This is a genomic window from Suilimivivens aceti, from assembly GCF_025567405.1.
GTDB lineage: Bacteria > Bacillota > Clostridia > Lachnospirales > Lachnospiraceae > Suilimivivens > Suilimivivens aceti.
The window spans coordinates 1-57,671 of record NZ_JAOQKJ010000002.1 but is presented as its reverse complement, the minus strand read 5'-3'; the positions used below and the strand labels follow the sequence as shown (position 1 = coordinate 57,671).

Genomic DNA, 57,671 nt, shown 5'->3' with positions numbered 1-57,671 from the left:
GAAAGCCCGACCGGCACCACAGATACACTCTGCAGATTGGGAATATATCTCATCATCTCACGGATGCTGAATGCCAGTTCTTCTCCGTCGTTGACTCCCTTACACAGTACGATCTGACCATTCATCTCAATTCCTGCTTCATTTAATCTGTCAACCTTTTTAAGTGCTTCTCCGGCAAATCTGTTATTCAACATTTTACATCTCAGCTCCGGATTCATGGTCTGAAAGGAAATATTGATGGGTGAAAGGTGATACTGGATGATCCTGTCAAGGTCATGGTCAGACATATTCGTCAGAGTCACATAATTTCCCTGCAGAAAAGACAGACGGGAATCATCATCCTTAAAATACAGGGTGTCCCGCATTCCCTTCGGCATCTGGTCAATGAAGCAGAAAATACATTTATTATGGCATGATCTGTATTCATCCATCAGACCATTATCAAATTCGATTCCAAGATCCTCGTCCTCTTCCTTGTCTACCTCCAGGATCCACTGTTCTCCGTCTGGTTTCTCTATTAATATTTCTATATAAGTATCTTCTGCATAAAACTGGTAATCAAAAATATCCTCGATCTCATGCCCGTTTATTGAGATCAGCCTGTCTCCCGGTGCCAGTTCAAATTCCTCTGCGATACTTCCCGGAAGGATCTTTTTGATCAAATGTCCCTTACTTTTGTTCATGTTATTTTACTCCGCTATCTCTTATTCTATTATAAATTTCTTGACGTGTCACTAGCAGAATGATATAAATTAAATGAAGTTTTATCATATTTTTTCACGCTGGAGGGTTATCATGCCTAATTTACATGAACTGGAAGCAGCCATTCCTGTTGCTCCCTTAAAGCTTATCGTGCTGGATTCTGCCGCCAGACTCGGCAATCAGATCAACAACTATCTTGTAGGTTTCCGCAGAGACATTAAGAATATTGCCAAAAATGATCCCGCCTTTGAAGGCTATGTATCCGACAATTACATTGTTGACTCCACCTGCTATCGTTTCGGTACCGGAGAAGCCAAGGCTGTCATCTCTGAATCCGTCAGAGGTAAAGATCTCTTTATTCTTGTTGATGTATGTAACCACAGTATTTCCTATACCATGAACGGCTATACCAATTACAAATCCCCCGATGACCATTATCAGGACTTAAAACGAGTGATCGCCGCTGTAAACGGTAAGGCACACCGTGTTAATGTCATCATGCCCTTCCTTTATGAAGGCAGGCAGCATAAGCGCAGCGGACGGGAATCCCTTGACTGTGCTTACGCCATCGAAGAGCTCGCCAATATGGGTGTCAACAACTTCATTACCTTCGATGCACACGACCCCCGTGTGCAGAATGCAGAGCCCTTACGGGGCTTCGACAATATCACCCCTCCGGTTCAGTTCATAAAAGCTCTGCTTCGTGCCAAAGAAGATCTGATCATTGACAAGGATCATCTGATCGTCATCAGTCCAGATGAAGGGGCACTTGACAGAGCGGTTTACTTCGCCAATGTTCTTGGTGTCGATACCGGCATGTTCTACAAGCGCAGGGACTATTCTAAAATTGTCAATGGCAAGAACCCGATCGTTGCCCACGAATTCCTTGGTGACAATATTGACGGTAAGGATGTCATCATTATGGATGATATGATCTCTTCCGGAGGCAGCATGATCGATACCGCAAGACAGCTTAAGGAAATGAATGCAAACCGTGTTTTCATCTGTGCAACCTTTGGTCTGTTTACCGATGGGCTCGCAAAATTCGATGAAGCCTATGAAAAGTGCTATTTTGACAAGATCGTTACCACAAACCTTACCTACCAGCTTCCTGAACTAAAAGAAAGGCCTTACTATGTAGAAGCTGATATGAGTAAGCTGATTGCCTCTATTGTTGACTTTATGAACCATGACTCATCCATGTCGAACGTTTATACATCCACAGAAAAGATCCATCAGATCCTGGATGCCTATAACCGCCGGGAAGATTTAAGTCAGCATCATCTGTAAAAATACTATAAAAACCAAGGACGGGTTCCTTTCGGAGTCCGTCCTTTTCTTTTGTTTCCAGTTATTGTTCTGTCTCCTTCTGCTCTTCCAGCTTCGGGAACTGCAGTATCACCTTGAACAGATCACCATCTACCTTCACATTCAGCTGTCCATTCATGGCAACCGTCAGATTCTTCGCAATCGAGAGTCCAAGTCCGCTTCCTTCTGTAGTCCTCGATTCATCTCCGCGTATAAAGCGTTCTGTCAATTCATCCCCACTGACAGATACCGGGTTTTCTGAAATATTCTTAACAGCTACCTGTACCAGTGTTCCACTCTCACTGTTCTTATCTTCTACATCAATATAAACCCTTGTACCTGGCAGAGCGTACTTGATTACATTGCTAAACAGATTTTCAATGACTCTGAAGATCCTTCTGGAATCTGCCTCAATACAGGCACTTCCATTTTCGGTACGGAGTACGGGGATCAGCCCTCTGCCTTCAAACTTCTCCGAAAATTCCCCGATCGACTGATGCAGCAATTCGATCAGATCGATCCTTTCAAAATGGAGTATAATATTTCCTGAAGAAATCTTGGAAGCCTCAACCAGATCATCTGTCAGCTGCTTGAGCCGCTGCGATTTGGCATCCAGAACAGCAATATATTCCTTCACCTTTTCATCTTCTATATTCTCACGCTTCAGCAGGTCAACATAATTGATGATCGAAGTCAGCGGTGTTTTGATATCATGGGATACATTAGTGATCAGATCCGCTTTCAGTCTTTCATCCTTCATGCTGATCGCTACTGCCTCCCGGATCCCGTCTCCAATATGGTTCACCTCCCTGGCAAGAACCAGATTGTCTCCGGTAAGCCCTTCCTCCGGAATCTGATAATTCATATCCCCTGCATTCATTTTTTTGATCCCTGTCAGGATCCTATCCCTGCCAACCGCTGCACGCAGCAGAGAAATAATCACCAAAATACCAATCAGGATAAGCATCAGTATGAGCACCACCGTCGTACCGGCAGTTGCTCTGTAGGCAATCAGTATGGAAATCAGTACTGCCATAAGGAGCACACCTGATGGGATCAGCACCCGTAGTGTTGTATTTGCATGCCCGTACAGATAGCTGCCTGCCCTTCGACTTATCCTTACCAGCTCTGCAAGGAGACTGTCTTTCCACAGTGTTCCTGCCTTGATCCTCCTGACCAGACTGAAATAGAAGAAGGAAAAACCACCGCTTACAAGCAGAGCATATAACAGGGCAAGACCGCAGGTCAGTGGCCTGCCTTCTGCAAATTCATCTGTCACTGTCTTAAGAAGTCTGTTTCCCTGATATCCGAGGATCACAAGAAGCTCTCCTGTCACAACTGCCAATATCAGCATGATCTCTGTAGGAATCTTATCCTCCCATTTCAGCAACACCTTCTTTTCTCCGTTTTCCAGCATGACTGCTTTTCCTTCTGCTGCAGTCAGTACCACCATAAGCAGGAGATATAATCCGCCAAGCAGTACAATCCAGATCAGATTCTGCCACAGATAAGGGGAATACTGGCTGTATGCGTTTTTCGCAGTCTGAAACGCGTCTGCCTCCTTATATCCGGTTTTCACGCCAACCAGGATCTGGGTATCATCCGGATAAGCATACGAATAGCCATTCAACACATAACGCGGTGTCTTTTCCTGTACCTTGGTATTAGTAATAAAGGACATATTCTGTGGATCATAGATCAGATACCTGCTGCATTCCTCCTGAAGCTGTGCTGTCAGTGCATCCATGCTTTTATTCTTTATATTTTCATTGCTGTAGACAACAGTCTGATCTCCTGTGGTTCTGCGGACAAAGTAAACAAAATTGCTGTTACCACTGTCATAATAATCCTGATAGGTCAGATATTCATTATAGTTGATCAGCAGATCCTCCGCGGCTGACTGTACATGATCCCGGAGAGCTGTATATTCCTCCCAGGAAGAAACGTAATCTTCAATATTCTTACCATCCACTGTATGATAACGGTTCTTCAGTATATTAACTGTCACATTATCCCGGATTGGATTCTCCGGGTCAGAAAGCACATTGCCGGATACATCTACCACTCTTACCTTCTGCTCCAGATCCGTATTCAGATAACTGTCACCATCCACATTTCCCTCTACATAAGTGACTTCTCTGGTACGGCTCAGAAACTGATCTGCTTCTTCCCCTGTCATATAGGTTTCTTCTGTTTCAAATCCATACTGTGCCCACTTCAGCAGATCCTCCAGATAATACCTTGCTGTAATATATTCTCCAGCGATTCCGGAATACCTGTTATCAAAGGCAGTTACATCAATGACCTTCTTCGGATCAAACTTCCCGTCAGTTTCCATCTGCGAACGGATCGCCCCATAGCAGATGATATCTGATATATCCCTGCCAAGAAGCTTATTGAATACCATGGAATCCTCAAACTCCGTATTGGTATCCCCCATATCAAAAAAGAAGGTTTCTGTATCTTTCCTGCCTTCCACCGTAACAAAGGAAGAAAGAAGCACCACCGTTGCAAGGCAGGCTGCTCCTGCAAAACAGATATGCTGAAGAAGATGCAGCGTGCCTAAAGCACCCTTCTTTTTCTTTCTGACCTTTTTATCCTTTTTTTCTTCGTTTTCTTTTTTCATTTACACTCCCTCTTCTGCCGCAGGGGATCTACTGCTTTTCCACCTTATAGCCAACACCCCAGACTACCTTCAGATAACGTGGTTCCTTGGGATTGATCTCGATCTTCTCCCTGATATGCCGGATATGTACCGCAACCGTATTGTCAGCGCCGATTGCTTCTTCATTCCAGATATTTTCATAGATCTGATCAATGGAAAATACCCTTCCCTGATTTTTTACAAGAAGCAGCAGAATGTTATACTCGATCGGTGTCAGCTTCACCGTTTCCCCATCCACCGTTACTTCCTTGGTATCATCATTCATGCAAAGACCCCCAGCGACAAAGAGAGCATTATTCGTCACATTCAGGCTGCCAAGACTGGTATACCGTCTCAAATTGGACTTGACCCTTGCCACCAGCTCCAGCGGATTAAAGGGCTTAGTCACATAATCATCTGCCCCTACATTCAGTCCGAGGATCTTGTCAGTATCCTCTGACTTGGCTGAAAGGAAGATAACCGGCACACTGTTGGATTCCCGGATTTTAATGGTAGCTCTGATCCCATCCAGCTTTGGCATCATGATATCAATGATCACAAGCTGTACGCTTTCTGTTTTCAGTACCTCAAGAGCCTGCTCTCCGTCGTAGGCCTTCAGCACACGATATCCTTCCTGGTTCAGATAAATTTCAATGGCATCCACAATCTCCCTGTCATCGTCGCAGACAAGAATATTCATCATCTTTTTCTCCTTATGCCCCGCAGGGCTTTCTTTTGCTTCCTGTGTTTATAGTAAAACACAGGATTGTTAAGTATTATCAGGGAATTTCTTTAAGATTTTCTTAATTCCATAAAAGCAGCCAGATTCCCCCGTTTTCCATGGCTTGCCCGGTGCGAAAACAGATAATCCGGATTATGACAGGTACAGATATCAGTAATTTCCAGATGCTCTTTTAAGATCCCGGCATCCAGAAGTACCTTTTCATTCGCCTTCCAGAGATCAAGCTGGTATTTTCCTTCTCTTTTCCCCGGAAGAACAATTCCCTTCTGCTCCGGGAATTCCTTTAAGAAGGGTTCTGCCACATCAAAGCCAACCTCATAACAGTCTGCACAGATTGACGGGCCTATGGCAGCATACACATCCTCCGGTCTTGTTCCAAAAGCATTTTTCATGGCAAGCAGCGTCTTTTCCCCCATTCTTTCTACCGTACCCCGCCAGCCGGAATGGGAAAGTCCGATTGCCCTATGTCTGACATCCACAAAAAACAGCGGCACGCAGTCAGCATAAAAGGTGGCAAGTAAAAGCCCAGGTGTATCCGTGATCAGTCCGTCCACATCCGTAAACTCTCTTTCCCTTGTAACACCCTTCCCAGCATCTTCCTCTGTTACCAGCCGTACATTTGTCGTATGAGTCTGATGGGAGCATACAATCCTGTCCGGTGTCTCATCGAAAATGGCTGCCACTCTCCTGAAATTTTCATCTACAGCTCCCGCTTCATCCCCTCTTGTATAACTGAGATTTAAGGATGAAAAAATGCCGGTACTGACACCGCCCATTCTTGTTGTAAACAGATGGTCTGCAATACCGGTTTTTGCAAGCTGCGGAAAACATAAATATTCCAGTTCACCATATTTTTTCTGCTGTAATATCTCCGCTTCCCCGATCCTTATAACCGGATAACAGGAAGCTGCTTCCTCTAATAACATAACCTATACCCTTTCCGGAATCCGGTCTTAATCTACCAGGCACATGCCCCTGTATAGGGGAATGCGTTCTGATACCAGCTGATTTCTTCTCCAAGTATAGCCACTACATCATACCTGACCTGGTATCTGAAAAAGTGGCGGTTCCTGCTTCGGTAAAAATCAGATGCCCTGCATATCTTTTTCTGTTTGGCTGCAGTTACTGCTTCCTCCGGAAGTCCCTTTCCTTTGCTCTTTCTGTATTTTACTTCCACAAATACAAGATATTCCCCGTGGATACCAACAAGGTCAATCTCTCCCTGTCTGCAGTAAAAATTCTTTTCAAGTATCTGAAACCCCTGCTGTATCAGATAAGCTGCGGCTCTTTCCTCGTAAACCGCTCCCGTTTCTCTTTTGTTCAATCCTTCTCCTATCGTACCTTATCCATTTTTGCCTTGATCTTATCCATGGCATCCACAAAAACAAGGATCTCCGCTACCACCTCATAAAGTTCCGGCGGGATCATTTCTCCGATTTCCAGTCTTGACAGCGTTTCTGCCAGAGAATCATCCCTGTGTACCGGTACCTTGGACTCCTGTGCTCTCTCTATGATCCTTTCTGCCAGCATGCCTTTTCCGGACGCAATGACCTTCGGCGCTTCTTCTGCAGGGTCATAGGAGAGGGCAATGGCCTGTTTTACCTTTTCTTTCTTTTCTTTCATAGCCTGTCTCCTATGCTCTGGCATCAAAGGAGCTGCTGGATATCAGAACCTTTTCCTTTGATGATACCTTTTTATCCCTGTCCAGCATTTCATCTATTGGATGCTGTGCCTTGTCCTTCTGTTCAAAAGAAGCGTCCATGGAATATCCTCTCTTCATCAGTCTCTGGTTCAATGTATCAATATTGGCCGCCACCAGATCAAGTGCCTTTTCATCTGAAAGGCAGAATTTCGTTGATACATGGCTGTCTCTCAGGCTGACATGGATATCTATCTCACCAAGATGCTCCAGGTCAAGGTGCAGGAGTGCACTGACCTGCCCATCCTTCTTTGCAAGATTCTTTTTATTGGTATAAACATAGAGCTCCCCGGCAGCTTCCTGCCCTGACAGCTTCAGCGGAAGCTGTACATAGGTAAACATCTGGTTCAGCTGATTCATAAACTCTACATTAGAAGAAAGATTCTGAATTGACTGGGACAGTGCAGGATTTTCCTTTGCCATTCCCTGCAGTGCCTGATTCATCCGTGAAAGCTGACTGTCCAGTCTCTCATAGAGCTTTTCCACCTGACCATCCTCTCCAACCTCGTCCGGTGTCAGAAGGAATTTCTCTGTCAGGCCCTTTTTCAGGTTTTCAAGGAACTCATTATCCTTAAGCAGCTCCAGGATACCATTCTTCTGTTCGGTTGACAGCCTGCCATCCTTCACCAGCCTGCCAAGCTCTGTAAGAAGCTCCTTTGCCGGCAGTTCCCCTTTCAGACAGGCATTTACCGTTTCTTCAGAAAATCCGGCTTTCTGCAGGACATCTGAAAGCGCCATTCCTAAGCCTTTCTCTCCTGCCTGTTCTGCCATTCCCGGCATAAACGGGAGCTTTTCCTTCCCTGCATTTTCTTCTGGAGCTTCTGTCATTACAGCATTTTTGAAGGTCTGAATGACATTGTCATCTCCTGCCATATTTTCCTCTGTCTGTACATTCTCTGTCCCGGAAGGCTCACCAAGGACTACTTTCAAAAAAGTAAATACATCCTCCGGATTATCTGAAGCAGCCAGAGAAGAAAGCTGCTCCGCCACCTCTCCCATCAGGATTTTTACCCCCTCTGTTACCTGACCTTCATAATTTTTGTAGGACTGAAGCTGCGTGATATTCTCTTCCGTCACCGGAAGCCCCATCCTGTTAAGCTGTACCAGTGTGGTAATATCCGCATCCATATGGGCATTCACAGTCCTGTACATGGAAGAAAGAGAATCCGGATCCAGCTTCATTCCTTCCTTCATCATGGCTTCCACCATCTTCATGGTTTCTTCATTTCTTGGAAGTCCTGCAAGCTCAAGTGCTTTCTCTGCTCCTGAACCGGATGTCATATTTTCAAAAAGAGGACTTAAGACCACCTTCATCCCACCGATGGATTTAATTCCAAAGGTCAGCTGCTGGCCTGCCTCCACATCCATGGCAAGTGAAAGCCTTGCCCGAAGGAGCTGGTTTTTCCCTATTGCAAGCAGGATATCCTGTCCATCTGCTTCTATGACCTCTCCTGTCACAGACTGCCCGGGCATCTTGCCCTCCATCTCCTTCATGCCGTTTCTCAGACCCTTTTCCAGCGTGGAAAAGGACATATCACGACTGTTCTCCTGTATCTGCTGATTTCCCTGTGTAAATAAAGAAGAAAGCCTCATAACGCCTCCTATAGAAAGTTCCTGATAAAGCTCCTCCGGTGGATTGGTGTCGGACCAAGTTCCCGGATGGCTGCAATATGCTCTGCGGATCCATAGCCCTTGTTGGCTGCAAAGCCATAGCCCGGATACGTCTTCTCATATTCAGTCATCAGCCGGTCTCTTGTCACCTTGGCAATAATGCTTGCTGCCGCTATGGAAATACTCTTGGCATCTCCCTTGATGATCGGTACCTGTCTGATCGTTACCTCAGGTATGGTAACCGCATCATTCAGAAGAAGATCCGGCACAGGATCAAGTTCTCCTATGGCCATACGCATAGCTTCATAGGTAGCCTGCAGAATATTGATCTCATCGATCCTCTCCGGCGTCACAAAGCCAAGTCCCGTACTGACCGCCTTTTCCATGATCACCTCATAGAGCTCTTCTCTCTTTTTTTCGGATAACTGCTTGGAATCATTTAGATATAAAATATCACAGTTCTTTGGCAGGATCACGGTCCCTGCTACCACAGGTCCTGCCAGTGGTCCTCTTCCCACCTCATCAATTCCACAGATATAAGAATAACTATCATATTCCTTTTCAAAGCGTTTCATTGACTCAGTCCGTTTCAGTTCCTTTTCATAGGCATCTATCTGCTTTCCGGCCTGTTCTACCAGCTTTTTTACACCGCTTCTCTCATCTGTTTCATAAGTTCTGATAAACGTTTCGTGATCCTTTAAAAAATCAGGCAGCCCCGGTAAACTGGCTGCCTGTAATTGTTTCTTTATCTCTGCAATGCTTTCACTCATTTTCTGCTCCTTTACTGATGCCGGATCAGTCCTATCTGATCCAGCGGCCAGATCCGCATCCACGCTTTTCCTATGATCTCACTACGGTGGATATTCCCCACTACAGGATCCCGGCTGTCAGAACTGTTATTCCTGTTATCACCCATGACAAAATATTCATCTTTTCCAAGTGTGATCGGTTCATAAGCCCGGCCAGGATCAAGAATAACCTCTTTTCCATAGTGCTCCTCAAGCTCCTCACCGTCAATGAAGATCGTACCATTCTCATCAATATAGACTGTCTCACCCGGAAGACCTATGATACGCTTGATATAATATGTCTTATCCTCATAGCGGAATGGAAATACTATAATATCGAATCTTTCCGGATCAGAAAACCTGTAGGAAATTTTATCTACGATCAGATTGTTCCCATCATGAAGTGTCGGCTCCATGGAAGCACCGCTGACCTTCGTCCGCTGTCCAACATAAGTAACTACCAGAAATGTAAGGACAAGAACGATCAGTAAATAAATACTGGTGCTGAGTATCTCTTTTAATGTATTGTTTTTCACTTCCACTCCTCCGGACTCTCCAGCGTGATCCTGCCAAGTCTGCCACCCCTGAAATCATCTACGATGATACGGGAAGTCCTTAGAAGATCCGGTTCCTCTCCCTTCAGAAAGCACTTTCTCTGAATACTGATCTCCTTTAACATGGCATAAGCATCCCCGGATTCCTCTGTTTCATATCGTTCACGGATCTTCCCCTGATAATTCTTTTGCAGATAGATAAGGATGGCAGCTGCCAGCTCATCCGCATGAAGTATCTCATCATTGATGGAGCCAATCATGGCAAGCCTTTCACCTACCTGCTGATTTTCAAATCTTGGCCAGAGAATCCCCGGTGTGTCCAGAAGCTCCAGATTCTGATTCAGTCTGATCCACTGTTTTCCCTTGGTTACACCTGGCTTATTACCGGTTTTGGTACACCCCTTTCCGGCAAAAGCATTGATAAAGGTTGATTTCCCCACATTGGGAATACCGACCACCATAGCCCTGATAGGCCTGTTCTTAATACCTCTTCTTCTGTCTCTTTCGATCTTCTCCTTACAGGCCTCCTGCACAAGTCCCTGTACAGCACGCACACCGGCTCCTGTCCTTGCGTTGATCTCAAGAACATGAAAGCCCTTTTTCTTAAAATATTCCGTCCATGCCGCATTTCCTGCAGGATCAGCAAGATCTGCCTTATTCAGCAGGATCACCCTTGCTTTATTACCTGCCAGAGAATCGATATCCGGATTCTTGCTGCTCATGGGGGTTCTGGCATCCACTAACTCGATCACAAGATCGATCAGCTTTATATTTTCCTGCATCATCCGGACAGCCTTCGTCATATGCCCCGGATACCACTGATAATTCATTAATTTACAAACCCTGTCCCTTCCTCATCACAGGAAAGATGGAACCATACTTTTCCTGCGATTGTATCCTTCTTTACTGCTCCGATATTACCGGACCTGCTGTCTTCACTCATATTCCGGTTGTCTCCAAGAACAAAATATTCATCACTGCCAAGCTGTATCTCATTCCCGGCAATTCCATAATCTGCCATTTTATCATATTCATCCTCTGGAAGTCTCTCTCCATTGATGTATACGTACCCGTCTATGATCTGTATGCTTTCCCCAGGCAATCCCACGATCCGTTTCAGATAATAATGGGAGTTCTGATTGCCGTTTGGCAGAAATGCTATCACATCTCCCCGCTTCGGTGATGTGATTTTATAAATAAAACGGTTAATCAGTACTTCCTGTCCATTATACAGGGCAGGTTCCATGGAAACTCCTACCATACTGATCTTCATGCCAACAGAAAATACCAGCACAAAAGCAAGAAAAACCGCCACTCCGCAATAAAACAGTGTGGAAAGGATCTCATGGATCGTAGATTTGTTAATTTTCTTTTCCTTTTCATAAAAGGTCAATCCCTTTTTCCTTGCCATGCCATTTTCCTCCCTGGCCATTACAAATTATTTTAACATACATCAAAAGATAAAGAAAGAGTAAAAAAAGACAGCCACCATGCAGCAGCTGTCTTTCTGAAAGCTCTTCTTATTTAACGATCTCTTTAACCTTTGCCTTCTTACCAACACGATCTCTTAAGTAGTTCAGCTTAGCTCTTCTTACTTTACCCTTACGGACAACTTCGATCTTCTCTACGTTAGGGGAATGTACAGGCCATGTCTTCTCTACGCCTACGCCATTGGAAGACTTTCTTACGGTGAAGGTCTCTCTTGCGCCGGTTCCCTGTCTCTTCAGGACAGTTCCTTCGAAGATCTGGATTCTTTCGTGGTTACCTTCTCTGATCTTACCGTGTACTCTTACGGTATCACCTACGTTGAATTCTGCTACTTCAGCCTTTAACTGAGCATCTTCAATGTTCTTAATGATTTCGTTCATATTTGCCTCCTTGAATCAACTGGATGTTCTTAATACCTTGGTAACAGAGGACCATCTCATTTTTGCAACGTTAATAATTTATCATATAACCCATATAAAAGCAAGTGTTTTTCACCATTTTTTCAAAAATGCTCCTCCTCAGCTTTTTTTCTGGCTTCCTTTTGAAGCTTTCTTCTGAGTCGTTCTTCCTTTTTTGCCTTTTTCACGAAATACTCCTGATGGGACTCTGCCCAGCTCTCATATAGCTCTGGTCTGACCTCTTTTGTTTTTGCAAGGGATTTTTCAAGCCGCCATTCTTCGACCTTTGCGTGATCTCCTGACAGCAGTACTTCAGGTACCCTTTCCCCTTCCCAGATCTCCGGTCTTGTATACTGTGGATATTCAAGGAGCCCATCATCAAAGCTCTCTGTCTGTGCAGATTCTTCATTTCCAAGAACACCAGGCACATTTCTGGCAATCGCATCCATCATTACCATAGCCGGCAGCTCTCCGCCAGTCAACACATAATCACCAATAGAAACGTAATCTGTCACTATCCTTTGAAGGACTCTTTCATCGATCCCTTCATAATGTCCACATAGAAAGATCAGATCCTCTTCTCTGGCAAGCTCTCTTGCCAGCTGCTGGGAGAAAACCTGTCCTGTAGGAGTTAAATAGATGACTCTGACTTTTTCCTCTCCTGCAGTTTTCTTTCTTGTCTGTATCCCTTCTATTACCGCCTGGCAGGCATCATAAACAGGCTGTGCCTGCATCAGCATGCCGGCACCGCCTCCGTACGGATAATCATCTACTTTTTTATGTCTGCTCTTTGTATAATCCCGGATATTTACTGCTTCCAGAGATAATATTCCCTTTTCAGCGGCTCGTCCGAGGATACTGGTTGTAAACCCGTCACGGATCATATCCGGAAATAATGTCAGTACATGAAAAAACATAGCTGCCTCACTTTTCTGAAAGAAGTCCATCTAACAGATGTACCTTCATAAAGCCCTGTTCCACATCTACCTGTAAAATACAGTCTTTGATCGCCGGGATCAGCACTTCTTTTCCTGTATTCTGATCTGTTACAATATAGACATCATTGGCACCGGTTTCCAGTACATCCTTCAATGTCCCCTGAAAGGATCCGTCCTCATTCTCTACAAAAAGGCCGATGAGATCAGCAATAAAATACTCATCCTTTTTCAGCTTGACCGCATTCTCTCTCGTTACATAGAGACTTTTTCCCCGGTATCTTTCGATATCGTTGATATCGTCAATCCCCTTAAATTTCAGGATCACAAACTGTTTGAAGAATTTCACTCCCTCTATGGTAAGGGGAAGCGTCTCCTTACCGGTATCCAGCAGCACTTCCTTCAGCTTTTTAAATCTATTCACATCATCTGTTGTCGGAAATACTTTCACTTCTCCACGGATTCCGTGAGTGGAGGAAATAATGCCGACCTGCAGAATATTTTCCATCATGTCTCCTATCCTTTATAAAAAAGGGAGTCCTATGCGGGCTCCCCTTCTCATACACATTAGACGATTTCCACGTCAACCTTCTTGTTTTCCTTAGATGATGCAGCTTTCACAACAGAACGGATAGCCTTTGCAATCCTTCCCTGCTTACCGATCACCTTTCCCATATCAGCTGCAGCTACGTGAAGCTCAAGTGTAACATGCTTACCCTCTTCCTTCTCTGTCACTGTAACCTCTTCCGGATGTTCAACAAGCGCTTTTGCAATTACTTCAACTAATTCTTTCATAGTCTACCTCCAAAGGCCGCCAACAATTCCTACTTTTCAATACCTGCCTGCTTGAAAATTCTGCTGACAACTTCTGTAGGCTGTGCTCCGTTTGCAAGCCACTTCTTTGCAAGCTCCTCATTTACCTTGAAGGTACTGGGGTCTGTGTTAGGATCATAAGTACCGATCTCCTCGATACATCTTCCGTCTCTGGGGGATCTGGAGTCTGCTACTACGATTCTATAAAAAGGAGCTTTCTTCTGACCCATTCTTCTTAATCTGATTTTTACTGCCATGTTTTTCACCTCCGAAAAATTTTGTTTATATTTGAATTGAAATTCAAAACACTGTCATATCCCTAAAAAGGGAATCTCATGCCGCCGAAACCGCCACGGCCACGCTTGCCGCCCATAAGTCCCGGCATCTGCTTCATCATCTTCTGAGACTGCTCAAACTGTTTGATGAATCTGTTTACTACCGCAATATCAACGCCTGCTCCTCTGGCGATCCTGTGCTTTCTGCTCGGATTCAAAAGCTTCGGGTTCTTTCTCTCTGCAGGAGTCATGCTGAAAATAATAGCCTCTGTCCTGGCAAGCTGCTTTTCATCGATCATGGATTCCAGATCCATGCCCTTACCACCTGTGCCGGGAAGCATCTTCAGGATACTGGCAAGACCACCCATATTCCGCATCTGCTTCATGCTCTCCAGATAATCATCGAAATCAAACTTTCCCTTCTTCATACGGGAAGCCATTTCTTTCTCTTTATTCTCATCAATGGAGATATTTTCCTGTGCTTTCTCGATCAGGGAAAGTACATCTCCCATGCCGAGAATCCTTGAAGCCATACGATCCGGATAAAACTGCTCCAGATCAGAAAGCTTCTCTCCCATACCAACGTACAGGATCGGCTTACCAGTCACTGCTTTGACGGACAGTGCCGCACCACCTCTGGTATCACCATCCATCTTGGAAAGGATGACACCGTCGATTCCTATCTGATCGTTAAAGGCCTTGGCTACCGTAACGGCATCCTGACCTGTCATGGCATCTACAACAAGCAGCGTCTGATGGACTTCAACTGCCTTCTTGATCTCCTGAAGTTCTTCCATCATCTCTTCATCTACATGAAGACGTCCGGCCGTATCAAGGATCACTACGTTATTTCCATTCTTCTTCGCATGCTCAATAGCAGCCTTTGCGATATTTGCAGGCTTCTGATTTTCTCCCATGGAGAAAACCTCTACCTTCTGCTTCTCACCATTGATCTGCAGCTGTTTGATTGCCGCCGGCCTGTACACATCACAGGCTGCAAGGAGTGGGGTTTTTCCCTTCAGCTTCAGCTTACCGGCAATCTTGGCCGTAGTAGTTGTTTTACCTGCACCCTGCAGACCGCACATCATGATCACGGTAATGGCCTTTCCTGGCTGGAATGCGATCTCTGTGGTTTCCGATCCCATCAGTGCAACCATTTCTTCATTTACGATCTTGATCACCATCTGTCCGGGATTCAGACCGTTCATCACATCTGCGCCGATGGCTCTTTCTTCTACCGCCTTGATAAACTGCTTTACTACCTTGAAATTAACATCCGCTTCTAACAGAGCAAGCTTGACTTCCTTCAATGCCGCCTTGACGTCATCCTCTGTAAGCCTCCCCTTACTGCGAAGGTTCTTAAATACATTCTGGAGTTTATCTGTTAAACTTTCAAATGCCATTCCTAAAGCTCCTTTAAGATTTCACAGCACAGGCTGTTTACTCTGCCAAGAATTTCTTCCTTTGTCAGTTCGGTATTTTCTGACAGATGCTTCATCTCATCTACCCCGCTTCTGATCTTCAGGAAACGCTCAACAAGATGCAGCTTATTTTCATACTCTGTAAGCATGTGATTGCACCGTCTCACCATATCATGGACTCCCTGCCTGGAAATTCCATTTTCCTGTGCGATCTCACTTAAGGAAAGATCATTGTACACCACATCCTCATATATTTTTTTCTGATGCTCTGTCAGAAGCTCTCCATAAAAATCATACAAAAGCCCCTGTTCAACAATTCTTTCCATGCAATCACCTTTGCTAGAATACAACAAAAAAATCACACTGTCAAGCATTTTTACTTGACAATATGATTTTATTTTTCATCTCACTTCTCAGAATGCCGATGGCTGCTTCCCAAGTATTTTTTTGCAGGCTCTGTGAAAAGTGGAATAATCATGAAATCCACTTTCAAGACATGCCGTCGTAGCCGGAACACCTGCCTGTATCATTTCCTTTGCGAGCAGGATCCTTTTCTCCAGAATATACTGGTGCATGGAATATCCGGTTTCTTCTTTGAATTTACGCATCATGTGATATTTACTGATATAAAACTGTTCTGCAAGTTTATCAATGGACAGCGGTGCCTTCAGATGCCCGTTGATATAATGAAGGATCTCCACAGTCTTATGATCATAGGTTGCCATCTTATGAAAAACATCCGGATTATCCATGCAGCATCTGGCGAGTTCGATCAATAATTTCATAAGAAGCAGTCTTTCATAAGTATTGTATGCATACTCCTTATTTTCTTCTGCAGCTTCAATCAGCCTGCTGTTTTCAAATATCCTGCTGCTGTCACCGGGCGATAACCGTATCACACAGCTTCCTTCTCTGTCTGCCAACGCAAAACACTGTTTCAGATCACAGTCTTCTGACGAATACTCCTTTAAAAACTGCTCTGAAATATAAAAATTATAACGTTCATAGGGTACATCCGTTCCTATAAAAGGCTTATGGATCTGCCCCTTCCCAACAAGCAGGATATCATAGGGCTTCAGCTGATACGCTTTTCCTTCAATATGATACTCCACATTCCCCTCCTGGAACCAGATCAGTTTGTAAAAATCATGATAGTGATATGGATAATCGATCGGTTTCTTATCCTTTAAATGAAACAGCCTGAAATCCTCCAGCAGATATCCTGTTTTTATGGTCTCTGCTTCCTGTAAAAGTTCTTTCATCCTTTTACTCCTGCTCATCTCCAAAATCTGTCATACAGACATTCAGATCCACATCTCCCTTGATCCCGCTGATGCTGCCCTTTGAACTGTATTGCCAGACATCAAATTCGTAAGGGAAATATACCGGTGTATTGTAGTATGCAAACCATTTATGATATTCCTCAAGCTGGGACATATCCAGCATGATCAGGAATGTTTTCAGGTTTCCATAGATCATTGGTGTATAACCGGCCTTTTTGATCGTTTCACAGAAAGCAATACAATTCTTTGTATACTGTTCCTTCGTAAGATCCTCAGTTCTTGCATTCTTGCTTGTCACTTCCTCCAGATCATATACTACCGGATAAGTAACATCATATGGCTCCAGCAGATCCAGTACAAACTCTGCTTCCTCTACTGCTTCTTCCTCTGTAATCGCCTGGGTAAAGAAGTATGCTCCTACCTGAATATCATTGTCAAGCGCCCCTTCCATATTCTCCTTAAATCGTTCGTCGGCCATCATGCGCCCTTCTGTACTGCCCCTGACACCAGCCCTTATAAAAGCGTAGCTGACACCATCATCTGCCACCTTTTTCCAGTCAATGGATTCCTGGAATCTGGAAACATCAATCCCTTTCTTTGAAAGTACCACATCAGTATCATCCACATATTCGATCTGCCCGTTTTCAAGCTGTTTGAAATTATCATAAACATAGCTGTGTTTCTTCAGCTTCTCGTCAATCGGGAAAAAGTGATAGCTGCCATCTGCATAAACAACTACATCCTCAGGAAAAAAATCTCTGAGGACAGCGGCTGTATTGGAGCCGCCATCCATTCTGCTTTTCAGCTCAGACAGGATCTCATTTTCTCCCGCTTCCTGTGCATCTGCTCTTGCTTCTTCCAGGTAGGAATCAAGATCTGCCTGGGTATAAATATAATGCTCAGATTCCTCTTCAAAGCTCTTAAGCTGTGCCATTGCTTCTTCACTCTGGCTCTTCAGGTCATAATTCTTCAGTACAAGCACGATACATGCGGTCAGTGCGGAAAGTGTGATCAGACACATGACGATATTGGTGATCATACTCCTTCTCTGCTGTTTTCTTCTTCTACGTACTCTATTGTTGTTATCCATACCGGTATTCCTGTTATCCTTTATCTTTTTGCTCTATTCTATCACATTAATCAGAAACGAAAAACCCCTGTATTCTTCGCAGCTATCTTCCTTTGTCAGCAAAAAAGCTTTTATAGCCTTCTCCGTAAATTTCAGATGCGTTGGTAATGATCATAAACGCTCCCTGGTCATCATTTTCCACCACTTCTTCTACCCGTGGTGCAAGCTGCTTCTTTACCACACACATGATCACTTTTTTCTCCGTATTGTGATAGGCACCACTTCCATTCAGAAAGGTTACGCCGATATCCACATCTTCCAGCAGCTTTTCAGCGATTCCTTCTGCTTTATCGCTGATGATATAGATCAGTCTCGCTTCATCACCTCCGTACAGTACGAAATCCAAAGCGACTGACGTAGCTACCGAGGATAGGATTCCATAAAGCACTGCATTAAAATTACCAAATACGATCCCAGACATTCCAATGATCGCAGCATCGAGCATCAGCATCAATGTCCCAGTTTTCATATGTGGGATCCTGATCTTCAGACATTTGATCACAATGTCTGCCCCTCCTGTTGTTCCTCCATTTCTCATTACGAGGCCTATTCCCACGCCGATCAGCGCTCCGCCGAATACCGCACCGAGAAGGGGATCATAGGTAACTGGTGTCATCAGATGGAACAGATCTGTAAAAAGGGAAACTGCAAGAATGGAATACAGGGTAGAAACCGTAAACTTCCATCCAAACTTCCGGATTCCAAGCAGAATGACCGGAATATTTAAGATCAGATACAGCATACCGGTACTCACCGGGATCAGCCGGTTGATCATGATGGCAAGTCCTGTAAAGCCACCCGGTGCCAGATCATTAGGATCTACAAACAACGCAACGCCTATGCCAAAAATACCACAGGCAATTGTAAGCATAGTGTACTTTTTTATATATCTGATTCCCTTTTTCTTCACCTAAGACCTCCTGTTCCGTGCGGTGCATCCTCTTTCTGCTTCCCCTCACATCTTCCACTCACAAAAAAGCCATATACTACCTATAGTATACGGCTTTTCCTGGAAATTTAAAGACAGTTACTAAATATTTGTACGAACCAGTCTCGGTTTGTAGTTTTCATCTTCCAATGCCTTAATAATCTGGGCTTTATGCTCCGATCCGAAGGCTTCCAGCGTGATCCGAAGCTCTACCGCAGCACTTCTGTTAATGGATATAAACTGGTTATGCTCCAGCTTGATCACATTACCGTTCTGCTTTGCGATCACATCTGCCACTCTGGACAGTTCACCTGGCTTATCTGGCAGAAGCACAGATACGGTAAAGATTCTGTCACGCAGGATCAGTCCCTGCTGTACAACAGAAGACATCGTGATCACATCCATATTGCCGCCGCTTAAGATAGAAACGATTTTTCTGCCCTTTACATCCAGATGCTTCAATGCTGCTACTGTAAGAAGTCCCGAATTTTCTACCACCATCTTGTGATTTTCAACCATATCAAGGAAAGCAACTACCAGCTCTTCATCCTCAACAGTAATGATATTATCCAGATTTTTTACAAGATATGGGAAAATCTTACTTCCAGGTGTCTTAACTGCTGTACCATCTGCGATCGTGCTTACTTTCGGCAGTGTCACTACCTTTCCTGCCTTTAAAGATTCCTGCAGACAGTTTGCTCCTGCGGGTTCCACACCGATCACCTGGATCTTCGGATTCAGGAGCTTTGCCAGTGTAGAAACACCGGTAGCCAGCCCTCCACCTCCAATGGGCACCAAAATATAATCCACAAGAGGCAGTTCCTTGAAGATCTCCATGGCAATTGTTCCCTGACCGGTCGCAACTACAGGATCATCAAATGGATGGATAAAGGTATAACCATGCTCCTTTGCAAGCTCATAGGCATGCTCACAGGCTTCATCATAAACATCTCCGTAAAGAACAACCTCAGCACCATAGCTCTTGGTTCTGTTGACTTTGATAAGAGGCGTTGTCGTAGGCATAACGATAACCGCCTTTACTCCATAGCACTTTGCCGCATAGGCAACACCCTGTGCATGGTTTCCTGCGGAGGCTGTGATCAGTCCCTTTTCCCGTTCCTCTTTGGTCAGGGTACTCAGCTTATAGTAAGCACCCCTGAGCTTATAGGCACCTGTAAACTGCATGTTTTCCGGTTTCAGATATACCTTATTCCCAGTCTGTGCACTGTAAAAATCACTGTAAACCAGCTTGGTCTCCTGGGTAACCTGCTTAACGACCTCTGAAGCCTCTTCGAATTTTTCAAGAGTCAGCATCTTATTCTCCATCTTCGTTTCCTCCTGTCATCTCTTCTGCCAGATCCTCTTCCTTCACATCAAACAGTGCATTTACAAACTGCTCCGGATCAAATTTCTGAAGATCTTCTATATGTTCTCCAACGCCAATATATTTCACCGGTATGTTAAGCTCTGACTGAATGGCTACAGCAATACCTCCCTTGGCCGTTCCATCCATCTTTGTCAGGATGATACCTGTCAGGTCTGCTACCTGCCCAAACTCCCTCGCCTGATTTAAAGCATTCTGTCCGGTTGTTCCATCAAGGACTACCAGATTCTCCCTGTGGGCATCCGGAAACTCTCTTTCTATGATCCGGTTGATCTTCTTCAGCTCTTCCATCAGGTTCTTCTTATTATGAAGTCTTCCAGCTGTATCACAGAGAAGCACGTCTACTCCTCTGGCCTTTGCTGCATTCACTGCATCATATACTACACTTGCAGGATCTGCTCCCTCTTTGCCGCCAATCATTGGAACACCGGCCCGGTTAGCCCATGTCAGAAGCTGCTCTCCGGCAGCTGCACGGTAAGTATCCGCTGCAGCGATCAGGACGTTTTTGCCCTGATCCTTCAGGATCCCTGCCAGCTTACCGACAGAAGTCGTCTTACCAACACCATTTACACCGATCACAAGTACTACTGACTGTTCATTTTCAAAATCATACGCTGTTTCCCCGACCTGCATCTGCTCCCTGATACTTTCGATCAGAAGCTCCTTACAGGCAGCCGGTTCCTTTATATGCTTTTCCTTTACCTGTTCCCGCAGCCGCTCCAGGATCTTTTCGGTAGCATTCACACCGATATCTCCCATGATCAGGATCTCTTCCAATTCCTCATAAAAGTCTTCATCAATAGTAGAGAATCCACCAAATACAGCATCTATACTACTGACAATATTATTTCTCGTCTTGGTCAGACCTTCTTTTAATCTGCTGAAAAAACCTGCCATTAGTCATCTAACTCCTTGTCAATCAGATTTACACTTACCAGAGTAGAAACACCCTTCTCCTGCATGGTAATACCATACAGCCTGTCTACCTGCTCCATAGTTCCACGTCTGTGCGTAATAACAATAAACTGGGTATGCCTGGTAAGCTTATGTAAATATTTTGCAAATCTGGATACATTACTTTCATCCAGTGCTGCCTCAATTTCATCCAGAAGACAGAACGGAGAAGGCTTCAGGTTCTGGATGGCAAATAACAGAGCGATTGCTGTCAGCGCCTTCTCTCCACCGGAAAGCTGCATCATATTCTGCAGCTTTTTTCCCGGAGGCTGTGCAATGATCCGGATACCTGCTTCCAGGATGTCTTCATCCTCCATCAGCTCCAGTGTACCCTTACCGCCGCCAAACATTTCCTTGAATACCTTGTCAAACTCCCGGCTGATCTCACCGAACTTTTCATGGAACTGTTTTCTCATAGCTGTATCAAGCTCCGTAATGATACCCTCCAGCGTTTTCTCCGCTTCGATCAGATCATCATGCTGCGTCTTTAAGAAGCTGTAACGCTCCATCAGATTCTTATAATCTTCAATCGCATTGACATTGACATCACCAAGCTTTTTGATCTGATCCTTTAAAGTGGAAATATCCCGTTTCATGGCAGGCAGATCATTCAGCTCCTCATTTCTCATGCCTGCTGCATCAGAAAGCGTGATCTCATACTCATCCCACATATAATTGATCTGGGATTCTGTCATATCCTGCAGCTTTTCTCTCTGGGCATTCAGACGGTAAACTTCCTTGTCAAGTCCTGACATCTTTTCAGAAAGTGCTTCTCTGTCTTTAAAGAAATTCTTCTGTTTTGCGGAAAGCTCTTCTTTCTTTGTAATATCTTCCTGCAGCTGTTTCTCAGTATCGCTTTGTGATGTATGGGAAGCCTGTATGGTTTCTTCAATCTGCCGGATATTATTTTCCTTCTGCTCGATGTCTCCCGTATTGCCAAGAAGCCCTTCCTCGATCTCTGAAAGCTCCGATTTCGAACGTTCCAGTTCAGTATTGATACGGTCTACATTCTGCTGATGGAAGCCCTGTTGCTGGAGCATCTTTTCTACTTCTACTTCCAGTGCATTCACACCTGCAAGGTTTTCTGACTCTTCACTTCTCTTTTCATCCAGAAGCACCTGACATTCTTTGATCTTCCCTTCCGTCTGCTTTTCCAGAGTTTCTGAATCCTGCAGTTCCCTGCTGATCTCTTCCTTACTCAGGCGGATTTCCTGGATCTGGCTTTCAATCTCCCTCTCTTCGTTTTTCAGTTCGAGTGAGCTTTCCGAAGCCTCTTCCTTCCGCTCCTTTGCTTTAATTACATTAAGACGGGCCGTATTCTGCTCGATAAACTTTTTCTGCAGGGAAGCCTTGTCCTCCTCCAGGCTTAACCGGAGCTTATTTCTTTCTGCTTTGGTATCTTCAATCTCCTGAAGCAGGGTATCCACCTCTTTCAGGTATTTTTTGACACTGGCTTCCATCTCCTCCATCTCTCTTCTTCTTCCGAGGAGATTACTGTTGTTTTTAAATGCACCACCACTGATAGCACCACCTGGAACGAGCAGTTCTCCTTCCAGTGTGACCATGCGGATCCCATAATCGAACTTTCGTGCGATCCTGACGGCATTATCCACCTGATCTACAACAACGATCCTTCCCAGCATGGCCTTTGCCACATTACGGTATTTCTCATCGACATGTACCAGTTCATCTGCCATGCCAAGCACACCCTTTTCCTTCAGGGACTCCGGATTCTTGAACTCCTGCGGATGGGTAATACTGGTAAGAGGAAGGAAGGTCGCCCTTCCGGCCTTCGTCTGTTTCAGATAACCAATCATACGCTTGGCGGTTTCTTCATCATCTGTAACAATATTCTGGATATTACCGCCAAGTGCTGTTTCAATGGCTGTCTCGTACTTTTTATCTACTTTAATGATATCCGCAACAACACCGACGATACCCTTTTCCTGCTCCTTGCGTTCCATGACCTTCTTGACACTTCCACCATAGCCCTCATAGCGTTCTGTCAGGTTCGAAAGTGCCTCCAGTCTGGATTTTTCCTGATGATAGCTTACCTGAGTATCCCTGAGCTTTTTGTCCTTGTCAGCCAGTGTTTCCCGAAGAAGTGTCAGCTTCTCTTCCTTGGACTCCACAGCATCATTTAATGTACGGATCTCTTCATTGATCTTCTCAAACTCATCATTTAATGCTTTCAGAGTCTCTTCCTGCTGTGCTTCGTCTGACTTCATACGAAGGATCCTTGATGTCAGCTCTGCTTTCCGGATATTTACCTGCTCTGTCATAGTATCATACCGGCCAAGCTTGGATTTGATTGTTGCTCTGGCATTCAGAGCCTCGATGATCGCATTCTTACCGCCTTCGATCTGATTATTCAGTTCTTCAATACAACTCTGAACTGCTGTCAGGGCAGCTTTCGCCTCATCCCGTTTTTTTTCGATCTCAGCAACCTGTTCATCGATCTGTCCCTTGTCAGAAAGTATGCCTTCCTTATCCTGGTTCTTTGCTGCAATCTCATTTAAAACAGCTTCCCTGCGCTGTTTCAAATGTTCTTCATTATTTCTGGCAGAATGGATCTGCTCCTTCAGGACATTGATCTCACCTTCCAGCTTTCCTCGAAGCATACTGGTATCCGTAAGTGCTGATCTGTTCTTCTCAATGGTCTCATCAAGAAGTGTGATCTGTCCTTCTATTTTTTCATATTCTTCTTTGATATTTTCATACTGCTTAGAAGTATTCTCCAGATCTTCACTGGCAATATCATATTTTTCCTGTGCATCTTTTAACTGCTCCTGCAGTCTCTGATTCTCAAGAAGGAACATGTTTACGTCCAGTGTTTTCAGTTCTTCCTTCTTTTTCAGATAGATCTTTGCTGTTTCCGACTGTTTTTCCAGCGGTCCGATCTGCTTCTCCAGTTCGGATAATATATCATTCACACGCACCAGATTCTGCTGTTCATCCTCCAGTTTCTTCTGGGCTGCCAGTTTTCTTCTTTTAAATTTGACGATACCGGCTGCCTCATCAAACAGCTCACGTCTCTCTTCCGGTTTACCGCTCAGGATCTTATCAATCTGTCCCTGCCCGATAATGGAATATCCTTCCTTACCGATACCGGTATCATAAAAGAGTTCATTCACATCCTTCAGACGGCAGGGTGTACCGTTCAGAAGGTACTCGCTTTCACCAGACCTGTAAATTCTTCTTGCCACAGTTACTTCATTATAATCAATAGCAAGCTGATGATCGGAATTGTCCAGTGTGATTGCCACATATGCATACCCAAGTGGCTTTCTCAGTTCTGTACCGGAAAAAATGACATCCTGCATGGATGCTCCTCGCAGCTGTTTGATCCTCTGTTCACCAAGTACCCAGCGCACAGCATCTGCAACATTACTCTTACCACTTCCGTTCGGTCCTACAATACCAGTAATTCCATTGTGAAACTGAAATACGATTTTGTTGGCAAAGGACTTGAATCCATGAATTTCAATACTTTTCAGATACATAAAACTACTGTTTCCCCCACTTGAGCAAAACGGCATAGGCTGCCTGCTGTTCTGCTGATTTTTTAGTTCTTCCAGTTCCGCTGCCCACTGTTTCATCGCCGATAACAGCTTCTACGGTAAACAGCTTGTCATGATCCGGACCGCTTTCCTCCACCAGTACATAATGGAGTTCCCTTCCATCCTTCTGCACTCTCTCCTGCAATATTGTCTTGCTATCATAAAAGAGCTTCTTGTTTTCCAGATCAGAAAGAATATACTTCAGGATAAATTTTTCTGCTTCTTCAAAACCACCATCCAGATAAACAGCCCCAATCACTGCTTCCATGACATCTGAAGTGATGGAATCCCTTTCTCTTCCTCCGGTAGCCTCTTCCCCCTTACCAAGAAGAATATACTTTCCAAGTTCAATATCTCTGGCACAGAAAGCCAGTGCAGGTTCGCAGACCATAGAGGATCTCAGTTTCGTCAGCTGTCCTTCTGCCATTTCCGGATGCTGCTGATAAAAGAACTTGCTGGAAGCCAGTTCCAGCACAGCATCTCCAAGGAACTCAAGCCTCTCGTAATTTTTCTGCTTATTGACCTTCTGTTCATTTGAAAAAGAACTGTGTGTCAGTGCCTGCTTCAAAAGAGCCTTGTCTTTGAAATGATACCCTATTCTCTCTTCTAATTCTTTACTGTTTTGTGAAAGCATATTTTTACCTGTCTTTATCTGATATATAAAAAGCCCTTTATACAAAGGGCTTTTCAAACTTCTCATAAGCCGTTTTAATTTCTCGGCGCTTTACTGATTTACTGCATTTTTGATCAGATTAACTGCTTCTTCTACGGTAGTAATCTTCTCTGCTTCTTCTGCCGGAATCTCGATGTCAAATACCTCCTCAAGACCCATGATAATCTGAAATACGTCAAGTGAATCTGCTCCCAGATCATCCACAAATGTACTCTCCATAGTGATTTCTTCCGGGTCGACATTAAGAACATCGGCAATTACCTTTTTTAACTTTTCAAATTCCATTTCCTGCTGATTCCTTTCCTAGCTTTCTTCCATAGTAATTTTTTCTTTTATTTTTTCATTAATATTCTGTTCTTTAAATGTAATGCATTGTAAAACAGAATTCTTAATTTCTACTGCTTTGCTGCTTCCATGTGTCTTAACCACAAGACCATTGAGTCCAAGCATCGGTGCACCGCCATACTGCTCAAGATCAAATGCCTTCAGTGTATTCTTCAAAGCCGGCTTTACCAGCAATGCACCGATCTTACTTCTGAGTGAGGTCATCATGCCTTCTTTGACCTTTTTGATCAGAACGCCGCCAACGCCTTCATACATCTTGAGGATCACATTTCCAACAAAGGCCTCACATACAATAACATCTGCCTTGCCCTCTGGAATATCTCTCGCTTCTATATTTCCTACAAAATTAATATCAGGACAGTTCTTCAGGAGTGGATAGGTCTCCTTCACAAGTGCATTTCCCTTATCTTCCTCAGCTCCGATATTAACGATCGCTACCTTCGGGTTCTTTACTCCCATGACATATTCCATATAGACAGATCCCATCTTGGCAAACTGGATCAAATGGGAAGCTCTGGCATCTACATTCGCCCCACAGTCAATCAGAAGGGAGCATCCCTTTGCTGTCGGGATAAGCGGTGCCAGCGGAGGTCTCTCTACACCCTTGATCCTGCCTACGATCACCTGACCGCCTACCAGTGTGGCTCCGGTACTGCCAGCCGATACATAAGCATCGCAGGTACCATCCTTCACCAGATACAGGGCTTTCACAAGGGAAGAATCTTTCTTCTTACGGATAGCCATAACAGGAGGCTCTGCTGTTTCGATTATCTCAGCTGCATTCACCACCTCTACCTGTTCTTCAGGATAAGTATATTTCGTCAGCTCCGCTTTTACTACTTCTTCCTGTCCAACAAGAAAAACCTTAACACGGTGATCTTCATTCACAGCTTCGATCGCACCTTTGACGATCTCAACCGGTGCATTATCACCACCCATGGCGTCTACTGCTACTTTAACAAATTCTGCCATATTACACCTCCGTATTTCATACCCATTTAACTATACTAGACCATATTGCAAAAATCAAGGACAAATTGTGCGAAAAAAATAAGGGTTAAGCTAATCTGCCCAACCCTTAATTCTCTGTCATTCATTTTGAAAAGCAACCTCTGACTGCTTTTCTGCTTTCTGGAATTAGTCTACACTGATGATCTCTTTTTTGTTATAGGAGCCGCACTTCTTGCATACTCTATGAGGCATCATCAGGGCGCCGCATTTGCTGCACTTTACTAATGTAGGAGCACTCATTTTCCAGTTTGCTCTTCTCTTATCTCTTCTTGCTTTGGAAGATTTATTCTTAGGACAAATAGACATCGTTACACCTCCTTATTCGCGTTAAAGATATCTTTAATTGCTGCCATTCGCGGATCCGGGACAAATCTGTCACATCCACATTCCCCTTCATTCAGGTCGTGTCCGCAAACAGAGCAAATTCCTTTGCAGTCATCCTTACATAATACCTTGACTGGCATATGAATTAAGATTTCGTTGCTTATGAGAGCATCTGTATCCAGTTCATAGCCAGATACAAAATTCTGTTCTTCATCAGATGTATCATCTGATGCTTCCTCTGTGGCACCTTTCTCCTGATCAGGAGATGTAACCTGATGTGCAAAATCCGCAGATACGGAAACCTTTACATCCTTCAGACATCTGTCACAGGGAATGATCATCAAAGCAGTAACACTGCCCTCCACCAGAACAGTTCCTGTCCCGATATTCGACAGCTTCATGTCTGCCACTGTGTCCCCTTTGATTTCGTACTCATTTCCCATATAGGAAAAGGTCTTCTCTTCATACGGAACAGACAGCTCTTTCACTTTTCCCTCAGATGTAAATACATCAGTCAGATTCAATAACATAATAAACTCCCAATATGCACAGAGAACTCCCTGCACACTTGATTAAGTATACAGAAGAGATATTTATTTGTCAATACCTCTCCTGAAATATTTTTATTTTACAAGAGCGAAGGTTTCTCTTGCGATTGCAAGCTCTTCATTGGTAGGGATCATCAGTACTTTGGTTCTGCTGTCCTTCGTAGTGATCACAAGATCCTCTCCCCTCCTGGCATTCAGCTCCGGATCCAGTGAAACACCAAGATATCCCAGGTATGCGCAGATCTTTTTGCGGATAAAGCCACTGTTTTCGCCAAGCCCCGCGGTAAAGCAGACTGCATCCACACCGTTCATGGCTGCCACATAAGCACCGACATATTTGGCAACCCTGTATGCAAAGGCATCCATAGTCCTTATGGCAAATTCTTCTCCCTTTTCGTAGGCATCTTCAAGATCTCTGAAGTCGGAAGAAAAACCGCCGGATAAACCAAGGACGCCTGATTTCTTGTTCAGTTCGTTCAGAATCTCAGACACACTCTTATTCTCCTTATTGCAGAGAAATTCAATAATAGCAGGATCAATGTCACCGCTTCTGGTTCCCATGATCAGTCCTTCTAACGGTGTAAGTCCCATGGAGGTATCTACACATTTTCCATTCTTTACAGCAGAAACACTGGCTCCATTGCCAAGATGGCAGACGATCAGTTTAAGTTCCTTGTAATCCTTCTGAAGAATCTCTGCAGCCCTGTGTGATACATAGGAATGGCTTGTTCCATGGAAGCCATATCTTCTTATCTTGTACTTTTCATAATATTCATAAGGGATTCCGTACAGATATGCTTCCTTTGGCATGGTCTGATGGAATGCCGTATCAAAAACAGCTACCATGGGAGTACCCGGCATCAGCTTTCTGCAGGCATCAATACCAATAAGGTTAGCCGGATTATGTAAAGGTGCAAGATCATTGCATTCGGTGATTGCTTCAATGACCTCATCTGTAATAACGGTAGATGCTGCAAATCTCTCACCACCATGAACTATACGGTGCCCAACTGCCCCGATTTCCTTTAAATCCTTTACAACACCGGTCTTTTCTCCGGTCAGTGCCTCCAGTACCAGTCGGATCGCATCCGTATGATCCTTCATAGGCGTGACTGTTGTTTCTTTCTGTCCTCCCGCCGGTGTATAGGAAATCTGGCTGCCATCAATTCCGATCCTCTCGCAGAGTCCTTTGGCGATCAGCTTTTCTGTTGCTGCATCGATCAGCTGGAATTTTAAAGATGAGCTTCCACAGTTAATAACTAAAATATTCATGATAATCCTCCTTCTATACAAGCTGTGCCTGTACTGCTGTCAGCGCCACTACACCGACAATATCCTGCCAGGAGCATCCTCTTGACAGATCATTTACCGGCTTTGCTATCCCCTGAAGCATGGGACCGTAAGCCTCTGCCTTGGCAAGTCTCTGCACAAGCTTATAACCGATATTTCCTGCATCCAGATTCGGGAAGATCAGGACATTGGCCTTACCAGCCACTTCACTTCCGGGTGCCTTTGACTTGGCAACTGCCGGAACAAGTGCGGCATCCAGCTGCAGCTCGCCGTCAATGCAAAGTCCAGGATACTGTTCATGGGCGATCTTCGTAGCCTCCACTACCTTGTCAACCAGTATATGCTTTGCACTTCCCTTTGTAGAATGTGACAGCATGGCAATGATCGGCTTTGAGCCTACAAGACTCTTAAAGCTCTTGGCGGAAGAATCTGCGATAGCTGCCAGTTCTTCTGCAGTAGGATCCTGGTTCAGACCGCAGTCTGCAAACAGAAAAGTTCCATTATCACCAAATTCACAATCCGGTACACACATCAGGAAGAACCCCGATACCAGCTTAACTCCTGGCGCCGTCTTCAGGATCTGCAGTGCAGGACGCAGTGTATCTGCCGTTGCGTGGCAGGCACCTGCCACCATGCCATCTGCATCATTGGCCTTAACCATGATAACACCAAAGGTAAGCGGATCCTTGTGCAGGATATCCCTTGCCTTCTCAATAGTCATCCCTTTTGCTTTTCTTGTTTCATATAATAGCTCCACATATTCGTCCAGCTTTTCGCAATTTTCAGGGTCTATGATCTTAACACCATCCAGTTCAATCTCCAGCCACGTTGCACCATCCATGATCTTTTCTTCATTACCGATCATGATAATATTGGCAATTCCTTCCTTGAGGATATGTGCTGCTGCGATCAATGTTCGTTTGTCTGTTGTCTCCGGCAAAACAATGGTCTTTCTGTCCATTCTTGCCTTATCCTTGATAATATCGATATAAGACATTCTGTTTTCTCCTTTCGCAGATCATGTGCGATACACACGTACATAAAAATTTTAACGCATCCCTGTTTTTCCCACAAGTGGAAAACGCAAAAAAATTGTGCAAAATGACAAACAATATGCTATCATGAGCGAAAGAGAAAATATCAGGAGATCCTATGAAAACAGCAGCTATTATTGCCGAATACAATCCTTTCCACAAAGGCCACAGATATCAGATTGAAGAAACCAGAAAAGCAACCGGAGCAGACTATATCCTTGTCCTTATGAGTGGGGATTTCGTGCAGCGTGGAGAACCCGCCATTTACAATAAATACATCAGAACCCGTATGGCACTTCTTGGAGGCGCCGATGCAGTCCTTGAGCTTCCGGTTCTCTATGCCACCTCCAGTGCCGAATTTTTCGCAGAAGGTGCTGTAACACTGCTCGACCATATGCAGATGGTTGATTTTCTTTCCTTTGGCAGTGAATCCGGAAAGCTGGAAGATTTCCTTCCTCTTGCTGAGCTGCTTAACAGAAAGGAAGCAACGGTTCTCAGCACAGTAAATGAGCTGCTGCGTCAGGGATTATCCTATCCAAAGGCCAGAAGCAGAGCTGTTTCTCTTCTCTTTTCTGAGTATTCTTCAGCAGATGCTGCTTTCTTTTCCTCACCTAACAACATCCTTGCCCTGGAATACTGTAAAACCCTCCAGAAGCTGAAAAGCTCCATAAAACCCTTTACCCTGCTCCGAAAAGGCAGTGGTTATCATGATCCTTTTCTGCCGGAGGACTCTTCTATGTATCCGTCTGCTTCTGCCCTGCGTTCCCTGATCACTGCCAGCACCTCCAGCCAGTTTCTGACTGCAGACGATCTGTCTCCCCAGCTCTTCTATAAGCTGCTCACGGAAAAAGACTGTGGTTTTTCTGATTACCTTGACTGCAGCACAGCTCTTTCTGACCGGATCTGCAAATATCTGTCATCCTTTACCGGTTATACAGATTTCTGCACCCTGTTAAAAAGCCGTGAATTTACCTATACCAGAATCAGCCGCACTCTGCTTCATATCCTGCTGAATCAGAAGACACCGGTCTCTTTTAAGCCTTCTTTTTCTGAACGCCATCTAAAGACACCATATGTAAGGCTCCTCGGCTTCCGCAAAGACTCCGCACCGCTTCTTTCTTCTATCAAAAAGCACAGCGATATCCCTCTGGTATCCAAGCTGGCGGATGCCAAAACCATACTTTTAGAAGAGGCTTACCAGATGCTCTCCAGGGATATCATGGCGTCCACCCTGTATGAATCTGCCACTTTCCTTAAATATGCTTCCACAGATTTTCATCAGAAAACCGCTGCGAATAATGATCCGTCCTTTTTTGCAGAAGCAAAAAAGGGACTGCTGAATGAATATCAGCAATCCCCGGTCATCCTGTAAGCTCTTCCTTCCGGTATCTGTCCAGATTCTTTTTATTCCTGTATGATTCTGTCTCTGCCACCCTTTTTCCCGGCATAAAGTCTGTGATCTGCACACCTGAGCAGCTCATCTGTGTTCCCACCGGAGCTTTCGCAGATTCCAAAGGTCATTGTTACACGGATCTTTTCCTTTTCATTGTATGTAAATTCCGTATCCCGTATCTCATTCTGCAACTTCCTTAGTGTTTCCGCTGCATCCTGCAATCCCTGATCTATGAATACAAGGAGAAATTCTTCTCCACCCCACCTGGCTGCATATCCTTCTCTTCTCATCCGTTCTGCCATGATCCTTGCAATCTGTGTAAGCACTCTGTCACCCCATTCATGGCCATAGGTATCATTTACATGTTTAAAGTAATCAATATCCCCGATTGCAATGCAGAACGGCATGCCATAGCTGTCAGCGTCCTTCTGCACCTGTTTCAGACGCTTCTCTCCATACCTGCGGTTATAAAGTCCCGTAAGCGCATCCTTCTCCACAAGCTCACGCAGGGAACGCTGCATATCTACCGCATGTCTGCCCAGCTCCCCTACCTCATCCTTTCTCTTTCCTACAGGATAGGCAAGCTGTTCATTGAGTTCACCATTTGCTACCTTTCCAAGGAATTTTTCTATTTCTCCGATCGCCTCTGTCAGCCTGCAGGAATACCTGATTGTAAGCAGCGCAGCGATCATAACTGCAAGAATTCCAAGGAAAACGATCGGCAGGATCACGCGGAACAGATCATTCATCACTGTTTCTACAGGCTTTGCCACAAAGAGCATACCGATACAGGCTCCGTCCTCGTTTAAAAGAGGTGAATAATAGGCAAAATAATCTTTATCCCCGATCGATACATTTGGATAAAAAGCAGCCCTGCCGCCTTCAAGAACATCCTTTACAACAACTGCACTTACCTTCGTACCAATGATACGCTCCCCGTCTTCTCCACAGACTGTAGTGATCACACGTACATCCTGATAAAAAACAGTAATATCTACGCCAGTATTTTCCTTCAGGGTATCAATAATGGAAAAATCTCCATTGATCAGATGATCCCCCTTCAGCAGATAAAGTCCATCATCTCCCTCAAATGCTTTGTAGTCACCAGGATACAGCTTATCGTACATGGTAATAATCGTAAAGCTCTGGTTCATAAGTCCCTGTCTGACTTCATTATTCATGGCGTTTGCGTAGCTTCTGATGCTGATCGTGATAATGACAGCCGTCAGGAGAAAGATAGGAAGCAGTGTGATCTTAAGCAGCTGATGGTAAAGTTTTTTCTTTGCTTTATCCTGTTCCATAGACATTCCTCTTTTCTGTAAGGTTAGTCAGACATCTTCTGTTAACGGTTTTCATTTACATAGATCTGCACGCGGCTCTGGATGATTGATGCCACATCCCTCGCGTTCTTCTGTCCGCTGAAAAATGCTGCTGACTCTTCAGAAATAATATTCATAAGTTCCTGATCATAAGTATATACCTGATTAAAAGTATACAACATCTGCTTCAGATTCTCTACTTCTTCCTGCGTCATTGGCTTAATTTCCACATCAACACCATTCATGTAATAATAATCGGGGCTTTCCACTTCATTTCCATTTTCATCAATATAGGTATCCACCTTCATAGCCTTCTCCCCCATGGCATCCAGTGCCCTGATGCTTACCGGAAATCCATAGGTGATTTCATCCTGATATTCATCTGTCAGATACCCTCTCATAAACTGCCAGGCACCCTCTTTATTAGCTGATTTGGAAGACATGGCAAGCTGCATGGCCGGCATAATAGAGGATCCGTCCTCATTGCTGGAGGGAAAACCGATCAGTGTGATATCTTCTCCGAAGGTTCCCTTCTTGGTATAATTATAATCCTTGAACCCGCTCAGACTGTAGGACATGGCTATTGCCCTGTTTTCTCTCCACATGGTGTCATAGCTTTCCCAATAGGAATCATCATAAACCGTATCATCTGTCTGCTCTGGAAACTGCTTTAAGAATTCCAGCATCTCTATGAAGGCATCTGAATCAAAATTACAGGTACCAGCATCAAAATCAAGGAACTGATTTCCTGCCATAGTCATGCAGTTAAGAAGCATTCTTTCCCTATCCATGTTCGGAAGGAAGCTGGTACCGGCAGGCATTCCGCTCATGAGCTGGTTTACCTCTCCGATTGTCCAGCCTCTCTCTTCCCCGACCAGAGAAGTTTTTGCGATCAGTGTACTGATCATATAAGAAGGCACCAGACGGTACAGCTTACCATCTACAGAAAAGGCATCCAGAATATTGGGCATGAAATTATTAATGTCAAGTCCCTCATCCTTTTCGATATAAGGCTTCAGATCCTCAAACAAGCCTTTGGAAACATAGCTTTCCACTGGCATATTATCATCAATAACCAGAATATCTGGGATTTTTCCGGAAACGATATCTGCATTCAGACGGTTAAGGCCAGCCTGATAATCATCTTCCGTATTGTACAATGCTGCATAATCCTGGATTGTAATGCGGTACTCATCATTGTTCTTGTTGAATTTTACGATATTGTTTCTTACATCATAATCGATTCCATTGCAGGCAAGGACCAGAGTCTTTTTGTCCTTAACCTCTGACGGAGGCACCTTGGTAAATCTTCCCAGTGCATTTCCATCCTCTGCATCATACATGGCAAAAAATTCATCCTCATTGATACTGATCACATTGTAAACAGAATAACCCGCTATGTCTGAATCTACAAAATTCATCAGAAGCTGTGTTTCCGTATCACCCATATTGTATCCGTATAATCCAATCGAATTTACAAGAAACAGCTCATATTTGCTATTGCCCGGATAAATGGAATAGTCATAGGAGTAACCGGGAAGCTTGGTCGTATCTGTCAGAGTTCCCGTATTCATGTCAACATAGCCAATATTTACTCCATTATCATCCCAGCTAATCCCGGCCACCTTACCGCTTGCAAGAGTATATATATTACTAACATCAACCACATTTTCCTTGTCACCTGTTACAATCATTTTCTGATAATTACCATTCTGATCGAACAGACATATATTATCCATGATCTGTGCATAAATAATATCCTGATAGATCATAATACTGCCCATATAAAGCCAGCCGCCATTTTCTGTTATCTGTTTTTGTACATCCGGCAGCTCATTAATACAGATGCTGAAAAGCTGTTCTCCATCCATATTGATCTTCTCAAGATAATACGTATCCATATAATTATCATTTTCATCCGGCTCTGTTGCATAAACATCCTTCACATAGTAAATATTTCCCTCTTTATCACAGGCCGGATTATTTATACTGACATTATCCTCTATATCCAGTGCCATTTTCTTTATTATGTCACCATTTTCATCAAGGCTGGCAAAATGTACAGTCATCTCGCCTTCTTTTCCATAATCATAACCATAAGCCATCAGTGTATCAGCTTTACCAAACAGTGTCGGAATACTGTCATTTCCAAAATCAACATTTACATCCGTCACTTTATACACATAATTCTTGCTGGATGCCGCCGCCTCACTGTTACCACCATCCTTACTCTTTCCACAGCCGCTGAGTGCCATCAGCATCATGACAGCTGCCATTCCTGCTGCTACAATTCTCCTCTTCATAATTCTCCCTCCTTACCGTTTAAAAACCCTTGCTTTTTCCAGTGCTTTGTCTTTTTTATCCATCAGGATATAAATCAGATCCCTGGTAGTATATTTTCTGTGTTTCCATTTTATGATCAGGAATACCAGAATAATAACACCGGGAATCAGCAGAAACAGGAACTGGAAGATCAGGACAACTGCCCTGATGTCCTCATAGCCCCTTGCAATATTCTCGAAATAGGGATAATGAATCGCCGCATTCTGCATGGATCTTGTCCCGAAATCAAGGATCACCGGAATCATGGCTTCCACTGTATACCTGGAGGAATTCTCCACTACCTTCATCTGCTCCTCCGTAGGCCCAAACTTTTCCCGTACAGTCTTTGCCAGAAATCCCTTTACCGGATTCGGTGCTGCTACCTCATAGCAGTTCACGCCTTCACTGGTTCCATAGTCTTCCAGTGTTTCTGCAGAAACATAAACAAGCGTTTTTGTCAATCCGGCATTCTTTGCCATCCGGCTTTCATCCCGCTTCACCACACCGGCAATGGTATGTGGTACCCCACCGATAGTTACTGTCATTCCTGAGATCTCATTGGAACCAAAAAGCTGCCACGCAGCATCCTCATCAATGATCACATAATCTGTCATCAGCTCATTTTCCGAGAAATACCGGCCATCCACAAGCTGCAGTGGATGAAAATAAAAGAAATCATTTCCTATGCCGATTGCATCTGCTTCCAGTGTTGCCTGTTCACTGACCAGTGTGATCTTTCCCGGTGCACTATAGGCATCAATAAACAGTCTTTTTGATTCTTCTGTTTCCTGCTGGTTTCCCTGTACGCTTCCCTCTTCCTCATCCAGTGTCACTGCTACATCCGCAAGAGCCGTCGTAAGCTGATTTTCAAAATTACGGATGCTGAAGTCATCCAGTGTTACATCTCTTGTCACAAAGCAGCTCACCTGTGCATATTCCCTGCCGCCCCATCTGTCCGCTGCCTGCTGGTCTGTCAGTTTTTTTTCCTGACCCCTCCACCACAGCGTCAGGATCAGATACAGGATCAGTGAAATCACCGCGATCAGGGAAAAGATGATCTGTGCTGCTGACAAACGCTTCAGAAAATTTTTCAAGCCTGCCACTGTATTCTCCTTTTTAACTGTTATTTTCGTTTAGACGTACCTGCTTGCCTGCCTCAACAGGCTTTGTGGATGTGGTGATCACATATTCATAGCCATAAAGTCCGGCTGAGATCGCTGTGTTGTTATCATCGGAAGCCAGCACCTCCACATCTACTCTCGTCGCTATATAACGGTTGCTGATCGGCCCGCTCTTTGACTCGACGATCAGAATAAATTTACCATTCTTATCTTCTCTGATAGCACTGTTAGGTACAGTCAGTTCATATTCCGCACTTCTCTGTCCTACAGAGATATTTAAGGACTGTCCGGCCTGGATACTGCTTCCTGTCACATTAAAGACAAGCAGCTTCTTCTGTCCGTTGCTTTCCGGATCCGGCTTGATAGCAGCCAGTGTCACCATGGCATCATCATAATACCAGGCGTTCTGCAGCTCTCCCACATCTCCTACCTGTACCTTCTTGGACTGCTCGTTTGTGACAGAAAAGCTTACCGTATAGCCCTTACCGTCTACCTGTATAACCGCTGCAGCCTCCTCCGGCTTTGTCGTCTCTCCTGCCACATAGGCAAGATTTGAAATCGTACCGGCTACCGGTGCTACAATGGCACTGCCCTCTGACTTCTCCTTCAGTTTCGCAATTTCATCCTTTTTCTCCTGAATATCCTTACTTGCCTTGGACAGATCCAGTTCTGCATTAATATCTGCCGCAAGCTCGGTCTGTTCCTGCTTTAACAGATCATAAACCGCCTGCGCCGCCTTCAAAGCCGCATTGGCATCTGCCAGCCTATTCTGCCACGCAACGCTTGCCTGACTGTTGGCAGCCGTGATCTCAGAGATATTCCGGTTTGCCTGAATTAAACGATTCTGTGCATCCTGCACGCCACCATCTGAAGAGGCTGTGATTGCCTGGACTTCAGCAAGCTCCTGCTGAAGCTTCGCAAGCTTTGCTTTCTTATCGGCTAGGGTTGCCTGATTATTTGTGTAATTATTTAAATCCGAACTGTTTTTTTCAATATTTTCAACATTAATCAACGCTGCATTATAATCTGCAAATAAAGTGGTATAACTTTCTGCTTTATTTCCTGTAGCATTATATATAGCTGTCTGGAGCTGATTAAATGCTGTTTTTGTTGTTGATAATGTTGTTTGAACATTCTCAAATGTATCAACTTTTCTGTCACCAGGTATTATTTTTGATGTATCAATGTCTTTATCTAGAGCTGCAGCATCGAAAATGAGTTTCATCTTATCATATAAATTTCCTACAGCCGTTGCTTTCTGTGCATTATAAGAATTTGGTGCAACTGTTGGTGACGCACTCGGGTTTGGATTCGTTCCAGCTGCTCCTCCTGCTGATGACTGTGCATTTGAAATCAGTTTTTCTAAATCTGAAATTTGGGATGTCAGCTCTGAGATCTGTGCATTCAGCTCTGCAATCGTCTCTGCCTTATCCCTTTCAAAGCGTTCCTGTGCACTTGCCAGATCGGTGGTTGCCTGATCCCGGTTCAATTCATCCGGCTTGGTATTGACCGTGGCATTGTTGGTGTCCTTGGTGCTCTGCAGCGTGAGTGCATCCACATTTTTCTGGCACTCATCCACCCTTGCCTTGGCCGCCTCCAGACGATTTACCATATCTGTCACCTTTGCCTGATAAGTTGCAAAGGTATCCGTCCTGCCGCTTGCCACCTTATTGATAATCTCCGGAGAAATCGTTCCTCCAAAAAGTCCCTTCATATAAGCAAGCTCCAGATCCTCCAGCTCATCCTCTGCTTTTTTCAGCTCGTCACTCTCTGCATCCTCCAGATAATAAATGACCTGATCCTTCTCTACCGTATCTCCCTGTTTTACCGCTACACTGCTGATGACACGGGACTCCTTGACCATTACATTATAGGGATCTGTGGCTTCTACCGTACCGGTTCCACGTACCTTGGCTGTGATAGTTCCTCTCTGCACATACTGGGTAGCGACCTCCGGCAGTGAATAATTCATGATCGTATTAGAAAAAAAGGTAAGTACAAGCATTACCGCAAGAAAAATGATCGCGGCATTCTTCACCCAGTCTCTTCGTTTGGAAGCTGTTTTTTCGTCCATTTTATCCTCACATTCTGCCGCATTAAACGGCATCTATCTGAAATATTATTTATTATCCCTTAATTCCACCCTGATAAGTGATTCCCTCTACAAGATAATCTTCACCATACAGAAATACCAGGATTGGCGGTACCATATAAATCGTTGCAACAGCAAAGGCCAGTCCTACTTCTCCCTCATTGATCTTCGACAGGAATACGGACAGCGGGTGCATTTCTGTATCCGACAGAAGGATCAGCGGCTGCTCTACCATATTCCAATAATCAATAAAGATCAGGATTGCTACCGAGCACAGCGATCCTTTACAGAGAGGCATACATATGCTTTTAAAAATCTGCCATTCTCCTGCTCCGTCGATCTGCGCTGCCTCCATCACCGATTCCGGGATCCTTCTCATATACTTGGTCAGAAGGAATACCGCAAAGGGAGAAAAAATACCCGGCAGCCAGATAGCCCACCTGGTATCCAGTATATTCAGCCATTCACTGACCAGATAGTTTGGTACCAGCGTTACCTGATACGGCATCAGCATCAGGATAATATAAACAAAAAAAATGATTTCCTTCAGCCTGCCTCTGTATCTGGCAAATCCATAGGAGGCTCCTGCTGCTACCAGCAGCTGGAAGATCACGATCGGTACTACAAGAATCACTGAATTCCAAAACTTGAACAGATATTCCGGACTCTTGAACAGCACTGTGATATACTGGCTGAAGGATACCATATCCGGAATAAATTTCAGGTTTACCTTGCTGGCTATATAGGTTTTACCTCCTGTATCCGATGTGGCAAAGACCTGTCCATAATTGGCTGATATCTCAGAAGCAGACATAAAGGAATTGGTCACTGTCAATACGATCGGCATCAGGAAAAGAACAGCGAAGCAGGCAGCAAACATGGTGATCAGCGCTGTCTTGACGATCAGTCTCCTTCGCTTTTTTCTGTTGTTCCTTCTGGCTCTTCTTTCTGCCGGATTCCATACTCTGGATGAGTGTCTGTTACTATTCATCAGCCCTCCACATCCTTTCCAAAATAATTTTCCGTCAGAAACAATACTCCTATGATAATAACCATGACAATTGACATCAATATTGCTGCAGCCGACAGCTTCTGATAATCAAGCTGGCTGAACGCATTGTTCATAAAATGCTGCATCATATAAATCGTGTCATAAGGATAGTTTCCTGTCAGCAGATAGATTTCCCTGAAAACCTTGAAGGAATTTATCAGGGACATAATCGTTACAAATAAAATCGTGGAAGACAGATACCGTATCTTGATATACCAGAATATCTGCCTTTGCGTGGCACTCTCCAGCACTGCTACCTCCAGAATATCCTTTGGGATACTGGAAAGAGCTGCCATAAACAGGATCATATTATAGCCAAGATTTTTCCAAAGAAACAGGATGACGATAACCACCTGCGCATGGGAAGATTTCAGCCAGTCTATCTTGTCTGCTCCAAACAGCCCAATAAAGTCGTTGGCAATGCCGTTATAATGAAACAGCACCTGCCAGATCAGGATAACCGATGCCACAGGCACCATCATGGGACTTAAGAAAAAAGTCCTGAACTGGCTCCTGAAAGGAATCTTAAAGTCCAGCATCATGGCAAGGAGCAGGGAAAGGATTACAGCAAGCGGCACTGCTACCAGAGAAAATTTCATGGTATTGGCTGCTGCCTGCTGAAATGCCTTGTTGGTTGCCACTTTTACGAAATTATCCAGAAATACAAACTCATGATTAATAGGATTGTCCACCATGGAATAATAAATGACAACAAAAAAGGGTAATACAAAAAACAGCAATACACCGGTCAGGCTGGGGGAAAGATACCCCCAGCTGATCAGTGTGCCATGCCTTGCCCTCTGTGTCAGCTTATTATGCTTCTTTTTTGACTTATTTTCTGCCTTCTGCCCGTGCAGCATTTAGCTATGCTCCTTCATATAGATCTGAACCCGGTTCTGGATAATATCAGCTGTTTCCTTCGCTGACTTCTGTCCCTTGAAGAAGGCACCGGTTTCTTCTGTAATAATGTTGATCAGTTCCTCATTTACAGATGTGGATGCTTTCTCTGCCGACTCAATAATAGTCCTGACTGCATCAATCTCTTCCTGGGTTGCTGCATAAATATCCATTTCATAGTCATCATACCCCCAGCTCGTCTTCATCTGTTCTACCTGGTTGCCATTGGCATCGGTCGTATATTCCTTTTCCATGTCCTTTGCAAACTGCTTTTCCAGTGCAGACCGCTTTACCGGGAATCCATAAGACATACTGTTCTCAGCTACCAGTCCCTCCTGATATTCATCAGAAAGCAGCGTACTCACAAATGCCCATGCACCATCTTTATGCTTTGAGGATGCGTTGATGGCCACACTGCCACTGGTACTGGTGATCATATTTCCCTTTCTGTCCACATCAGGATATCCGATAAAGTTTACCTTTTCTCCAAACAAACCATTATACATCTGATATTCCTGCACAGAATCAAAGGAGGTCTGCATCAGAAGCACCTTATCTCCACGGATCTTTGCACTGATGCCATCACCCTCAGTAGAATAATTGATGTCCTCATCATCCGGGAATTTTGCTGCAAACTCCAGTACTCTGGCAAAATCTTCCCCATCAAAAGAGCTTTCTCCAGTCTCCCAGTTCATGAATTCATTCATATTATTATATATGCAGTAATAGAACACCATTGACCTGCTTCCATAATCAAAGATATTCTCCACATTATTCTGCTCTACAAAATCCAGCATTTCGCTTAAGGTCCATCCCGGACTGCTGAGCTTACTTGCTTTTACCATGGTCGTGCTGATCACAAACTGTGGAATGACCGCATAAAGTTTTCCATCTATTTCGTAAGCCTTAAATACGTTTTCAAGATAATCAGAACGATTTATCCCGGCTTTGTCCATATATGGATAAAGATCCTCAAATACACCCATGCTGGCATACTGGTTATAATCAATATTAGTGATATCTATGATATCCGGACCTGTTCCGCTTACAATATCATTATTGAACTGAGTCACGCCTGTCGTATAATCATCTGTATTATAGGATTTCACTGTAATGTGATATTTATTACTGCTCTTATTAAAATCAATGATATTTTTTCGAAGATCCTGATTGATATACAGTGCGCCAACAGTGATCTCCTCCTTCTGCTGTACCTCAGAAGCAGGGGTCTTCGTGAGAAGTACCAGTGAATAGCTGGCATCATAAGAAGAATCACCGGAATAAGCCCGTGTCAACACATAATATCTGCCATCTGACAGTTTCCCGATATCCTGTACATCATCTGAATTGATATCTGCGTCAAGCCAGTCAAACAGTGCTTCCGATTTATCTTCTGCAGGATCATAGGAATATACCGTAGTTCCATCACTTACCAGCACCTGTGTACCATCATTTTCATAAAAATTAAGTCCGTAATTTTTATTCAGGGAATCACTCTTTATGGGACTTCCAATTGTCTTTATCGTGCTGTCAACCGGATAGATTTCAAAGCCTTCGCCACCCCACATGCAGACATATATCTTTCCGCCTGCTGTAAATGCACTGTTGACCCAGTTACCCGAAAGATCGATACTGGTTTTCTTCTCTCCCTGTGTACTGACAACTTCGATCGACTGGTCTGTTATCAGATAGATCAGACCTTCTCCATCTGTCAGCATATACTGAATATAACTGTTTTCATCCAGCACATCAAAATTTTCTGTGCTGATCACAGATCCATCCTCTGTGGAAAGCACATAAAGATCTGTATGATAAGTATACTCTGCTTCAGATCCTGCAGTAAATCCGGGATCTATAGGTTCATCTGGCAGAACCGCTTCCTCAGTATCTACCAAACCAACTGCTTCATCACCGTCAGCTGTAGTCTGCGAGCCTTCATACCAGTCCACAACAGCTATCAGATTTCCTTCTTCATTCAGGAAGCTCTGCCGCACAGATGCATTTTCCGGCAGATCCAGGTATCTTTCCTGCAGCTCTTCTGTTGAAAAATCATACTGGAACAAAGCATTGCTGCTCGTTTCAACAGCCTGATCCCACTTATTTCCTACCATCAGGAGTTTATCTCCATTCTGGAGGATCGCCGAAAAATATTCGGCATCAGCTTTAAAGTCCTTATACGTCGGTACATAGTAAAATTCCTTCTGTGCAGAATCTGTCTGTGTCTTATTCTTACCACAGCCCGCAAGAGAAGCCACCATCAGGCCTGCACACAGAAATGCCAGAATTCTCTTTCCTTCTTTTGTCATAAATTTTTTCATAAAAATACCTCATATACATGCTTCATTTTATCTGTTAAAACTATAGCATAGTATATGAGGCTAAACAATCTTTTCTGTCTTAGTTTTTCCTTAGTTTTTAAAACTATGGATCGGTGCCGGAATCCTTCCTCCACGGTTTACAAAGGCTTCACAGGAATAGGGATTTATCGCCATAACAGGGGCATGACCGAGAAGTCCTCCAAACTCCACTCTGTCTCCTACCTTCTTGCCAATGGCAGGGATCACACGGACTGCCGTTGTTTTCTGATTGACCATACCGATCGCCATTTCATCTGCGATCATACCGGATAGTGTTGCTGCAGAAGTATCTCCCGGCACAACCACCATATCAAGACCAACAGAACATACACATGTCATGGCCTCCAGCTTTTCCAGGGTAAGTGCCCCGGCTTCAACCGCATTGATCATTCCCTGATCTTCACTGACCGGGATAAATGCTCCGCTCAAGCCCCCTACATAGGAAGATGCCATCACGCCACCCTTCTTTACCTGGTCATTCAGAAGTGCAAGTGCTGCTGTGGTTCCCGGTGCGCCTGCATATTCAAGACCGATCTCACAAAGAATATCTGCCACACTGTCACCGATTGCCGGTGTAGGCGCCAGTGAAAGATCCACGATACCAAAGGGAACTCCAAGTCTTCTGGACGCTTCCTGCGCAACCAGCTGTCCCACTCTCGTTACCTTAAATGCTGTCTTCTTGATCGTCTCACAAAGGACCTCAAAGTTTTCTCCACGCACCTTGCTTAAAGCTGTCTTTACAACGCCCGGACCGCTGACACCGACATTGATGATCTTGTCAGCTTCTGTTACCCCGTGGAACGCTCCTGCCATAAAAGGATTATCATCAGGTGCATTGCAGAACACTACCAGCTTGGCACATCCGAGAGAATCATTGTCCTTTGTATACTCGGCTGTTTCCTTTACGATCTCCCCCATCAGCTTTACAGCATCCATATTGATGCCTGTCCTTGTGGATCCAAGATTGATAGAGCTGCATACTCTTTCTGTCACAGAAAGTGCCTTCGGGATCGAACGGATCAGCAGCTCATCTGCCATTGTCATTCCCTTACATACAAGTGCAGAATAACCACCGATAAAGTTTACACCAACCTCATGGGCTACCTTGTCAAGAGTCTTTGCAATCGCAACAAAATCTTCTTCTGACTTGCAGGCTGCTCCTCCGATCAGTGCAATAGGAGTTACCGAAATTCTCTTATTTACAATAGGAATACCAAAATCTCTTGCGATCTTCTCGCCGGTTTCCACCAGATCCTTAGATGCTTCATAGATTTTCTGATAAATCTTTTCATTCAGTCTTTTCAGATCAGAATCAATACAGTCAAGAAGACTGATGCCAAGAGTGATGGTTCGGACATCCAGATTTTCCTTGGAAATCATTTCATTGGTCTCAACGACCTCACGTAAATTAATCATGATCTTTTATCTCCTAGATTCTATGCATTTTGTCAAAAATTTCTTCCTTCTGTGCCTTGATCTCAACACCGATCTCTTCTCCTAATCTGTGCAGATCCTCAGCAATGGTTCCGAAATGCTTCTCTGATGCACTGGTATCTACGATCATCATCATATTGAAATATCCCTGTACGATCGTCTGGGAAATATCTTCAATATTGATCTGATTTTCTGCCAGATAAGTGCATACCCTGGCAATGATTCCTACAGTGTCTTTTCCAACTACGGTGATAATTGTGTTTTTCATAATTTTCCTCCAGTGCTTTTTTGTCAGTATAGTGTAAAGTACTTTACTATGCAATATGTATTACCGGTGTGACTTCATTTCTTCTTGCAACCTGCATGGGCAGATCCCTGACAGCAATACCCTCATCTGCCATGGTCATCTCCACCCTTACTGCTTCATAGGCAAGCTCCGGCATATTATTTTCCTTGCTCAGATGTCCAAGAAGTACCGCCTGCAGATCATCATGGATCAGTCTTGTCAAAAGCTGTCCTGCCCGCTCATTGGAAAGGTGCCCTTTATCTCCCAGTATCCTCTGTTTCAGATAATAAGGATACGGTCCGACCTGAAGCATATTGATATCATGGTTTGCCTCCAGCAAAAGAGCATCCATCCCCTTCAGGGATTCTACTGTATAATCATTGTAATTGCCAAGGTCTGTTACGATCGCAGCCTTTTTCCTTCCATGAGCAAACCGGTAAGCCACAGGATCTGCCGCATCATGGGAAATCCGCATGGGATTGCAGCATATATCCTTGATCATCAGTTTTTCATCCGGGAAAACTGTATGAAACAGATCTTCCGGGATCTTTCCAACACTTGATGTTTTCTGAATGGCTTCTATCGTCCCTCTTGTGGCATAAATCGGAACCTCATATTTTCTTGAAAGAACACCAAGTCCGGCAATATGGTCTGTATGCTCGTGGGTGATAAAAATTCCATCAATATCCCTCATAGAGAGCTCCAGCTCCTTAAGTCCCGCTTCCGTCCTTTTTCCACTGATCCCGACATCCACCAGAATATGTGTGGAATCAGAGCCTATATAAATACAATTACCGCTGCTTCCGCTGGCAATGCTGCAAAGTCTCATATTTTAATTCTCCTGCCAGTATATTTCGATTGCATCGCCATCATGGATAGGCTCCATATACTGGGCCGGTCTTCCATTCAGCTTTGTTATGATCGACTTTCCTTTCTTCATGGACCTGTCAAAATCGATCTGATCAAATACATCTACATAAATATAACTGTCCTTTCCCGAAAGCTTCACAGGCTGTCTGTTTACAAGCACTACAATAGTCGCTATTTTATTCTCATTATCTGCAGTGTCTTCCCTGATATCACTCTCGCTCTTTAAATTTGCTTCTGTAATCTCTACTGTAAAATTCTCATATACCTTTGTATCTCCATCTGCCAGTTCATGATTAACATAAATATTACTCATGCCATCCGCAGCAAGATCCATATACTGCAGCAGTTTCTGCAACGGATAATAATTCAGGATTTCTACCATATCCCCTTCTGCTACAGAATAATCCGGTGTTGTGAAAGCTTCATTTACTAAGATCAGTCTTGGTAATTCTACTTTGCTTCCATTAACCTGCAAAAACAGTTTCTCTTCTTTATCCGCAAGTTCTGAAAGCTGCACCTCTGCCCGTTTTCCTGCCGTAGAATGCTCCACACGGATAATATCATTTTCATGGATCGGTGTGGCAATATCTGCCGGTTGTCCATTAACGGTGATAACAGCGGCTTCTCCCACTTCTCCTCTGACTATGCGCTGTTTCCCATTGACAGTAAATTGAAGTGCCTTTCCCCTTCCCGGAAACAGACCATCATTTGGAAATCCTGCCTGCATGGCCGCATCTGCCACTGTCAGCCTGTTGTTATCATAAATCTTCACCTTGCGGTCATTAAAGCTTACAAAAATAAAGTTATTGTTCTGCTCATAAAAATTCAGGCAGATTCCGATCGGCGTTACAAGCAGACTGTCCTTGGCAGTATCCTCTTCAAAGACGATCTGCTGCATCACTTCTTCACCCCTGAGTGCCACACGTTCCGGAACAATATCCAGATCTCTTGCAACAGCTTCTGTATAACCCGGAAGCTTTCCGCCTCCTCCAACTACAAATACTGCACTTACGCTTTTTCCACCATTCAGCTCTTTGATCTTATCTGCCACCTGCCTGGCCATATCTTCCACAACCGGTGCTGTCACTGAAAGTACTTCTTTGCTTTTAATCTTCTGTGGCAGGAACATAATATCTTCATATGTGATCTCTTCGGCTTCCCCTGCCTGCCTTTTAATCTTTTCTGCTGTCGCAAAATCCACAAGACAATGCCTTGCGATCACTTCGGTCAGGGCATCTCCCGCAATAGGGATCATGCCATAGGCAATGATACAGCCATCGTTGGTAATGGAAATATCACTGGTTCCTGCTCCCACATCGATCAGTGCTATATTCAGCATGCGGAAACGTTCCGGGATTGCTACCTGGATCGCTGCTATAGGCTCCAGCGTCATATTAGCCACCTCTAAGCCTGCAAGCTCCACTGCCCGGTAAAGACCATCTACAACATCCTCCGGCAGGAAGGTTGCGATCAGGTCAACTCCTATCGTCCTTGCCTTATGCCCCTCCAGGTTTCCCATTGGATAACCATTTAAATAAAACCGCACTACAGAATATCCTACACAGTAGAACTTCATATCTTCCTCTGTCTGCTGTTTCAGGAATTCTTCATAGGCTTTTTCCACCGCTGAGGAAGTCAGGGCATAAATATCTTCACTTACGATTTCCTTATCCGAGCCGAAGGGATACTCCACATGACTGTTCACCGTCCGTAGCACACGGCCTGCCGCTGCGATGCAGACATCTGTCAGCTTCCGTCCTATCGCCTCTTCCAGCTCTTCCTTTACCTGTCTGATCGTTTCACTTACCTTGCCTATGTCATGGATCTGTCCATCCAGCATGGCTCTGGTTTCATGCTCCCTGACTCTCTGCGCCACGACAACGAAACGATTGTCTTCCTTATATCCTACAGTTCCTACTATGCTTCTTGTCCCAATATCCAGTCCAAAAACAAGCTGTCCCATATAACTGTTCTTTTCTGTCACAGATATTCCCCCAATTTCTCATCAATCTGACGTCTGCTCTCTGTAAGGCTGTCACTGTTATCGATCACCACGCTGCAGTACCTCCGAAAATCAGTTTCCTTCAACTGGCTGTTCATGATCGAATCTATTTTTTCATCAGAATATCCTCTGGATTCCTTCAGACGCTTTCTTCTGACCTCTTCTCTTGCATAAATATACCACATTTCATCCACATAGTCCAAATATCCTTCTTCGATCAGAAGAGCAGCTTCTATAAAGAAGAAATCATGTATCTTACTTTTTCTTTCCTCCTGGATTGCAGAAAGGATCAGTTCCTTTACCGCCGGATGGATGATCCCGTTGACCTTAGTAAGAAGTTCCCTGCTTGAAAAAATCTTCTCTGCCATTTTTACTTTGTTGATATTTCCAGTTTCATCCAGGATCTCATCTGACAGAAGTGCTACCAGCTTTTCATAGCAGGGCTGTCCTTTTTCCTTTACCTTGTGGGCAGCCTCATCTGCCAGGAGGATACGGCAGTTATAACGCTCTCTGATGTAAGAAAGGATCTCGCTTTTTCCGGCACCTACGCCCCCCGTGATTCCAATTACTTTCATTTATTTCGCCTCATACCAGTCATAGCCTGTATGAAGATCGATCTCCAGCTCTACAGCAAGCTTTGCTGCGCCTTTCATCTCTTCTTCCAGGATCTCCCTGACCTTGTCCTTTTCTTCTTCCTTTGTTTCTATCAGAAGTTCATCATGAACCTGCAGTATCAGCTTTGACGAAAGCTTTTCATCCTTCAGTCTCTGATGCACCCGGATCATGGCAATCTTTATGATATCGGCTGCTGTCCCCTGGATTGGGGAATTCATGGCAACTCTTTCTCCAAAAGAACGCTGCATAAAGTTGCTGGAGGAAAGCTCCGGCACCGGACGTCTCCTTCCATACATGGTTGTCACATATCCGTTTTCCTTTGCATGAGCCACCGCTCCGTCAAGAAATGCCTTGATCCCAGGATAGGTTGCAAAATACTGTTCAATGTATTCCGTTGCTTCCTTTCTGGAAATACTCAGATCCTGACTTAAGCCAAAAGAGCTGATCCCATACACGATACCAAAATTGACTGCCTTTGCATTTCTTCTCTGCAGATCTGTCACTTCCTCAAATGGAGTATGGAACACCTTTGACGCTGTGATCCTGTGAATATCTGCATCTGTTCTATAAGCTTCTATCAGCTGCTTATCTCCGGACATATGTGCCAGTACGCGCAGCTCGATCTGGGAATAATCCGCATCTGTAAAAAGATATCCATCCCTTGGAATAAATACCTTACGTATCTGTCTTCCGAGCTCCATTCTCATTGGTATGTTCTGCAGATTTGGTTCTGTAGAACTGATCCTTCCGGTAGCGGTGATCGTCTGATTAAAGGTAGAATGGATCCTGTCTTCTTCTCCGATATAGACCGCCAGTCCATCCGCATAGGTACTCTTCAGCTTTGTAAGTCCTCTGTACTCCAGAATATCAGCTACTACCGGAGCTTCGCCTGAAAGCTTTTCAAGAACATCTGCTGCTGTGGAATAACCCGTCTTCGTCTTTTTTCCGCCCGGCAGCTTCATCCTTTCAAACAGGATTTCTCCAAGCTGCTTTGGTGAATTGATATTGAATTCGCATCCTGCCTTCCGATAGATTTCCTGTTCCAGCTCCTTTATCCTGCCTGCCAGTGTATCTCCGTACGCTTTCAGCTTTTCAGGATTGACACGGATGCCTTCCTTCTCCATATCATAAAGAACACAGGTCAGCGGCATCTCAATCTCTTTCATCAGCCTGTCCATTCCTGTCTCTTCCAGCTTTTTTTTCAGAACCGGCGCAGCTTTAACGCAGGCATAGACAAGAAAGCTGATATATGAAATCACTTCCTCTTCCATCTCCGCGTAAGCTGCCGAAAGGCTTTTCTTTCCAAACATCTCTGTCTTTTCCTGCAGCATCAGTCCAAGATGTTCATTAGCTACGTCCTGGATCGTATAATCATTTTTTAACGGATTTAACAGATATGCTGCCAGGATGATATCAAAATAGTGATCTGTATTATCTGTCTGCAGGAAATCATAATATTCCTTGATGTTGGCACAGACTATTTTTCCTGTCTCTGACAGCTTTCTGAGCTTATCTGCAAGGTAATCCTCTGTCAGAAATCCTTCTCTCCTGCAGAAGAATGTCTCTCCATCCGGAAAAGACAGGCAGACTGCAAGCAGGCTCCTTTTTTCATCAAGGAGAAGATACAGACCGGTTGCTTCTTCCTTTCCGGCTTTTTCAAACAGGTTTTCTGCCTCTGCCAGATCAGTTACTGTATGGAATTTTTCTGTGATCTCATCATGGGAAACCCTTTTTTCAAACCTGGAAAGCAGGTTTTTAAACTCCAGTTTCTTTAAAATTTTATAGGCATCCTCTGTATAAAAATTATGAATTCTTGCCTTGTCCTTATCAAGCTCTACATCACTATCCGTCCGGATCGTTGCAAGATCCTTGCTTAAATCTGCCAGTTTTCTGTTGTTGATCAGAGATTCCTTAACAGCCTTTTTCGTAATCTCGTCAATATGGTCATACAGATTTTCTACCGAATGATACGTTCTGATCAGCTCTGTAGCCGTCTTTTCACCAACCTTAGGCACACCCGGGATATTATCTGCAGTATCTCCCATTAATGCTTTCAGATCTATAAATTCTGTAGGTGTTACCTGATAACGTGCCACTACATCAGACGTATAATAATCTTCAATCTCCGTCTTTCCACCTTTGGTCTTCGGTATCCTGACCTTGATCCCATCTGTTGCAATCTGCAAAAGATCCCTGTCACCAGATACCAGTGACACAGCCATACCCTGTTTTTCTGATTTTTTTGCCAGTGTTCCCAGGATATCATCAGCCTCAAGTCCCGTCTTCTCTACAGTCGCAATTCCCATGGCAGAAAGGACTTCCTTCATTACCGGCACCTGTTCCCTCAGTTCCTCCGGCATGGGTTTTCTGGTTCCCTTATATTCCTTATAGATCTCGTGCCTGAAAGTAGGCGCATGAACATCAAATGCCACTGTCAGATAATCCGGCTTCTCTTCCTCCAGTATCTTAAACAGGATGTTCAGAAAGCCATAGATTGCATTAGTATGCAGTCCACTGCTGTTTGTCAGATCCGGAACGCCATAAAAGGCTCTGTTCAATATGCTGTGTCCATCAATTAAAACAAGTTTTTCCATCAATTCCTCAGCCCTTTTCTAATACAATACGATAAATAACAATAATAATGCTATGAGCTCTACTGCGACAAATCCCTGAAGCACAAAAAGCAGCCATTTCATATTTTCACGGAGCTTTAACGTATGCTCCGCATTCTCCAGTCTTTCAAGCAGTTCATTCTGCAGATCAAAAACACTTCCTGATTCCAGTCTTGCCATGCCTTCTGTTACCAGGAACTGGATAGAAAGCTCTTCCATGCAGTCATTACACCTCTCCACATGTTCCATGAACTCCCGCAGATCGTCCGTATCCAGATCATCCTCCAGAAAAGAAGGGATCATTTTTTCTATTTCTTTGCAGATCATAACCTTTTACCTTCCTTTCCTCTCAGATCTGATAAAAAAAGGACTTCTGATGGTCAGTCAGAAATCCTGATTCGTGCCGGCAGTGGGACTTGAACCCACACGTGGTTGCCCACAACAGATTTTGAGTCTGCCTCGTCTGCCATTCCGACATGCCGGCAATTAAATAAATACCTGTATTCACAGCCGAATATTATATTAACATATCCGGCTGCTATTTACAAGGTTAAAATTATTGCCTGATTCCCTGCTCTGTCACATCGAAATCGATTTTTTCATATACAGGAAGGACATCCAGCGTTGCAAAATAATCCCTGGGTGTTTCTGCCCTGCGGATCATGGTCACATCACCATTTTCCCTTAAAAGAAGCTCCGCGCATTTCAGCTTGCCATTGTAATTATATCCCATGGCATAACCATGTGCACCTGCGTCATGTAATACCAGATAATCTCCCATATCAATCTTCGGAAGCATTCTGTCTATTGCAAACTTATCATTGTTTTCACAAAGAGAGCCTGTTACATCATACATATGATCGCAGGGCTCATCTTCCTTGCCAAGAACCGTGATATGATGATAGGCACCATACATGGCGGGACGCATCAGGTTAACTGCACAGGCATCTACACCAATATATTCTTTATGGGTATGCTTCTCATGGATTGCCTTCGTCACAACCTGTCCATAAGGTCCCATCATAAAACGCCCCATCTCAGTATAAATTGCCACATCTCCCATACCAGCCGGAGTAAGGATCTCTTCATAGACTTTTCTGACACCTTCCCCAATCACCCGGATATCATTAGGCATCTGCTCCGGTCTGTAGGGAATCCCTACACCTCCGGAAAGATTGATAAACTGGATGTCTGCTCCGGTTTCCTTTTCCAGCTTTACAGCAAGCTCAAAAAGTTCGCCTGCAAGCTGTGGGTAATATTCATTGGTCACTGTGTTACTTGCAAGAAATGCATGGATGCCAAAGTGCTTTACTCCCTTTTCCTTCAGGATACGGAAGCCTTCAAACATCTGCTCTGTGGTAAATCCATACTTTGCATCTCCCGGGTTATCCATGATACCGTTGCTCATCTTAAATACCCCACCCGGATTGTACCGGCAGCTCATGGTTTCCGGCAGCTTTCCAAGAATTTCTTCTACAAACTCAATATGCGTGATATCATCCAGATTGATAATAGCTCCGATTTTATCTGCATAAGCATATTCTTCCGCCGGAGTATCATTTGATGAAAACATGATATCGCTTCCTGGCAGTCCCATTGCTTTACTGAGCATCAGCTCCGTCAGGGAGGAACAGTCACAGCCACAACCATACTCCCTCAGGATCTGGATCAATGCCGGATTTGGTGTTGCCTTTACTGCAAAATACTCTTTGAAACCTTTATTCCATGAAAAAGCCTCCTGAACGGCTCTGGCATTTTCACGGATTCCCTTTTCATCATAGAGATAAAACGGTGTGGGATATTTCTTTGAAATCTCCTCTGCCTGTTGCTTTGTAATAAATGGTGCTTTTTTCATGTTACTTTAGTCTTCTCCTTCCGCAAGCTGTCCTGTGTCAGATATTTTCTATTTGCCAGTCAATCGGTTCAATTCCGTTCTTTTCAAGAAATGCATTAGCCTGGCTGAAATGCCTGCATCCAAAAAAACCTCTGTATGCAGATAACGGACTTGGATGAGGTGCCTTTAAAATCAGATGCTTGCTGTTTGTCAGCATTGGTATCTTACTCTGTGCCGGTCTTCCCCAAAGCAGATATACAATTGGTCTGTCCTGTGCATTGACGGCCTCAATCACAGCGTCAGTAAACTGTTCCCAGCCCTTTCCCTGATGGGAATTTGCCTGGTGCGCCCGCACAGTCAGTACCGTGTTCAAAAGCAGTACTCCCTGATCCGCCCACTTTTTAAGATACCCATTATTGGGAATGTAACATCCAAGATCATCGTGCAGCTCCTGATAAATGTTGACAAGTGACGGTGGAATATCCTTCTGTGTCGGAAGCACAGAAAAGGACAGTCCATGTGCCTGATTTTCATTATGATAAGGATCCTGTCCAAGAATCATGACCTTCACTTTACTTAATGGTGTAAAATGAAATGCATTAAAGATATCCTCTGCCGGAGGATAAATAATCCTTGTATCATACTCATGCTTCACGAATGTATAAAGTTCCTTATAATACGGCTTGGTAAATTCCTGTTTAATACAGGGCAGCCAGTCATTATCTATCATTGCCATAATCGAACAGATACTCCCTTGTCATGCAGATATTTTTTGACTTCTCCAATTTCCAGTTCCTTGTAATGGAACAGAGAAGCTGCCAGTGCAGCCTCCGCCCTTCCTTCTGTCAGAGCCTCATAAAAATGCTCCATCGTTCCCGCACCGCCAGAAGCAATGACTGGAATCGATACACTTTCCGCTACCATTCTCGTCAGTTCAATATCATAGCCAGCCTTGGTACCATCACAGTCCATGCTGGTAAGAAGAATCTCTCCTGCGCCAAGCTTTTCTGCCTGTATGGCCCATTCAACAGCATCGATCCCCATATCAATCCTGCCGCCATTTTTAAAAATATGCCAGCTTCCATCCGGACATCTCTTGGCATCAATCGCCACAACAACACACTGGCTTCCAAATTTTTCAGCTGCTTCACAGATCAGTGACGGATTCATGATTGCCGCTGAATTAACAGCTACCTTATCTGCCCCTTCCCGGAGGATCATCCTGAAATCATCCACACTCCGTATCCCTCCTCCTACTGTAAAGGGTATGAAAACAGTTTCAGCCACACGTCTCACCATTTCTGTTTTAATATTTCTGGCATCAGAGGATGCGGTAATATCAAGGAATACCAGCTCATCTGCGCCTGCCTTATCATAGATTCTGGCTACCTCTACCGGATCCCCGGCATCTCTTAAATTTACAAAATTAGTTCCTTTCACCACACGTCCGTTATTGACATCCAGACAGGGAATGATTCGTTTTGTATGCATTCTATCAGCCCTCCCTCTGCAGTGAAAGAAAATTCTTCAGTATAGTAAGTCCAACAGAGGAACTCTTCTCCGGATGGAACTGGCATCCAAACAGATTCCCCTTTTCAATGGAAGCATGGATTCCGGTACTTCCATACTCTGCCTCTGCAGTCACGATCCCCTGATCCTTTGCTTTCAGATAATAGGAATGCACAAAATAAACATAAGAATTTTCTGGAATACCCGCAAACAATCTTCCCGGATTCGGATAAGTCAGGGAATTCCATCCTATATGCGGAATCTTGAGTCCCGGTTCATCCGGTATCTTCAGGATTTCTCCATCCAGAAGTGCAAGGCCATTGACACCATCACTTTCATCACTTCTTTCAAACATCAGCTGCATTCCTAGGCATATTCCAAGGAAGGGTGTCCCTTCATCAACTACTTTTCTGATTACTTCAACGAGACCGTATCTGTGAAGCTTTTCCATGGCATCACCAAATGCGCCTACCCCCGGCAAAATCACCCTGTCTGCCTGCTCAATGATCTTTTCATCCCGGGTAACAACCGTATCTTCTCCGAGAAATAGCAATGCTTTTTCCACACTTTTGATATTCCCGGCATCATAGTCGATGATTGCTGTCATCTGCAAATCCTCCTGCTGTCATCTATGGTTTTTTAAAAAGAACTGTCCACATTTTCCATCAGATCCTCTTCCTCTTTAAGGAGGTCTGGCAGCTGTTCCGTCGCATTCCCTGTCTCTTCCGTTTCTTCTGTTTCTGACTCTGGAAGCTTTCCGTTATTGATCAGACTGTAAACTGCCTCACTGTAATCATCATCGCTTTCATAGGAATTTACTTCTCTTGCAACTGCTTCATCAACCTGGAACTGACTTTGAAGCGTGTCAATAATCTGTTGATAAAGTATAGCAAGTTCATTCTCTGCGCCATAGGCATTTCCAGCCGCCATGATATCATCATATACAGCAGCCCCGGATAAAAGTGCATCAAGCGCCTGTGCCCTGTTTCCTGTTCTCTCATTAATCTGATAAGAATCCAGTTTTCTCTGAAGCTTCTCTACCACAGCAGCTCTGTTATAAAGAACTGTGTCGCTCTCCCCAAGACCTTTTCCATGCAGATTCTGATAAACAGTCACATAATCACCATCATAAAAAGCATTTCTGGCTTCTCTTCTGTCAATATAATCTGGCAGAAAAATTCCAAGCAGCAAAACTGCTGAAATCAATGTTGCATCAAAAGCAACCAAGGTAAGCAATGATTTTCTGTTCAACACCCTGGGCTGCTTCGGCTCCTGTTCCTTCTTACGTTTCTTTTCTTCCTTTTTCTGCTGTTTTTCTCTTTTCTTTTCAGCTTTCTTATCTTCGGTTCCCTTACCCTCTGATTCCTCACCACCTTCTGCTTCTGTGGCTTTGTTTTTTTCCTTGCTTTTTCCTTTCTTCTCTTTCTTTTTCTTTTCTTTTTTTTCCTTCTCTGGCTTTTCCTCTGTTTCTTCCTCTATATCTATATCAGGTTCTTCTCTGAACAGTGTTTCCAGCAAATTCCCAAAGAACCCTTTTTTCTTTTTCTCATTTTTCTCTGGAATTTCATCAGCCCAGTCAGGTTCTTCAAAAGGCTCGCCATTTTCCTGTCCTTCCTGATCGTCATTGTTGCCAGGCAGACTTGTCCAGTCAGTGCTGTTGTCATTGTCTTCATTAGTCAATCCATCGTTTGCTTCCGACGCTGACTGTATCTTTTCTTTCTCTGTTCCATCCCGCTGATCGGTATCCACCATTACAGCCGGTTCTGTCTGAGCACTGTCCTGTTCTCTGCTGTCTTTATCTTTTACCTTTTTTCTAAACAGAAAATGTCTTTTCTTTTTTTCTTTTTTCTTTTCCACAGGCTCTTCAGGCACACTTTCCAAACCTTCCTGTGCCTTATCCGCTTTAGCCAGCATTTCATCAAGCTCAGCCTTCCAGCTTTCATCAACAACAGGCTTCTTTTCATCACCCTTTTTATCTGCAGACGGTATCTCATCCTCCGGTCTGATATCCGAAAATACCTCTTTTCTCATCGGCGCCGTCTTGTTCTCCATAGGATCAGTCTCATTCATCAGAGACATTATCTTATTATCATCATTCTCTTCCGTATCATCTGTTGACATTGTTTTAAGCAGATTATCTAAATATTCTTCATCTGTTGACATATCTGTTCTCCCCGTCGTCAAAATTCTCGTTTAAGTGTAACATATTACGCTTCAATAGACAATTCTTTTACAAACTCTACAGGATTATATTCAATTCCTGTACTTCTGTCTTTAATCTCTTCTGTTGTCTGGAACAGCCTGCTATGAACCCTGATCAGGAGAGATTTATTGTTAAAATAAGTGATCTTCTCAAAAGGCCACCTGATCACTGTGGGAAACTTCATGCCAGTTCCCAGTTCCAGTAGACAGACCTTATGATTCACGGTTCCCTGCAGCCATTTCGTATAAGCCTTCCACTGTTCAAGATAACCTTCCTCTGCATAATTCTCTGTTTCTATCGTGTTCCAGATCAGTTTTTTACCACATTGGCCACAAACAGGAAGATCCCTTTCGATATTCTTCTTCTCTTCCCTTCCCTGAAACATGCCTTTTATCTTTTTCTGCAGATCTTCATCAGGCACAGTAATCGTATCTGTGCATTTATTGGCGCATTGCAGATGATAGTAACTGCCACATGGTTCAACTATTCTTTCATCCTTTAATCCAGCCTGTCTGATCATTCCATCTGTACATAACGTAACCACGAAATAATTCTTATTCTGAAGCAGTCTCTGCAGTCCCTGATAAGCTGCCATTCTCACTTCATATTCTTCCTTTTTAAACCGACCATCTGCTTCCTTTAAACCGAATTCTTCACCAATTCCCACAAGAACCAGTTCAGCCTCTTTTATATTTTCTCTGATTTTTTGTATTTCTTCTCTGCTATTATCTTTCATTCATCTATCCCTGACATAACAAGAGCCGGATTAAATCCGGCTCCTTTGCTCCTGTATAAAAATTAACCAACTAATTCATCAATGACTTTAACAAGATTTCCAATCTCCGGCTTGGATAGCTGTGCATCAGCTCCAAGAGCATCGCCTTTTTTCTTCATATCATCATTTACAAGAGAAGAGAAAATGATAACTGGAATATCCTTTGTTTCATCATCACTCTTGATCAGCTTCGTAAGGCGGTGGCCGTCCATCATCGGCATTTCAATATCTGTGATCACGCACTGAACATGATCCTTCAGTGTTCCCTTCTTCTTGCATTCGCAGATAACATCCCATGCTTCCTGTCCATCGCAGGTATGTATCAGATTATCATAGCCTGCCTTTTTCAGTGAATCAACGATCAGCTTATTCAGCAGGATAGAATCTTCTGCAATCAGGATCGGCACTTCGCTTCTCGGTCTGCTACCAAGCTCACTGATCTCGCTTACCTTAAGTCCTGTTTCAGGATTAATATCTGCAACTATCTTTTCAAAATCAAGAATAATGATCAGTCTGTCATCAATCTTCACAACACCTGTTGAAATGCTTTCTTCTGCTGAAGAAACTGTAGCACCTGGCTTAATGATATTTTCCCAGGAAACTCTGTGAATTCCTCTCACCTGATCTACATGAAAAGCAATATCCAGCTTATTAAAGCTCGTAATAATAAAGAGTCCGCCTTCCTTTGATACACCTCTCTGAAGACAGTTTTTCAGATCAATTGCTGTGATCATCGTATCTCTCGGCATAAAGATACCTTCTATACTGGGATGCGCATTTGGTACCGGTGTAACTCTCTGATAAGGAATAATCTCTTTAATCTTTGCTACATTAATACCATATGGATTACCATCCAGTTCAAATTCCAATACTTCTAACTCATTCGTTCCATTTTCTAAAAGAATCTTTGTATCCATTTACATCCACCTCACCATTTTACGGTAATGATTACCATATGTTTGATTATAACATAAATAGTTTTCTGAAACAACTACAATATAAAGAAAAAGAGTCAAGCAAACGCTTAACTCTTTTCAGTTTTCATACCTTCAAAACCGAACATCAAATCTCATATCTTTCCGCAATTCCTGGATAAGCCCTCGACCGATTAGTACTTATCAGCTGAATGCATTACTGC

54 protein-coding genes and 1 tRNA gene (1 of these 55 running past the window's edge) are annotated in these 57,671 nt (G+C 44.0%); 2 read left to right on the top strand and 53 right to left on the bottom strand.

Annotation, left to right across the window (positions count from 1 at the left end):
* Nucleotides 1-683, bottom strand: partial view of a DUF512 domain-containing protein gene (locus OCV77_RS02005; RefSeq protein WP_262572894.1) — the 5' portion only. It extends 658 nt beyond the left edge of the window; the window shows 683 of its 1,341 coding nt (coding positions 1-683); its start codon is at nt 681-683; the stop codon falls past the left edge of the window.
* A 112-nt stretch (nt 684-795) separates the two neighbouring features.
* Between OCV77_RS02005 and OCV77_RS02000 the strand changes: the two genes are divergently transcribed.
* Nucleotides 796-1,992: a ribose-phosphate pyrophosphokinase gene (locus OCV77_RS02000; RefSeq protein WP_262572891.1), complete on the top strand. Its 1,197-nt coding sequence runs from the start codon at nt 796-798 to the stop codon at nt 1,990-1,992.
* Between the two features lie 61 nt (nt 1,993-2,053).
* Here OCV77_RS02000 and OCV77_RS01995 read toward each other — a convergent pair whose 3' ends face one another.
* From OCV77_RS01995 to pta, 30 genes are all read right to left on the bottom strand, one after another.
* Nucleotides 2,054-4,636 (bottom strand): sensor histidine kinase, encoded by a 2,583-nt coding sequence (locus OCV77_RS01995; RefSeq protein ID WP_262572888.1) that lies wholly within the window; start codon nt 4,634-4,636, stop codon nt 2,054-2,056.
* Between the two features lie 28 nt (nt 4,637-4,664).
* Nucleotides 4,665-5,357, bottom strand: a complete 693-nt coding sequence (locus tag OCV77_RS01990; protein ID WP_262572884.1) for a response regulator transcription factor — start codon at nt 5,355-5,357, stop codon at nt 4,665-4,667.
* A gap of 89 nt (nt 5,358-5,446) precedes the next feature.
* Nucleotides 5,447-6,322, bottom strand: a complete 876-nt coding sequence (pgeF, locus tag OCV77_RS01985) for a peptidoglycan editing factor PgeF (protein ID WP_262572881.1) — start codon at nt 6,320-6,322, stop codon at nt 5,447-5,449.
* 32 nt (nt 6,323-6,354) lie between these two features.
* Nucleotides 6,355-6,720, bottom strand: a complete 366-nt coding sequence (locus OCV77_RS01980; protein WP_262572878.1) for a YraN family protein — start codon at nt 6,718-6,720, stop codon at nt 6,355-6,357.
* Nucleotides 6,721-6,728: 8 nt separating this feature from the next.
* Complete coding sequence (locus OCV77_RS01975; protein ID WP_262572875.1) at nt 6,729-7,019, bottom strand: EscU/YscU/HrcU family type III secretion system export apparatus switch protein; 291 nt, start codon at nt 7,017-7,019, stop codon at nt 6,729-6,731.
* 10 nt (nt 7,020-7,029) lie between these two features.
* Nucleotides 7,030-8,688, bottom strand: a complete 1,659-nt coding sequence (fliK, locus tag OCV77_RS01970) for a flagellar hook-length control protein FliK (RefSeq protein ID WP_262572872.1) — start codon at nt 8,686-8,688, stop codon at nt 7,030-7,032.
* Between the two features lie 8 nt (nt 8,689-8,696).
* Complete coding sequence (locus tag OCV77_RS01965) at nt 8,697-9,476, bottom strand: ribonuclease HII (protein ID WP_262572870.1); 780 nt, start codon at nt 9,474-9,476, stop codon at nt 8,697-8,699.
* 11 nt (nt 9,477-9,487) lie between these two features.
* Nucleotides 9,488-10,036, bottom strand: coding sequence for a signal peptidase I (gene lepB, locus OCV77_RS01960; RefSeq protein WP_262572867.1), 549 nt, complete (start codon nt 10,034-10,036; stop codon nt 9,488-9,490).
* Entirely contained in the window at nt 10,027-10,878 is an 852-nt protein-coding gene (gene ylqF, locus OCV77_RS01955; RefSeq protein WP_262572865.1) for a ribosome biogenesis GTPase YlqF, read from the bottom strand. Before ylqF ends, lepB (OCV77_RS01960) begins: the two co-directional genes overlap by 10 nt.
* On the bottom strand, nt 10,878-11,459 hold the full coding sequence (gene lepB / locus OCV77_RS01950; protein ID WP_262572863.1) for a signal peptidase I: 582 nt from the start codon (nt 11,457-11,459) through the stop codon (nt 10,878-10,880). Before lepB (OCV77_RS01950) ends, ylqF begins: the two co-directional genes overlap by 1 nt.
* A gap of 109 nt (nt 11,460-11,568) precedes the next feature.
* Nucleotides 11,569-11,916, bottom strand: coding sequence for a 50S ribosomal protein L19 (rplS, locus tag OCV77_RS01945; protein WP_118797077.1), 348 nt, complete (start codon nt 11,914-11,916; stop codon nt 11,569-11,571).
* A 122-nt stretch (nt 11,917-12,038) separates the two neighbouring features.
* On the bottom strand, nt 12,039-12,851 hold the full coding sequence (trmD, locus tag OCV77_RS01940) for a tRNA (guanosine(37)-N1)-methyltransferase TrmD (protein ID WP_262572861.1): 813 nt from the start codon (nt 12,849-12,851) through the stop codon (nt 12,039-12,041).
* 7 nt (nt 12,852-12,858) lie between these two features.
* Nucleotides 12,859-13,377 (bottom strand): ribosome maturation factor RimM, encoded by a 519-nt coding sequence (gene rimM / locus OCV77_RS01935; protein ID WP_262573356.1) that lies wholly within the window; start codon nt 13,375-13,377, stop codon nt 12,859-12,861.
* A 59-nt stretch (nt 13,378-13,436) separates the two neighbouring features.
* The gene (locus tag OCV77_RS01930; RefSeq protein WP_118797079.1) at nt 13,437-13,664 is read right to left on the bottom strand and encodes a KH domain-containing protein; all 228 of its coding nucleotides are present in this window, start codon (nt 13,662-13,664) and stop codon (nt 13,437-13,439) included.
* A gap of 29 nt (nt 13,665-13,693) precedes the next feature.
* Nucleotides 13,694-13,939, bottom strand: a complete 246-nt coding sequence (gene rpsP / locus OCV77_RS01925; protein ID WP_118797080.1) for a 30S ribosomal protein S16 — start codon at nt 13,937-13,939, stop codon at nt 13,694-13,696.
* A gap of 62 nt (nt 13,940-14,001) precedes the next feature.
* On the bottom strand, nt 14,002-15,360 hold the full coding sequence (gene ffh, locus OCV77_RS01920) for a signal recognition particle protein (protein ID WP_262572858.1): 1,359 nt from the start codon (nt 15,358-15,360) through the stop codon (nt 14,002-14,004).
* A gap of 2 nt (nt 15,361-15,362) precedes the next feature.
* On the bottom strand, nt 15,363-15,704 hold the full coding sequence (gene ylxM, locus OCV77_RS01915; protein ID WP_118797082.1) for a YlxM family DNA-binding protein: 342 nt from the start codon (nt 15,702-15,704) through the stop codon (nt 15,363-15,365).
* Between the two features lie 87 nt (nt 15,705-15,791).
* On the bottom strand, nt 15,792-16,640 hold the full coding sequence (locus OCV77_RS01910; protein ID WP_262572854.1) for an AraC family transcriptional regulator: 849 nt from the start codon (nt 16,638-16,640) through the stop codon (nt 15,792-15,794).
* A gap of 4 nt (nt 16,641-16,644) precedes the next feature.
* Nucleotides 16,645-17,751, bottom strand: coding sequence for a glycoside hydrolase family 25 protein (locus OCV77_RS01905; protein ID WP_118797084.1), 1,107 nt, complete (start codon nt 17,749-17,751; stop codon nt 16,645-16,647).
* Nucleotides 17,752-17,833: 82 nt separating this feature from the next.
* The gene (locus OCV77_RS01900; RefSeq protein ID WP_262572821.1) at nt 17,834-18,700 is read right to left on the bottom strand and encodes a YitT family protein; all 867 of its coding nucleotides are present in this window, start codon (nt 18,698-18,700) and stop codon (nt 17,834-17,836) included.
* 120 nt (nt 18,701-18,820) lie between these two features.
* Nucleotides 18,821-20,032 carry a threonine ammonia-lyase gene (gene ilvA / locus OCV77_RS01895; protein WP_262573354.1) on the bottom strand — a complete coding sequence of 404 codons (1,212 nt, stop codon included), beginning with the start codon at nt 20,030-20,032 and terminating at the stop codon, nt 18,821-18,823.
* A gap of 1 nt (nt 20,033) precedes the next feature.
* Entirely contained in the window at nt 20,034-20,999 is a 966-nt protein-coding gene (gene ftsY, locus OCV77_RS01890) for a signal recognition particle-docking protein FtsY (protein WP_262572818.1), read from the bottom strand.
* Entirely contained in the window at nt 20,999-24,559 is a 3,561-nt protein-coding gene (gene smc, locus OCV77_RS01885; RefSeq protein ID WP_262572815.1) for a chromosome segregation protein SMC, read from the bottom strand. The genes ftsY and smc overlap by 1 nt, the downstream gene beginning before the upstream one ends.
* 4 nt (nt 24,560-24,563) lie before the next feature.
* Nucleotides 24,564-25,250, bottom strand: a complete 687-nt coding sequence (gene rnc / locus OCV77_RS01880; protein WP_118797145.1) for a ribonuclease III — start codon at nt 25,248-25,250, stop codon at nt 24,564-24,566.
* Between the two features lie 90 nt (nt 25,251-25,340).
* Nucleotides 25,341-25,574, bottom strand: a complete 234-nt coding sequence (gene acpP, locus OCV77_RS01875) for an acyl carrier protein (protein ID WP_118797088.1) — start codon at nt 25,572-25,574, stop codon at nt 25,341-25,343.
* An 18-nt stretch (nt 25,575-25,592) separates the two neighbouring features.
* A complete protein-coding gene (gene plsX / locus OCV77_RS01870; RefSeq protein WP_118797089.1) occupies nt 25,593-26,606 on the bottom strand; it encodes a phosphate acyltransferase PlsX in 1,014 nt (337 codons plus the stop codon).
* Between the two features lie 165 nt (nt 26,607-26,771).
* The gene (gene rpmF / locus OCV77_RS01865) at nt 26,772-26,951 is read right to left on the bottom strand and encodes a 50S ribosomal protein L32 (protein WP_118797090.1); all 180 of its coding nucleotides are present in this window, start codon (nt 26,949-26,951) and stop codon (nt 26,772-26,774) included.
* Between the two features lie 2 nt (nt 26,952-26,953).
* A complete protein-coding gene (locus OCV77_RS01860) occupies nt 26,954-27,499 on the bottom strand; it encodes a YceD family protein (protein ID WP_118797091.1) in 546 nt (181 codons plus the stop codon).
* Between the two features lie 93 nt (nt 27,500-27,592).
* On the bottom strand, nt 27,593-28,789 hold the full coding sequence (locus OCV77_RS01855; protein ID WP_262572811.1) for an acetate kinase: 1,197 nt from the start codon (nt 28,787-28,789) through the stop codon (nt 27,593-27,595).
* A gap of 13 nt (nt 28,790-28,802) precedes the next feature.
* On the bottom strand, nt 28,803-29,804 hold the full coding sequence (gene pta / locus OCV77_RS01850) for a phosphate acetyltransferase (protein WP_118797093.1): 1,002 nt from the start codon (nt 29,802-29,804) through the stop codon (nt 28,803-28,805).
* 155 nt (nt 29,805-29,959) lie between these two features.
* On the opposite strand from pta, the gene OCV77_RS01845 reads away from it, so the two are divergent.
* Nucleotides 29,960-31,213 carry a tRNA(Met) cytidine acetate ligase gene (locus OCV77_RS01845; RefSeq protein ID WP_262572808.1) on the top strand — a complete coding sequence of 418 codons (1,254 nt, stop codon included), beginning with the start codon at nt 29,960-29,962 and terminating at the stop codon, nt 31,211-31,213.
* Nucleotides 31,214-31,245: 32 nt separating this feature from the next.
* Here OCV77_RS01845 and OCV77_RS01840 read toward each other — a convergent pair whose 3' ends face one another.
* The 22 genes from OCV77_RS01840 to OCV77_RS01735 all read right to left on the bottom strand — a co-directional run bounded on the left by OCV77_RS01840 (nt 31,246) and on the right by OCV77_RS01735 (nt 57,450).
* The gene (locus tag OCV77_RS01840; RefSeq protein WP_262572807.1) at nt 31,246-32,535 is read right to left on the bottom strand and encodes a diguanylate cyclase; all 1,290 of its coding nucleotides are present in this window, start codon (nt 32,533-32,535) and stop codon (nt 31,246-31,248) included.
* Between the two features lie 41 nt (nt 32,536-32,576).
* Nucleotides 32,577-34,856: an ABC transporter substrate-binding protein gene (locus OCV77_RS01835; protein WP_262572805.1), complete on the bottom strand. Its 2,280-nt coding sequence runs from the start codon at nt 34,854-34,856 to the stop codon at nt 32,577-32,579.
* 12 nt (nt 34,857-34,868) lie between these two features.
* A complete protein-coding gene (locus OCV77_RS01830) occupies nt 34,869-35,978 on the bottom strand; it encodes an ABC transporter permease (protein ID WP_262572802.1) in 1,110 nt (369 codons plus the stop codon).
* A gap of 13 nt (nt 35,979-35,991) precedes the next feature.
* The gene (locus OCV77_RS01825; protein ID WP_262572800.1) at nt 35,992-38,070 is read right to left on the bottom strand and encodes an efflux RND transporter periplasmic adaptor subunit; all 2,079 of its coding nucleotides are present in this window, start codon (nt 38,068-38,070) and stop codon (nt 35,992-35,994) included.
* 52 nt (nt 38,071-38,122) lie between these two features.
* Nucleotides 38,123-39,079 (bottom strand): carbohydrate ABC transporter permease, encoded by a 957-nt coding sequence (locus tag OCV77_RS01820; RefSeq protein WP_317246613.1) that lies wholly within the window; start codon nt 39,077-39,079, stop codon nt 38,123-38,125.
* Nucleotides 39,079-39,999, bottom strand: a complete 921-nt coding sequence (locus OCV77_RS01815; RefSeq protein ID WP_262572799.1) for a carbohydrate ABC transporter permease — start codon at nt 39,997-39,999, stop codon at nt 39,079-39,081. The genes OCV77_RS01820 and OCV77_RS01815 overlap by 1 nt, the downstream gene beginning before the upstream one ends.
* Complete coding sequence (locus tag OCV77_RS01810; RefSeq protein WP_262572798.1) at nt 40,000-42,354, bottom strand: ABC transporter substrate-binding protein; 2,355 nt, start codon at nt 42,352-42,354, stop codon at nt 40,000-40,002. It lies immediately after the preceding gene.
* A gap of 90 nt (nt 42,355-42,444) precedes the next feature.
* Nucleotides 42,445-43,809, bottom strand: coding sequence for a PFL family protein (locus OCV77_RS01805; RefSeq protein ID WP_262572795.1), 1,365 nt, complete (start codon nt 43,807-43,809; stop codon nt 42,445-42,447).
* Nucleotides 43,810-43,822: 13 nt separating this feature from the next.
* The gene (locus OCV77_RS01800) at nt 43,823-44,095 is read right to left on the bottom strand and encodes an ACT domain-containing protein (protein ID WP_118797102.1); all 273 of its coding nucleotides are present in this window, start codon (nt 44,093-44,095) and stop codon (nt 43,823-43,825) included.
* A gap of 46 nt (nt 44,096-44,141) precedes the next feature.
* Entirely contained in the window at nt 44,142-44,942 is an 801-nt protein-coding gene (locus OCV77_RS01795) for an MBL fold metallo-hydrolase (protein WP_118797103.1), read from the bottom strand.
* Between the two features lie 3 nt (nt 44,943-44,945).
* A complete protein-coding gene (locus OCV77_RS01790) occupies nt 44,946-46,967 on the bottom strand; it encodes a cell division protein FtsA (RefSeq protein ID WP_317246612.1) in 2,022 nt (673 codons plus the stop codon).
* Nucleotides 46,964-47,560, bottom strand: a complete 597-nt coding sequence (coaE, locus tag OCV77_RS01785) for a dephospho-CoA kinase (protein WP_118797104.1) — start codon at nt 47,558-47,560, stop codon at nt 46,964-46,966. Before coaE ends, OCV77_RS01790 begins: the two co-directional genes overlap by 4 nt.
* Nucleotides 47,561-50,197: a DNA polymerase I gene (polA, locus tag OCV77_RS01780; RefSeq protein WP_262572790.1), complete on the bottom strand. Its 2,637-nt coding sequence runs from the start codon at nt 50,195-50,197 to the stop codon at nt 47,561-47,563.
* Nucleotides 50,198-50,212: 15 nt separating this feature from the next.
* Complete coding sequence (locus OCV77_RS01775) at nt 50,213-50,539, bottom strand: zf-HC2 domain-containing protein (protein WP_118797106.1); 327 nt, start codon at nt 50,537-50,539, stop codon at nt 50,213-50,215.
* A 74-nt stretch (nt 50,540-50,613) separates the two neighbouring features.
* A tRNA-Leu gene (locus OCV77_RS01770) sits at nt 50,614-50,696 on the bottom strand.
* Nucleotides 50,697-50,768: 72 nt separating this feature from the next.
* The gene (locus tag OCV77_RS01765; RefSeq protein ID WP_262572787.1) at nt 50,769-52,067 is read right to left on the bottom strand and encodes a diaminopimelate decarboxylase; all 1,299 of its coding nucleotides are present in this window, start codon (nt 52,065-52,067) and stop codon (nt 50,769-50,771) included.
* A gap of 37 nt (nt 52,068-52,104) precedes the next feature.
* Nucleotides 52,105-52,782: a uracil-DNA glycosylase gene (locus OCV77_RS01760; RefSeq protein WP_118797108.1), complete on the bottom strand. Its 678-nt coding sequence runs from the start codon at nt 52,780-52,782 to the stop codon at nt 52,105-52,107.
* Nucleotides 52,773-53,537: an imidazole glycerol phosphate synthase subunit HisF gene (gene hisF, locus OCV77_RS01755; protein ID WP_118797109.1), complete on the bottom strand. Its 765-nt coding sequence runs from the start codon at nt 53,535-53,537 to the stop codon at nt 52,773-52,775. Before hisF ends, OCV77_RS01760 begins: the two co-directional genes overlap by 10 nt.
* 4 nt (nt 53,538-53,541) lie before the next feature.
* Nucleotides 53,542-54,162 carry an imidazole glycerol phosphate synthase subunit HisH gene (gene hisH, locus OCV77_RS01750; protein WP_262572783.1) on the bottom strand — a complete coding sequence of 207 codons (621 nt, stop codon included), beginning with the start codon at nt 54,160-54,162 and terminating at the stop codon, nt 53,542-53,544.
* Nucleotides 54,163-54,194: 32 nt separating this feature from the next.
* Complete coding sequence (locus OCV77_RS01745) at nt 54,195-55,718, bottom strand: hypothetical protein (protein WP_262572781.1); 1,524 nt, start codon at nt 55,716-55,718, stop codon at nt 54,195-54,197.
* Between the two features lie 44 nt (nt 55,719-55,762).
* A complete protein-coding gene (locus OCV77_RS01740; protein ID WP_262572779.1) occupies nt 55,763-56,494 on the bottom strand; it encodes a hypothetical protein in 732 nt (243 codons plus the stop codon).
* A 62-nt stretch (nt 56,495-56,556) separates the two neighbouring features.
* Nucleotides 56,557-57,450, bottom strand: coding sequence for a chemotaxis protein (locus OCV77_RS01735; protein ID WP_262572776.1), 894 nt, complete (start codon nt 57,448-57,450; stop codon nt 56,557-56,559).
* Nucleotides 57,451-57,671 lie beyond the last annotated feature (221 nt).

Bases quoted from the DNA above. Each gene is read 5' to 3' on its own strand.
- OCV77_RS02000 (WP_262572891.1), top strand. From the start codon at position 796: ATGCCTAATTTACATGAACTGGAAGCAGCCATTCCTGTTGCTCCCTTA.
- OCV77_RS01995 (WP_262572888.1), bottom strand. From the start codon at position 4,636: ATGAAAAAAGAAAACGAAGAAAAAAAGGATAAAAAGGTCAGAAAGAAA.
- OCV77_RS01990 (WP_262572884.1), bottom strand. From the start codon at position 5,357: ATGATGAATATTCTTGTCTGCGACGATGACAGGGAGATTGTGGATGCC.
- pgeF (WP_262572881.1), bottom strand. From the start codon at position 6,322: ATGTTATTAGAGGAAGCAGCTTCCTGTTATCCGGTTATAAGGATCGGG.
- OCV77_RS01975 (WP_262572875.1), bottom strand. From the start codon at position 7,019: ATGAAAGAAAAGAAAGAAAAGGTAAAACAGGCCATTGCCCTCTCCTAT.
- fliK (WP_262572872.1), bottom strand. From the start codon at position 8,688: ATGAGGCTTTCTTCTTTATTTACACAGGGAAATCAGCAGATACAGGAG.
- OCV77_RS01965 (WP_262572870.1), bottom strand. From the start codon at position 9,476: ATGAGTGAAAGCATTGCAGAGATAAAGAAACAATTACAGGCAGCCAGT.
- ylqF (WP_262572865.1), bottom strand. From the start codon at position 10,878: ATGAATTATCAGTGGTATCCGGGGCATATGACGAAGGCTGTCCGGATG.
- lepB (WP_262572863.1), bottom strand. From the start codon at position 11,459: ATGGCAAGGAAAAAGGGATTGACCTTTTATGAAAAGGAAAAGAAAATT.
- rplS (WP_118797077.1), bottom strand. From the start codon at position 11,916: ATGAACGAAATCATTAAGAACATTGAAGATGCTCAGTTAAAGGCTGAA.
- trmD (WP_262572861.1), bottom strand. From the start codon at position 12,851: ATGTTTTTTCATGTACTGACATTATTTCCGGATATGATCCGTGACGGG.
- rimM (WP_262573356.1), bottom strand. From the start codon at position 13,377: ATGGAAAATATTCTGCAGGTCGGCATTATTTCCTCCACTCACGGAATC.
- OCV77_RS01930 (WP_118797079.1), bottom strand. From the start codon at position 13,664: ATGAAAGAATTAGTTGAAGTAATTGCAAAAGCGCTTGTTGAACATCCG.
- rpsP (WP_118797080.1), bottom strand. From the start codon at position 13,939: ATGGCAGTAAAAATCAGATTAAGAAGAATGGGTCAGAAGAAAGCTCCT.
- ffh (WP_262572858.1), bottom strand. From the start codon at position 15,360: ATGGCATTTGAAAGTTTAACAGATAAACTCCAGAATGTATTTAAGAAC.
- ylxM (WP_118797082.1), bottom strand. From the start codon at position 15,704: ATGGAAAGAATTGTTGAACAGGGGCTTTTGTATGATTTTTATGGAGAG.
- OCV77_RS01910 (WP_262572854.1), bottom strand. From the start codon at position 16,640: ATGAAAGAACTTTTACAGGAAGCAGAGACCATAAAAACAGGATATCTG.
- OCV77_RS01905 (WP_118797084.1), bottom strand. From the start codon at position 17,751: ATGGATAACAACAATAGAGTACGTAGAAGAAGAAAACAGCAGAGAAGG.
- ilvA (WP_262573354.1), bottom strand. From the start codon at position 20,032: ATGCTGACTCTTGAAAAATTCGAAGAGGCTTCAGAGGTCGTTAAGCAG.
- ftsY (WP_262572818.1), bottom strand. From the start codon at position 20,999: ATGGCAGGTTTTTTCAGCAGATTAAAAGAAGGTCTGACCAAGACGAGA.
- smc (WP_262572815.1), bottom strand. From the start codon at position 24,559: ATGTATCTGAAAAGTATTGAAATTCATGGATTCAAGTCCTTTGCCAAC.
- rnc (WP_118797145.1), bottom strand. From the start codon at position 25,250: ATGCTTTCACAAAACAGTAAAGAATTAGAAGAGAGAATAGGGTATCAT.
- acpP (WP_118797088.1), bottom strand. From the start codon at position 25,574: ATGGAATTTGAAAAGTTAAAAAAGGTAATTGCCGATGTTCTTAATGTC.
- plsX (WP_118797089.1), bottom strand. From the start codon at position 26,606: ATGGCAGAATTTGTTAAAGTAGCAGTAGACGCCATGGGTGGTGATAAT.
- rpmF (WP_118797090.1), bottom strand. From the start codon at position 26,951: ATGTCTATTTGTCCTAAGAATAAATCTTCCAAAGCAAGAAGAGATAAG.
- OCV77_RS01860 (WP_118797091.1), bottom strand. From the start codon at position 27,499: ATGTTATTGAATCTGACTGATGTATTTACATCTGAGGGAAAAGTGAAA.
- OCV77_RS01855 (WP_262572811.1), bottom strand. From the start codon at position 28,789: ATGAATATTTTAGTTATTAACTGTGGAAGCTCATCTTTAAAATTCCAG.
- pta (WP_118797093.1), bottom strand. From the start codon at position 29,804: ATGTCTTATATCGATATTATCAAGGATAAGGCAAGAATGGACAGAAAG.
- OCV77_RS01845 (WP_262572808.1), top strand. From the start codon at position 29,960: ATGAAAACAGCAGCTATTATTGCCGAATACAATCCTTTCCACAAAGGC.
- OCV77_RS01840 (WP_262572807.1), bottom strand. From the start codon at position 32,535: ATGGAACAGGATAAAGCAAAGAAAAAACTTTACCATCAGCTGCTTAAG.
- OCV77_RS01835 (WP_262572805.1), bottom strand. From the start codon at position 34,856: ATGAAGAGGAGAATTGTAGCAGCAGGAATGGCAGCTGTCATGATGCTG.
- OCV77_RS01825 (WP_262572800.1), bottom strand. From the start codon at position 38,070: ATGGACGAAAAAACAGCTTCCAAACGAAGAGACTGGGTGAAGAATGCC.
- OCV77_RS01820 (WP_317246613.1), bottom strand. From the start codon at position 39,079: ATGAATAGTAACAGACACTCATCCAGAGTATGGAATCCGGCAGAAAGA.
- OCV77_RS01815 (WP_262572799.1), bottom strand. From the start codon at position 39,999: ATGCTGCACGGGCAGAAGGCAGAAAATAAGTCAAAAAAGAAGCATAAT.
- OCV77_RS01810 (WP_262572798.1), bottom strand. From the start codon at position 42,354: ATGAAAAAATTTATGACAAAAGAAGGAAAGAGAATTCTGGCATTTCTG.
- OCV77_RS01805 (WP_262572795.1), bottom strand. From the start codon at position 43,809: ATGATTAATTTACGTGAGGTCGTTGAGACCAATGAAATGATTTCCAAG.
- OCV77_RS01800 (WP_118797102.1), bottom strand. From the start codon at position 44,095: ATGAAAAACACAATTATCACCGTAGTTGGAAAAGACACTGTAGGAATC.
- OCV77_RS01795 (WP_118797103.1), bottom strand. From the start codon at position 44,942: ATGAGACTTTGCAGCATTGCCAGCGGAAGCAGCGGTAATTGTATTTAT.
- coaE (WP_118797104.1), bottom strand. From the start codon at position 47,560: ATGAAAGTAATTGGAATCACGGGGGGCGTAGGTGCCGGAAAAAGCGAG.
- OCV77_RS01775 (WP_118797106.1), bottom strand. From the start codon at position 50,539: ATGATCTGCAAAGAAATAGAAAAAATGATCCCTTCTTTTCTGGAGGAT.
- OCV77_RS01765 (WP_262572787.1), bottom strand. From the start codon at position 52,067: ATGAAAAAAGCACCATTTATTACAAAGCAACAGGCAGAGGAGATTTCA.
- OCV77_RS01760 (WP_118797108.1), bottom strand. From the start codon at position 52,782: ATGGCAATGATAGATAATGACTGGCTGCCCTGTATTAAACAGGAATTT.
- hisF (WP_118797109.1), bottom strand. From the start codon at position 53,537: ATGCATACAAAACGAATCATTCCCTGTCTGGATGTCAATAACGGACGT.
- hisH (WP_262572783.1), bottom strand. From the start codon at position 54,162: ATGACAGCAATCATCGACTATGATGCCGGGAATATCAAAAGTGTGGAA.
- OCV77_RS01745 (WP_262572781.1), bottom strand. From the start codon at position 55,718: ATGTCAACAGATGAAGAATATTTAGATAATCTGCTTAAAACAATGTCA.
- OCV77_RS01740 (WP_262572779.1), bottom strand. From the start codon at position 56,494: ATGAAAGATAATAGCAGAGAAGAAATACAAAAAATCAGAGAAAATATA.
- OCV77_RS01735 (WP_262572776.1), bottom strand. From the start codon at position 57,450: ATGGATACAAAGATTCTTTTAGAAAATGGAACGAATGAGTTAGAAGTA.